At 70.6% G+C, this 57,671-nt stretch carries 45 protein-coding genes, 1 pseudogene and 1 riboswitch (2 of these 47 cut by a window edge); of the genes and pseudogenes, 30 read left to right on the forward strand and 16 right to left on the reverse strand.

Features of this window, described 5'->3' with window-relative positions; genetic code table 11:
- The 6 genes from PV396_RS29550 to PV396_RS29575 form a co-directional block, all read left to right on the forward strand.
- Nucleotides 1–650, forward strand: the 3' portion of a protein-coding gene (locus tag PV396_RS29550; protein ID WP_319209827.1) for a hypothetical protein. The gene continues 22 nt to the left of window position 1, outside the view; the window shows 650 of its 672 coding nt (coding positions 23–672); its start codon lies off the left edge, out of view; its stop codon occupies nucleotides 648–650.
- Nucleotides 651–749: 99 nt separating this feature from the next.
- On the forward strand, nucleotides 750–1,856 hold the full coding sequence (rlmN, locus tag PV396_RS29555; protein ID WP_319209829.1) for a 23S rRNA (adenine(2503)-C(2))-methyltransferase RlmN: 1,107 nt from the start codon (nucleotides 750–752) through the stop codon (nucleotides 1,854–1,856).
- A gap of 25 nt (nucleotides 1,857–1,881) precedes the next feature.
- Nucleotides 1,882–1,987, forward strand: a riboswitch (TPP riboswitch).
- A gap of 81 nt (nucleotides 1,988–2,068) precedes the next feature.
- A complete protein-coding gene (locus PV396_RS29560) occupies nucleotides 2,069–3,151 on the forward strand; it encodes a thiamine ABC transporter substrate-binding protein (RefSeq protein ID WP_319209831.1) in 1,083 nt (360 codons plus the stop codon).
- The gene (locus tag PV396_RS29565) at nucleotides 3,127–4,809 is read left to right on the forward strand and encodes an iron ABC transporter permease (RefSeq protein WP_319209833.1); all 1,683 of its coding nucleotides are present in this window, start codon (nucleotides 3,127–3,129) and stop codon (nucleotides 4,807–4,809) included. Before PV396_RS29560 ends, PV396_RS29565 begins: the two co-directional genes overlap by 25 nt.
- Before the next feature lie 2 nt (nucleotides 4,810–4,811).
- The gene (locus tag PV396_RS29570; protein WP_319209835.1) at nucleotides 4,812–5,828 is read left to right on the forward strand and encodes an ABC transporter ATP-binding protein; all 1,017 of its coding nucleotides are present in this window, start codon (nucleotides 4,812–4,814) and stop codon (nucleotides 5,826–5,828) included.
- Nucleotides 5,829–5,853: 25 nt separating this feature from the next.
- Nucleotides 5,854–6,690 carry a maleylpyruvate isomerase family mycothiol-dependent enzyme gene (locus PV396_RS29575; protein ID WP_319209837.1) on the forward strand — a complete coding sequence of 279 codons (837 nt, stop codon included), beginning with the start codon at nucleotides 5,854–5,856 and terminating at the stop codon, nucleotides 6,688–6,690.
- Between the two features lie 81 nt (nucleotides 6,691–6,771).
- Here the strand turns inward: PV396_RS29575 and PV396_RS29580 are convergent, their stop codons facing one another.
- The 7 genes from PV396_RS29580 to PV396_RS29610 form a co-directional block, all read right to left on the reverse strand.
- On the reverse strand, nucleotides 6,772–7,470 hold the full coding sequence (locus PV396_RS29580; protein ID WP_319209839.1) for an LAETG motif-containing sortase-dependent surface protein: 699 nt from the start codon (nucleotides 7,468–7,470) through the stop codon (nucleotides 6,772–6,774).
- A 152-nt stretch (nucleotides 7,471–7,622) separates the two neighbouring features.
- Nucleotides 7,623–8,744, reverse strand: a complete 1,122-nt coding sequence (locus PV396_RS29585; RefSeq protein WP_319209841.1) for a Rossmann fold nucleotide-binding protein — start codon at nucleotides 8,742–8,744, stop codon at nucleotides 7,623–7,625.
- A 23-nt stretch (nucleotides 8,745–8,767) separates the two neighbouring features.
- Entirely contained in the window at nucleotides 8,768–9,181 is a 414-nt protein-coding gene (locus tag PV396_RS29590; protein WP_319209843.1) for a VOC family protein, read from the reverse strand.
- Between the two features lie 104 nt (nucleotides 9,182–9,285).
- A complete protein-coding gene (locus PV396_RS29595; RefSeq protein WP_319209845.1) occupies nucleotides 9,286–10,689 on the reverse strand; it encodes a hypothetical protein in 1,404 nt (467 codons plus the stop codon).
- Complete coding sequence (locus PV396_RS29600) at nucleotides 10,671–11,435, reverse strand: ABC transporter ATP-binding protein (protein WP_319209847.1); 765 nt, start codon at nucleotides 11,433–11,435, stop codon at nucleotides 10,671–10,673. The genes PV396_RS29595 and PV396_RS29600 overlap by 19 nt, the downstream gene beginning before the upstream one ends.
- Before the next feature lie 183 nt (nucleotides 11,436–11,618).
- A complete protein-coding gene (locus tag PV396_RS29605; RefSeq protein WP_416071501.1) occupies nucleotides 11,619–13,043 on the reverse strand; it encodes an aspartate aminotransferase family protein in 1,425 nt (474 codons plus the stop codon).
- Nucleotides 13,028–13,543 (reverse strand): Lrp/AsnC family transcriptional regulator, encoded by a 516-nt coding sequence (locus PV396_RS29610; RefSeq protein WP_319209851.1) that lies wholly within the window; start codon nucleotides 13,541–13,543, stop codon nucleotides 13,028–13,030. The genes PV396_RS29605 and PV396_RS29610 overlap by 16 nt, the downstream gene beginning before the upstream one ends.
- A 166-nt stretch (nucleotides 13,544–13,709) precedes the next feature.
- Between PV396_RS29610 and PV396_RS29615 the strand changes: the two genes are divergently transcribed.
- Together PV396_RS29615 and PV396_RS29620 are read left to right on the forward strand one after the other, a co-directional pair.
- Nucleotides 13,710–15,149 (forward strand): gamma-aminobutyraldehyde dehydrogenase, encoded by a 1,440-nt coding sequence (locus PV396_RS29615; protein WP_319209853.1) that lies wholly within the window; start codon nucleotides 13,710–13,712, stop codon nucleotides 15,147–15,149.
- Nucleotides 15,150–15,277: 128 nt separating this feature from the next.
- Entirely contained in the window at nucleotides 15,278–15,805 is a 528-nt protein-coding gene (locus PV396_RS29620; protein ID WP_319209855.1) for a hypothetical protein, read from the forward strand.
- Here the strand turns inward: PV396_RS29620 and PV396_RS29625 are convergent.
- Nucleotides 15,747–16,970 carry a serine hydrolase domain-containing protein gene (locus PV396_RS29625; protein WP_319209857.1) on the reverse strand — a complete coding sequence of 408 codons (1,224 nt, stop codon included), beginning with the start codon at nucleotides 16,968–16,970 and terminating at the stop codon, nucleotides 15,747–15,749. The two genes, PV396_RS29620 and PV396_RS29625, sit on opposite strands and share 59 nt — an antisense overlap.
- Nucleotides 16,971–17,242: 272 nt before the next feature.
- Here PV396_RS29625 and PV396_RS29630 point away from each other — a divergent pair, with 272 nt between their 5' ends.
- A complete protein-coding gene (locus tag PV396_RS29630; RefSeq protein WP_319209859.1) occupies nucleotides 17,243–18,934 on the forward strand; it encodes a sigma-70 family RNA polymerase sigma factor in 1,692 nt (563 codons plus the stop codon).
- Between the two features lie 12 nt (nucleotides 18,935–18,946).
- Here PV396_RS29630 and PV396_RS29635 read toward each other — a convergent pair whose 3' ends face one another.
- Nucleotides 18,947–19,630: a glycerophosphodiester phosphodiesterase gene (locus tag PV396_RS29635; RefSeq protein WP_319209861.1), complete on the reverse strand. Its 684-nt coding sequence runs from the start codon at nucleotides 19,628–19,630 to the stop codon at nucleotides 18,947–18,949.
- Nucleotides 19,631–19,667: 37 nt separating this feature from the next.
- A complete protein-coding gene (locus tag PV396_RS29640) occupies nucleotides 19,668–20,729 on the reverse strand; it encodes an adenosine deaminase (protein ID WP_416071502.1) in 1,062 nt (353 codons plus the stop codon).
- Between the two features lie 193 nt (nucleotides 20,730–20,922).
- Between PV396_RS29640 and PV396_RS29645 the strand changes: the two genes are divergently transcribed.
- Nucleotides 20,923–21,390 carry a hypothetical protein gene (locus PV396_RS29645; protein ID WP_319209948.1) on the forward strand — a complete coding sequence of 156 codons (468 nt, stop codon included), beginning with the start codon at nucleotides 20,923–20,925 and terminating at the stop codon, nucleotides 21,388–21,390.
- Nucleotides 21,372–21,869: a DUF4190 domain-containing protein gene (locus tag PV396_RS29650; protein WP_319209863.1), complete on the forward strand. Its 498-nt coding sequence runs from the start codon at nucleotides 21,372–21,374 to the stop codon at nucleotides 21,867–21,869. The genes PV396_RS29645 and PV396_RS29650 overlap by 19 nt, the downstream gene beginning before the upstream one ends.
- A gap of 820 nt (nucleotides 21,870–22,689) precedes the next feature.
- Here PV396_RS29650 and PV396_RS29655 read toward each other — a convergent pair.
- Entirely contained in the window at nucleotides 22,690–23,316 is a 627-nt protein-coding gene (locus tag PV396_RS29655; protein WP_416071503.1) for an NADAR family protein, read from the reverse strand.
- Nucleotides 23,317–23,493: 177 nt separating this feature from the next.
- Between PV396_RS29655 and PV396_RS29660 the strand changes: the two genes are divergently transcribed.
- The 9 genes and pseudogenes from PV396_RS29660 to PV396_RS29700 all read left to right on the forward strand — a co-directional run bounded on the left by PV396_RS29660 (nucleotide 23,494) and on the right by PV396_RS29700 (nucleotide 32,911).
- The gene (locus tag PV396_RS29660; protein ID WP_319209867.1) at nucleotides 23,494–25,017 is read left to right on the forward strand and encodes a gamma-aminobutyraldehyde dehydrogenase; all 1,524 of its coding nucleotides are present in this window, start codon (nucleotides 23,494–23,496) and stop codon (nucleotides 25,015–25,017) included.
- A gap of 57 nt (nucleotides 25,018–25,074) precedes the next feature.
- On the forward strand, nucleotides 25,075–26,322 hold the full coding sequence (locus tag PV396_RS29665; protein ID WP_319209868.1) for a spermidine/putrescine ABC transporter substrate-binding protein: 1,248 nt from the start codon (nucleotides 25,075–25,077) through the stop codon (nucleotides 26,320–26,322).
- A 53-nt stretch (nucleotides 26,323–26,375) separates the two neighbouring features.
- Nucleotides 26,376–27,557: an ABC transporter ATP-binding protein gene (locus PV396_RS29670; RefSeq protein ID WP_319209869.1), complete on the forward strand. Its 1,182-nt coding sequence runs from the start codon at nucleotides 26,376–26,378 to the stop codon at nucleotides 27,555–27,557.
- Nucleotides 27,557–28,483, forward strand: coding sequence for an ABC transporter permease (locus PV396_RS29675; RefSeq protein ID WP_319209870.1), 927 nt, complete (start codon nucleotides 27,557–27,559; stop codon nucleotides 28,481–28,483). Before PV396_RS29670 ends, PV396_RS29675 begins: the two co-directional genes overlap by 1 nt.
- Complete coding sequence (locus PV396_RS29680) at nucleotides 28,484–29,296, forward strand: ABC transporter permease (protein WP_319209872.1); 813 nt, start codon at nucleotides 28,484–28,486, stop codon at nucleotides 29,294–29,296.
- A gap of 47 nt (nucleotides 29,297–29,343) precedes the next feature.
- The gene (locus PV396_RS29685) at nucleotides 29,344–30,762 is read left to right on the forward strand and encodes an FAD-dependent oxidoreductase (protein ID WP_319209874.1); all 1,419 of its coding nucleotides are present in this window, start codon (nucleotides 29,344–29,346) and stop codon (nucleotides 30,760–30,762) included.
- A 133-nt stretch (nucleotides 30,763–30,895) separates the two neighbouring features.
- Nucleotides 30,896–31,327 (forward strand): annotated as a pseudogene (locus tag PV396_RS29690) (hypothetical protein).
- Between the two features lie 139 nt (nucleotides 31,328–31,466).
- Nucleotides 31,467–32,186: a hypothetical protein gene (locus PV396_RS29695; RefSeq protein ID WP_319209876.1), complete on the forward strand. Its 720-nt coding sequence runs from the start codon at nucleotides 31,467–31,469 to the stop codon at nucleotides 32,184–32,186.
- Nucleotides 32,183–32,911, forward strand: coding sequence for a hypothetical protein (locus PV396_RS29700; protein ID WP_319209877.1), 729 nt, complete (start codon nucleotides 32,183–32,185; stop codon nucleotides 32,909–32,911). Before PV396_RS29695 ends, PV396_RS29700 begins: the two co-directional genes overlap by 4 nt.
- On the opposite strand, the gene PV396_RS29705 is transcribed toward PV396_RS29700, so the two are convergent.
- Together PV396_RS29705 and gabT are read right to left on the reverse strand one after the other, a co-directional pair.
- The gene (locus PV396_RS29705) at nucleotides 32,903–33,610 is read right to left on the reverse strand and encodes a phosphatase PAP2 family protein (RefSeq protein ID WP_319209879.1); all 708 of its coding nucleotides are present in this window, start codon (nucleotides 33,608–33,610) and stop codon (nucleotides 32,903–32,905) included. The two genes, PV396_RS29700 and PV396_RS29705, sit on opposite strands and share 9 nt — an antisense overlap.
- Nucleotides 33,611–33,948: 338 nt before the next feature.
- Nucleotides 33,949–35,283 (reverse strand): 4-aminobutyrate--2-oxoglutarate transaminase, encoded by a 1,335-nt coding sequence (gabT, locus tag PV396_RS29710; RefSeq protein ID WP_319209881.1) that lies wholly within the window; start codon nucleotides 35,281–35,283, stop codon nucleotides 33,949–33,951.
- 306 nt (nucleotides 35,284–35,589) lie between these two features.
- Here gabT and PV396_RS29715 point away from each other — a divergent pair, with 306 nt between their 5' ends.
- From PV396_RS29715 to PV396_RS29725, 3 genes are all read left to right on the forward strand, one after another.
- Nucleotides 35,590–37,983 (forward strand): ATP/GTP-binding protein, encoded by a 2,394-nt coding sequence (locus tag PV396_RS29715; RefSeq protein ID WP_319209882.1) that lies wholly within the window; start codon nucleotides 35,590–35,592, stop codon nucleotides 37,981–37,983.
- 97 nt (nucleotides 37,984–38,080) lie between these two features.
- Nucleotides 38,081–39,817, forward strand: a complete 1,737-nt coding sequence (locus PV396_RS29720; protein WP_319209883.1) for a PucR family transcriptional regulator — start codon at nucleotides 38,081–38,083, stop codon at nucleotides 39,815–39,817.
- Nucleotides 39,818–40,071: 254 nt separating this feature from the next.
- Complete coding sequence (locus tag PV396_RS29725) at nucleotides 40,072–41,529, forward strand: aldehyde dehydrogenase family protein (RefSeq protein ID WP_319209885.1); 1,458 nt, start codon at nucleotides 40,072–40,074, stop codon at nucleotides 41,527–41,529.
- A 118-nt stretch (nucleotides 41,530–41,647) separates the two neighbouring features.
- Here PV396_RS29725 and PV396_RS29730 read toward each other — a convergent pair whose 3' ends face one another.
- Nucleotides 41,648–44,542 carry a glycoside hydrolase family 3 C-terminal domain-containing protein gene (locus PV396_RS29730; protein ID WP_319209887.1) on the reverse strand — a complete coding sequence of 965 codons (2,895 nt, stop codon included), beginning with the start codon at nucleotides 44,540–44,542 and terminating at the stop codon, nucleotides 41,648–41,650.
- 363 nt (nucleotides 44,543–44,905) lie between these two features.
- On the opposite strand from PV396_RS29730, the gene PV396_RS29735 reads away from it, so the two are divergent.
- The 7 genes from PV396_RS29735 (at nucleotide 44,906) to PV396_RS29765 (ending at nucleotide 56,077) form a co-directional block, all read left to right on the forward strand.
- Nucleotides 44,906–46,585 carry an extracellular solute-binding protein gene (locus tag PV396_RS29735; RefSeq protein ID WP_319209889.1) on the forward strand — a complete coding sequence of 560 codons (1,680 nt, stop codon included), beginning with the start codon at nucleotides 44,906–44,908 and terminating at the stop codon, nucleotides 46,583–46,585.
- Nucleotides 46,585–47,682: an ABC transporter permease gene (locus PV396_RS29740; RefSeq protein ID WP_319209890.1), complete on the forward strand. Its 1,098-nt coding sequence runs from the start codon at nucleotides 46,585–46,587 to the stop codon at nucleotides 47,680–47,682. The genes PV396_RS29735 and PV396_RS29740 overlap by 1 nt, the downstream gene beginning before the upstream one ends.
- Nucleotides 47,679–48,605 (forward strand): carbohydrate ABC transporter permease, encoded by a 927-nt coding sequence (locus tag PV396_RS29745; protein ID WP_319209891.1) that lies wholly within the window; start codon nucleotides 47,679–47,681, stop codon nucleotides 48,603–48,605. The genes PV396_RS29740 and PV396_RS29745 overlap by 4 nt, the downstream gene beginning before the upstream one ends.
- Before the next feature lie 159 nt (nucleotides 48,606–48,764).
- On the forward strand, nucleotides 48,765–50,999 hold the full coding sequence (locus PV396_RS29750; protein WP_319209894.1) for a 1,4-beta-glucanase: 2,235 nt from the start codon (nucleotides 48,765–48,767) through the stop codon (nucleotides 50,997–50,999).
- On the forward strand, nucleotides 50,999–52,963 hold the full coding sequence (locus tag PV396_RS29755; RefSeq protein ID WP_319209896.1) for a beta-galactosidase: 1,965 nt from the start codon (nucleotides 50,999–51,001) through the stop codon (nucleotides 52,961–52,963). The genes PV396_RS29750 and PV396_RS29755 overlap by 1 nt, the downstream gene beginning before the upstream one ends.
- Nucleotides 52,960–55,263, forward strand: a complete 2,304-nt coding sequence (locus PV396_RS29760) for a glycosyl hydrolase family 95 catalytic domain-containing protein (protein ID WP_319209898.1) — start codon at nucleotides 52,960–52,962, stop codon at nucleotides 55,261–55,263. The genes PV396_RS29755 and PV396_RS29760 overlap by 4 nt, the downstream gene beginning before the upstream one ends.
- A gap of 94 nt (nucleotides 55,264–55,357) precedes the next feature.
- Entirely contained in the window at nucleotides 55,358–56,077 is a 720-nt protein-coding gene (locus PV396_RS29765) for a GH12 family glycosyl hydrolase domain-containing protein (RefSeq protein ID WP_319209900.1), read from the forward strand.
- Nucleotides 56,078–56,114: 37 nt separating this feature from the next.
- On the opposite strand, the gene PV396_RS29770 is transcribed toward PV396_RS29765, so the two are convergent.
- Nucleotides 56,115–57,302 (reverse strand): sulfotransferase, encoded by a 1,188-nt coding sequence (locus PV396_RS29770; protein ID WP_319209902.1) that lies wholly within the window; start codon nucleotides 57,300–57,302, stop codon nucleotides 56,115–56,117.
- A gap of 174 nt (nucleotides 57,303–57,476) precedes the next feature.
- A protein-coding gene (locus PV396_RS29775) for a glycoside hydrolase family 31 protein (protein ID WP_319209904.1) crosses the window boundary here: on the reverse strand, nucleotides 57,477–57,671 show its end. Its footprint extends 1,857 nt past the window's final position; 195 of the gene's 2,052 nt are visible here — the last part of the coding sequence; its start codon lies beyond the right edge, outside the window — the gene reads right to left on this strand; the stop codon is at nucleotides 57,477–57,479.

The raw sequence follows: 57,671 nt of genomic DNA on the forward strand, positions 1-57,671 counted from the left end.
GACGCCAGCGGCAGGCCGAGGGGCTGGCGGCTGTCGCCGGCCCGGTCGAGACCGCCGACGCGGCTCATCAGGCGCTGCTGGAGCTGCGCAGGGCGGTGCGGGGCGAGCTGGAGCGGATCGAGGCGCTGCTCGACCGGGGGGACGGACTCCCTTCGGACACCATCCGCGAGCAGACGCTCGGCGCGATGAGTGTCTTCGCCGACCTGGACGGAGTGTCCCAGAACTACCTCGAGGTCCGTACGGCGACCGTCGGGGCGGCCGAGCACGGCGTCGAGGTGGCCCTGCCCTGGCTGGAGGCGCTCGGGGACCAGGTCAGGTCGATGACCGAGCTGCGGGAGACGTTCGCCGGATACGGCGAGTCCCTCGTCTACCTCCGCGAACGCACCGAACGGCTGCGCGCCGACCTGGTCCCGCTGCGCGAGGGGGCCCACGAGGCCCTGCGCGCGGCCCGGGGCGAGCTGGCCGCAGCCCAGGGCGCCGACGGCTGGCACGACTGGCAGACAGGCCTCACCGCCCTGGGCGACCGGCTGACCGAACTGGACGGGGGCCGCGTCACACCGACGGCCCGGCAGAAGGTCAGCGACCACTACCGCGAGCTGGAGCGGGAGGTGGCGGAGCTTCGGGGGGTGATGGCGGCTGCGCCGCGGTGAGCAGGCGGACGGCTGCCGAGCTGGGGTTTTGTCTCCGCGCCTGAGGTTGTCCACAGGGCGGTGAGGGGGTGGCCGGATGTCTGCGACACTGGTACAGCCATGCCTAAGCCAGGAGAACTCACATTCGTCGCCCCGCGCGGAGCTCAGAAGCCGCCGCGGCATCTTGCCGATCTCACGCCCGCCGAGCGTAAAGAGGCCGTTGCCGCGATCGGTGAGAAGCCGTTTCGTGCCAAGCAGCTCTCGCAGCACTACTTCGGGCGGTTCGCGCACGACCCGGCCGAGTGGACGAACATCCCGGCCGCCTCGCGCGGCAAGCTCCAGGAGGCGCTGCTTCCCGAGCTGATGACGGTCGTGCGTCATCTGTCGACCGACCAGGACACCACCCGCAAGACCCTGTGGCGGATGGTCGACGGGACGCTCGTCGAGTCGGTGCTCATGCGCTACCCGGACCGGGTGACCATGTGCATCAGCTCGCAGGCGGGGTGCGGGATGAACTGCCCGTTCTGCGCGACCGGGCAGGCGGGGCTCGACCGGAACCTGTCCACCGCCGAGATCGTGCACCAGATCGTGGCCGGGATGCGTGCGCTTCGGGACGGGGAGATTCCCGGTGGGCCCGCGCGGCTCTCCAACATCGTGTTCATGGGCATGGGCGAGCCCCTGGCCAACTACAAGCGTGTCGTCGGTGCCATCCGTGCGCTGACCGACCCCGAGCCGGACGGTGTCGGGCTGTCGCAGCGGGGGATCACCGTCTCGACCGTCGGGCTGGTGCCGGCCATCCACCGGTTCTCCGACGAGGGCTTCAAGTGCCGGCTCGCGATCTCCCTGCACGCGCCGGACGACGAGCTGCGCGACACCCTCGTACCCGTGAACACACGGTGGAAGGTGCGCGAGGTCCTCGACGCCGGGTGGGAGTACGCGGCGAAGTCGGGGCGTCGGCTGTCCATCGAGTACGCGCTGATCAGGGACATCAACGACCAGGCCTGGCGTGGTGACCGGCTCGGGCGGCTGCTCAGGGGCAAGCCCGTGCACGTCAACCTGATTCCGCTGAACCCCACTCCGGGGTCCAAGTGGACGGCCTCGCGGCCCGAGGACGAGAAGGCGTTCGTCGAGGCCATCGCCGCGCACGGGGTGCCCGTGACCGTTCGGGACACCCGAGGGCAGGAGATCGACGGGGCGTGCGGTCAGCTGGCGGCCACCGAGCGGTAGTCTTACGTCGTACCTACATACCTTCATATTCCGACAGGGGAGCGCCACAGCGCTGAGAGTGCGGGACAGCCCGCAGACCCTCTGAACCTCGCCCAGGTCATTCTGGGTAGGAAGTTCGGTCATCACTCAAGCTGTTGCGCCCTGCCCGGAACCCGTCATGGGGTCCGGGCAGGGCCGCGTCTCTTCCTGGTCATCCCAGGAGGAAGAATCCAGTGAGCATCACCAAGCAGGTCACGGCCCTTGCCGTCGGGCTCGGGCTGGTCGCGCTGTCCGCGTGCGGGTCCGAGGACAGCGGCAGCGGTTCGGCTGCGGAAAGCAAGACCGTCACCCTGGTCAGCCACGACTCGTGGGCCGTTTCGAAGGGCGTCCTCGCCGCCTTCGAGAAGCAGTCCGGGTACAAGGTCAGGGTCCTCAAGGACGGCGACGCCGGGCAGGCCGTCAACAAGGCGATCCTCACCAAGGACAACCCGCAGGGCGACGTCTTCTTCGGCGTCGACAACACCCTGCTCTCCCGCGCGCTCGACAACGGCCTGTTCCAGTCGTACGAGGTGAAGGACGCCGACGCGATCCTGCCCGCGTACCGGACGGACGACGACAAGCACCGGGTCACCCCGATCGACACCGGCGACATCTGCGTCAACTACGACAAGGCCTGGTTCAGCGAGCACAAGCTGACCCCGCCCGAGTCCTTCGACGATCTGGTCAAGCCCGCCTACAAGGACCTCCTCGTCACCGAGAACGCCTCCACCTCCTCGCCCGGACTCGGGTTCCTGCTCGGCAGCGCCGCCAAGTACGGGGATGACGGCTGGAGCGGCTACTGGGCCAAGCTGCAGGCCAACGGTGTGAAGGTGGTCGACGGCTGGGAGCAGGCGTACAACGAGGAGTTCTCCGGGTCGGCCGGCGGCAAGAAGGCCAAGGGCGACCGGCCCCTCGTCGTCTCGTACGCATCCTCGCCGCCCGCCGAGGTGATCTTCGCCGACCCGAAGCCGACCGCCGCTCCGACCGGGGTCGCGATGGGCACCTGCTTCCGGCAGATCGAGTACGCGGGGCTGCTCAGCAACGCGAAGAACAGCGCTGGCGGCAAGGCGCTGCTCGACTTCCTGGTCGGCAAGACCTTCCAGGAGGACATGCCGCTCAACATGTTCGTGTACCCGGTACGCGAGGGCGCCGAGGTGCCCGCCGAGTTCACCGAGTACGGGCCGCAGGCCAAGGACCCCGAGACCATGGACCCCGCGAAGATCGCCGAACACCGTGACCAGTGGGTCAAGTCGTGGACATCGCTCGTACTGAAGTAGCCGGGGCGCTCGCGCGCAGGCGGGGCGCCGCTCTGCGCGGTGCCCTGCTCGCGCTGCCCGTCGTCTTCTTCGCGCTCTTCTTCGCCTATCCCGTCGCCGCGATCGTCGCGCGCGGTCTGCACGTCGACGGGGTCTGGCGGCTGGGACAGCTGGGGGACGTGCTCGGCGACTCCGGCATCCGGCGCGTGCTCTGGTTCACCGTCTGGCAGGCGTTCGCGTCCACCGCGCTCACGCTGCTGATCGCACTCCCCGGCGCGTATGTCTTCGCGCGCTTCGATTTCAGGGGCAAGCAGATTCTGCGGGCCGTGGTGACCGTGCCCTTCGTACTGCCGACCGTCGTGGTCGGTACGGCGTTCCTGGCACTGGTCGGGCGTGGCGGGCTGCTCGACGAGCTGTGGGGCGTACGGCTGGACACGACCGTGTGGGCGATCCTGCTCGCGCATGTCTTCTTCAACTACGCCGTCGTCGTACGGACGGTCGGCGGGCTCTGGGCGCAGCTCGACCCACGGCAGGAGGAGGCCGCGAGGATGCTCGGCGCCTCGCGGTTCACAGCCTGGCGGCAGGTCACGCTGCCCGCCCTCGCACCCGCCGTCGCCGCCGCCGCGCTCATGGTCTTCCTCTTCACCTTCACCTCTTTCGGAGTGGTGCAGATCCTCGGCGGGCCCACCTTCGCCACCCTCGAGGTGGAGATCTACCGGCAGACCTCGGAGATCTTCGACCTCGGTACGGCCGCCGTGCTGACGATCGTGCAGTTCGTGGCGGTGGGCGCGATCCTCGCCGTGCACGCCGGGACGGTACGGCGGCGGGAGAGCGCGCTGCGGCTCGTGGCACCGGAGACGACCGCCCGCAGGCCCCGCGGCCGGGGTCAGTGGGCGCTGCTCGGCGGGGTGCTGGCCAGCATCGCCCTCCTGCTGGTGCTGCCGCTCGCCGTGCTCGTGCAGCGGTCGTTCGCCACGCCGGGCGGCGCGGGCCTCGGCTACTACCGGGCGCTCACCCACGACGACTCGGGCATCTTCCTGGTGGCGCCGATCGCCGCCATCGGGAACTCACTCCAGTACGCCGTCGCCGCCACAGCCATCGCCGTCGTCGTCGGGTCGCTGGCCGCCGTGGCGCTCACCCGGCGCGATGCCGGGCGGCTCGTACGGGGGTTCGACGCACTGTTGATGCTGCCGCTCGGGGTGTCGGCGGTGACCGTCGGGTTCGGGTTCCTGATCGCGCTCGACGAGCCGCCGCTCGATCTGCGCAGCAGCTGGATCCTGGTACCGCTGGCGCAGGCACTGGTCGGGGTGCCGTTCGTGGTGCGGACCATGCTGCCGGTGCTGCGGGCCGTGGACGGGCGGCTGAGGGAGGCGGCGGCCGTGCTCGGGGCGTCGCCGTGGCGGGTCTGGCGGGAGGTCGATCTGCCGATCGTGCGGCGGGCGCTGCTGGTCGCCGCCGGGTTCGCGTTCGCCGTGTCGCTGGGCGAGTTCGGGGCGACCGTGTTCATCGCCCGGCCCGACAACCCGACCCTGCCGGTCGCCGTGGCCCGTCTGCTGGGCCGCCCCGGCGACCTCAACTACGGCCAGGCGATGGCCCTTTCGACGATCTTGATGCTGGTGTGCGCGGTGGCCCTGCTCGTGCTGGAGCGGCTGCGGACCGACCGGACGGGGGAGTTCTGACCATGCTCAGTCTCGACGGAGCGACCGTACGGTTCGGGTCGCGGCCCGTGCTCGACGGCGTCGGCCTCGATGTCGCCGAGCACGAGACCGTGTGCGTGCTCGGCCCCAGTGGCAGCGGAAAGTCGACGCTGCTGCGGGCGGTCGCCGGACTCCAACCCCTCGACGCGGGGCGGGTGTCGCTCGACGGCAGGGACCTCGCCGGAGTGCCCGCGCACAAGCGCGAGGTCGGCCTGATGTTCCAGGACCACCAGCTGTTCCCCCAGCGGGACGTCGGCGGCAACGTCGCCTTCGGGCTGCGCATGCACCACGTGTCCAAGGCGCAACAGAACGTACGCGTACGGGAGTTGCTGGAACTGGTCGGGCTGCCCGGCGCCGCCCGTCGGGCCGTCGCCGCGCTGTCCGGCGGGGAGCAGCAGCGCGTCGCCCTCGCCCGCGCCCTCGCGCCGCGCCCCCGGCTGCTGATGCTCGACGAACCGCTCGGCCAGCTGGACCGCTCGCTGCGCGAGCGGCTCGTCGTCGAACTCCGGGAACTCTTCGGCCGGTTGGGCACCACCGTGCTCGCCGTGACCCATGACCAGGGCGAGGCCTTCGCCCTCGCCGACCGGGTGATCGTGATGCGCGAGGGGCGGATCGCCCAGTCCGGTACGCCACTTGAGGTCTGGCAGCGACCCGCGGACGAGTTCGTGGCCCGCTTCCTCGGCTTCGACAACGTCGTCGGGGCGACGGTGAGCGGGCAGGCCGCGGACACCCCCTGGGGCAAGGTTCCGGTCCCCGAGGACGCCCCCCAGGGGACGCGCACGCTGCTCGTACGGCCCGCCGGGGTGCGCCTGGTGCCCGCCGCCGAGGGCCTGCGCTGCACCGTGGCCGCGCGCACCTTCCGGGGTACGCATGTCGCCGTACAGCTCCAGCCAGAGGACGCGCCCCGCCTGGAGGCCGCGTGTGCGTTGCGGGCGGCGCCGGAGCCGGGGGACGAGGTCGGGGTGGCCTTCGACGCGGCCGAAATTGTCGTGCTCGGCTGACGGGACCCCTCATAGGGTTCGGGGCATGACGACACTCGCACATGACCGCTATTGCGATGAAATCGCCCACCAGGTCGGACAGTTGAGAGCTGTCGTGACCTCCGGTGCCGAGCTGTCCGCGACCGTGCCGACCTGCCCGGACTGGTCGCTGGAGCAGTTGGTGCGGCACACGGGCGGCGCCCTGCGCTGGGTGGACACGCTGGTGCGCGCGCGGGCCGAGGCGGACATCGACGAGGATCTCGTGCCCCTGTGCGAGGGACCCGAGGCCCAGGGGGATACCGCCGCGCTGGACGCGTGGCTGGCCGAGACCGGTGAACTGGTCGTCGGCGCGCTGCGCGAGGCCGGGCCCGACACCAAGGTGTGGGCGTGGGCGGGGATCCACACCTCGGGCTTCTGGGCGCGTCGGATGGCCCACGAGATCACCGTCCACCGCGCGGACGCGACCCTCGCCGCCGGGCTGCCGTACGAGGTCGCGGCCGACATCGCCGCCGACGCGATCGACGAGTGGCTGCAGATCGTGGAGTTCGTACAGCGGACGCAGCCGCACGACGCGGCGAGCGAGCTGCGCGGCCCGGGCCGCAGCATCCATCTCCATGCCACGGACGCCGAGCCGGAGTTGAACGCCGAGCGAAGCGAGATGGGGGTCCCCCCGGCCGAAGGCTGGGGGAGGCTCGTCGAGCTCACCGAGGACGGTGTCGTCTGGCGGCGCGGCCACGAGAAGGCGACGGTCGCCCTGCGCGGTCCGCTCACCGACGTCATGCTCGCCTTCTACCGCCGACTGCCGCTGGACAGCCCGGGGTTGGAGATCCTCGGAGAGCGTGAGCTGCTGGAGTTCTGGCTACGGAGGGCGACTTTCGGCTGACGACAGCGCGGTGGCCCGCCCCCGGACTCGGGGACGGGCCACCACGTACAGCCAGGTGCTGCGGATACGGCGAGCGGAACGTCAGCTGTTGTTGGACGCACCACGACGACGCAGGCCGAAGAAGACGGCGCCGCCGCCGACGACGACCAGGGCGGCCGCGATACCGGCGATCATGCCGGTGTTCGAGCTGGCGCCGGTCTCGGCGAGGTTGGAGCTACCGCCCGCGGGCGTCGGAACGCTGTCCGCCGGAGCACCCGGGGTGCTCTCGGAGGCCGACGGAGTCGGCGTGGCGGACTCCTCGGGCTCCGACGCCGACGGGGTCGGAGTGGCGGCGGGCTCCGAGGGCTTCGGGGTCTCCGAGGCCGGCGGGGTCGGGGTCGGCGACGGGGTCGTCTCCGTCTTGCAGGCCTCGCCACCGGTGAGAACGTCAGGCTTGACGTAGTCGTCGACCAGCTTGCCGGCCTTGACGTGCACGCGGTACGTCGTGTTCGGCGCCCAGTCCTCCGGGAAGTCGACGGTGACACCCTCGCGGCTGCCCACGACGTCCTGGGTGCCGATGACCTTGTCACCCAGGTAGACGGTGACAGTGGCGGGGGTGCCCGACGGGTCCTTGTCGGTGACGCTGATGACACCCTTTTCACCGTCGCACTTGGCGACGGCGGAGAACTCAGTGATGTTGCAGGCGAACGCGTTGCCGGCGACGCCAAGCGCGAGCGCGGCCGAGGCGGAGGCAACACCGAGAATGCGCACGGAACGCGCGTTACGGAAAGATATGGACACGGTTGCCCTTCACGGGATGCACAACTGAGGGGGGTGGAGGGAGTGAAGAGACCTCATCACCTCGTCACCCCCACGAGTCTCACAGGTTTATAAGCGCGGCATAAGGGCTGTCAATCTGTATGCAGGTTCCAGGCATTTGTTTTGCCTACCCGTTAACCGGCAAGGCGTTTCAACGCCTCCGGAGCGTCCTCGATCCGGTCGACCAGGGCAATTCGGTCCTCCATCGCCCGCCCCCGCGCCAGGGATTGGAGGAGCGGCCAGGCGGGCAGCCGCTCGGTCCAGTGGACACGGTCCACCAGCACCATGGGTGTTGGCTCGCCGCGCGACTCGTAGTAGTTCGGGGTCGCGTTGTCGAAGATCTCCTGTACGGTCCCGGCGGCACCCGGCAGGAAGACGACCCCCGCGGTCGAGCGGGCCAACAGCCCGTCCTCGCGGGTGGCGTTGGCGAAGTACTTGGCGATGTGCGAGGCGAAGGCGTTCGGCGGCTCGTGCCCGTAGAACCAGGTCGGGATGCCCACCGAGCCTGCCCCCTTGGGCCAGCGGGCGCGGACTGCGAAGGCGGCGCGCGCCCAGTCGGTGATCGAGGGCGCGAACGAGGGTGCCCCGGCGAGGAGTTCGCACGCGTCGTCGAGCATGGAGTCGTCGAAGGGTGCCGCGTACGCGCCGAGGTTCGCCGCCTCCATCGCGCCCGGGCCGCCACCCGTGGCCACCGTGAACCCGGCGCGCGTCAGCTCGCGCCCCAGGCGCGCGGCACCGGCGTACGCCTGCGTGCCGCGTGCCATCGCGTGACCCCCCATCACCCCCACCACCTGTGTGGCGCGCAGGAGTTCGTCGAGGGCGTCGGAGATGGCGTCGTCGTGGACGGAACGCAGCATCGAGGCGTAGATGTCGCCGTCGGCCTTGGTGCGCTGGAACCAGGCGTACCCGAGGGCGTCGGGCGTCTGCTCGTAACCCTTGTCGAGCCCGGCGAACAACTCGTCCGGCGCGTAGAGGCGGCCGCGGTACGGGTCGAAGGGCAGGTCCGGGACCGGCGGGAAGACCAGGGCGCCGTCCGCGCGGACCTTCGCCGCCGCGTCCGGGCGCATCGGGCAGCCGAGGAAGACGGCACCCGTGGCGGAGCTGGTCAGCAGTTCCTTCGTACGGTCCGTCAGATCGACGGCCTGGACGCGGAATCCGGCGAGTGTGCCGCGTGCCGAGACGACCGCGTCGAACTCGTCGAGCGTCTCTATCTCACGGTCGTCGTGGTGGGCCGCATGGGCGGGGCTCGTCTGCACCCGCCCATGTAAGCACGGCCGACTCAGCCCTGGACGGCCGCCGGGTCCATCCACATGACCTCCCAGGTGTGGCCGTCGAGGTCGTCGAACGCGCGGCCGTACATCTGGCCGTAGTCCTGCGCCTCGCGCGGCTCGGTGCCGCCCGCCGCGAGCGCCCCGTCGACCAGTTCGTCCACCTTCGCCCGGCTCTCGGCGCTCAGACAGATCAGGACCTCGCTGGTCTTCGTCGAGTCCGCGATCTCCTTCTTCGTGAAGTCGGCGTAGCGCGACTTGCTCAGCAGCATCGCGATGATCGTGTCGCTGATCACGACACAGGCGCAGTCGTCGGTCGTGAACTGCGGGTTGATCGTGTAGCCGAGCTCGGTGAAGAACTTCTTCGACGCGGCGACGTCGTTGACGGCCAGGTTCACGAAGATCATCTGCTGGTACTCGCTCATGAGGGTCTCTCCCGTTGGTCGGTGCGGTGTGGTGCTGTTCGGCGGGGTAGACCGGGGGGCTGTGCGGAACTCATCGGTGCGAGCAGATTTTTTTCGTACGGGTTTCAGGCCGTCAGCGGTAGCGCCGCCAGCTCCGCGATCAGGAGGGTCAGGGGGGCGAACAGGGCGAGGAGGGCGGCCGCGCGCAGGCCGGCGGCGGTGCGCAGGGTCGTGGCCGGTGCGCCCAGGCGGAGCAGGGCCGCGGTGGTGTCCGCGCGGGCGAGCCTGGCCTCGGCGGCGGCCGTGAGGAGCGTGCCGACGGTGCAGCCCGCCACGACCAGGGCGCCCAGGGTGGTGAGGGGGCCACCGAGGGACGGGTCGTCGGCGGCGTCGTCGTACAGCGCGACCATGGCGTACGCGCCCGACGCCACCGCGCAGACGACGCCCAGGGGGCGGCCGATGCGGGTCGCCTCCTCCATGAGGACGCGGCCGGCGAGGAGGCGGAGGGCGCCGGGGCGGACTGCTTGCAGCAGGCGTCCGCACAGGTGTGCGAGGCCGGGGCCGGCCAGGGCGAGGCCCAGGGCGGTGAGGGTCCAGCCGATGAGTACGGCGGCGGGGCTGCCGGTGGCTCCGCCGGGCATGGCGAGGCGGGTGTGTGGGGTGCGGGTGGCGTAGGCCTCCACGGCGAGGCCGGCGGCGAGTACGGCGATGCCCCAGGGGAGGTCCCGGGGGGTGGGGTGGGGGGTGGGGAGGGCGTGGGGGTCGGTGGGGGCGGGGTCGGTGCTGGCGAGGTGGGTTTCCTGGGCCGGGGTTTCGGTGGAACCCGGGGTTGCTGCCGGGGGGTGGGAAGCGCTGCCCGGCACTTGCGGGGTGCCGCCTGCGCCCACCCGTGCCGCCCCAGCGGCACGACTGCCCGCAGACGGCGGGCCCTCTTGCGGGGTGCCGCCTGCGCCCACCGTGCCGTTCTGGGGGGTTTTCGTGCCGAAGCGGCTGTACCTGCGGTGGCGTGTGGGGCCGGGGTCCCTTGGGCGCAGGGTCAGGGCGACCGAGAGCGACGCCGCCACCGGGACGAGGGTGAGCAGGGTCAGGGCGGCCGGGAGGGGGAGGGGCTGGTCGGCGGCCAGGAAGTCCGCCGCGTCGCCGTCGAAGGGCATGCCGGTCAGGTCGCCGCGCAGGTGGAGGAAGAACAGGAGGGCCACCATCGAACCCAGGGTGCAGGACAGGGCCGTCGTTGTCGCCGAGACGGCCATCAGGCGGGCCGGGCCCAGGCCGATCGCCGACAGGCCGGGGCGCGGTTTCGTGCCGGGGTCCGTGCGGGCCACCGTCACCGCGAAGTGGACCGTGGCCGCCAGCGGGGCCAGACACCAGGCCAGCCGCAGGACCGATCCGCCAGGTGTGTCCTGGTGGGCGAGGGCGTGGCCCAGGGTGCCCAGGAGGAGGAAACCCGTGGCCGCCGACGCCGTCGCGACCAGCAGTCGGCGGAGCTGGACGCCCGGGTGCGCGCGGCGGGCTAGACGGAGAGCGAGCACGCGGCCCGGCCTTCCGTCTCGCTCCCGGTGCCGGCGGGAGTCTCGACGACCGGGGGCAGATGGACGGTGTTGACGCTCCGCCCGTCGAGCAACGAGACCGTGCGGTCCGCCAGCGCCGCCGTGTCCGCGTCGTGCGTCGCCAGGACCACGGTGATGCCGTGCGAGCGGGCCGCTGTCGTCAACGTCCGCAGGACGTGGGCGCGGTCCGCCTGGTGGAGGGGCGCCGTCGGCTCGTCCGCGAAGAGGACCGTGGGGGCCGGGGCCAGCGCCCGCGCGATCGAGACGCGCTGGCGTTCGGACTGCCGCAGCTCGTAAGGGCGTTGGCGGGCCCGGTCGCCGATGTCCAGGCGCTCCAGCCACTCCAGGGCCGCCGTCTTGGCGCGCCGGCGACTGGTTCCGCGCAGCATGAGGGGCAGGGCCGCGTTCTCCCAGACGTTCAGTTCCGGTACGAGGACCGGGGCCGGGTCGATCCAGCCGAACCGGTCGCGCCGCAGCCGTTCGCGGGTGAGCGGGCCCATCGTGTGCACGGGCACGCTGTTGAACCAGACCTCGCCCCGCAGCGGCCGGACCAGACCCGAGAGGCAGCGCAGCAGGGTCGTTTTGCCGCTGCCGCGCGGGCCGCTCACGGCGAGGATCTCGCCCTCCCGGACACCGAGCGAGACGCCGCTCAGCGCGGGCGAGCCGTCGTTGTGCTGGAAGTGCAGGGCGCGAGCCCAGAGCACGTCGTTGTCCGGCCGGGCCACCATGGGCGTACACCTCGTTCAGATCCGTAATTCCCTGAGTCCATCCCCCGTGCGGGGGAACGAAGACAGGGCCGATCGGTTACAGGGCACGCTAGGGATCCGGGCCGGGAACGCGGGACAGCACACGGCCCGGGTACACCCGTTCTCACTCGTACGGGTGTACCCGGGCCGCACAACCGCCGGAGGCTACAGCTTGGTCCACGCCTCCGTGAGCGTCGCGCGCAGTATCTGTTCGATCTCGTCGAACGTCTGCTGGTTCGCGATCAGCGGCGGGGCGAGCTGGATGACCGGGTCGCCGCGGTCGTCGGCCCGGCAGTACAGGCCGTTCTCGAAGAGGGCCTTGGAGACGAAGCCGTAGAGGATACGTTCCGTCTCCTCCGCGTCGAAGGACTCCTTGGTCGCCTTGTCCTTGACCAGTTCGATGCCGTAGAAGAAGCCGTTGCCGCGGACGTCACCGACGATCGGCAGGTCGTGCAGCTTCTCCAGGGTCGAGCGGAACGCGCCCTCGTTGTCCAGCACATGCTGGTTGAGGTTCTCGCGCTCGAACAGGTCGAGGTTGGCCAGGCCCACGGCCGCCGACACCGGGTGGCCGCCGAAGGTGTAGCCGTGCAGGAACACGTTGTCGCCCTGGTAGAACGGCTCGGCGAGCCGGTCCGAGATGATGCACGCGCCGATCGGGGAGTAGCCCGAGGTCATGCCCTTGGCGCAGGTGATCATGTCCGGGACGTAGTCGAACTTGTCGCACGCGAACATCGTGCCGAGGCGGCCGAAGGCGCAGATGACCTCGTCCGACACGAGCAGCACGTCGTACTTGTCGCAGATCTCGCGGACCCGCTGGAAGTAGCCCGGCGGGGGCGGGAAGCAGCCGCCCGCGTTCTGTACCGGCTCCAGGAAGACGGCGGCCACGGTGTCCGGGCCCTCGAAGAGGATCTCCTGCTCGATCTGGTCGGCGGCCCAGCGGCCGTACGCCTCCGGGTCGTCACCGTGGATCGGGGCGCGGTAGATGTTGGTGTTCGGGACCTTGTGGGCGCCGGGGACGAGCGGCTCGAAGGGCGCCTTCAGGCCGGGCAGGCCGGTGATGGACAGGGCGCCCTGCGGGGTGCCGTGGTAGGCGACGGCGCGCGAGATGACCTTGTACTTGGTGGGCTTGCCGACCAGCTTGAAGTACTGCTTGGCGAGCTTCCAGGCGGTTTCGACGGCCTCGCCGCCACCGGTGGTGAAGAAGACCTTGTTGAGGTCGCCCGGCGCGTAGTTGGCCAAACGTTCCGCCAGCTCCACGGCCTTCGGGTGGGCGTACGACCACACGGGGAAGAACGCCAGTTCCTGCGCCTGCTTGAAGGCGGTCTCGGCCAGCTCGGTGCGCCCATGACCGGCCTGGACCACGAACAGCCCCGCCAGGCCGTCGAGATAGCGCCGGCCCTTGTCGTCGAATATGTACGTGCCCTCGCCCCGGACGATCGTCGGGACGGGGGCCTTCTCGTACGACGACATGCGGGTGAAGTGCATCCACAGGTGGTCGTAGGCGGAGCGGCTGAGGTCGTCGGGGCCGGAACCGGCACTGGAACCGGTGCTGTGGCTGTCGGTGGTCGTCACGGTTATCGGGTTCCCCACATGTAGGTCTGCTTCTTGAGCTTGAGGTAGACGAAGCTTTCGGTGGAGCGCACGCCGGGCAGCGCCCGGATGCGTTTGTTGATGACGTCCAGCAGGTGGTCGTCGTCCTCGCACACGATCTCGGCGAGGATGTCGAAGGAACCCGCGGTCATCACCACGTACTCGACCTCCGGCATGCCGCTCAGCGCGTCGGCCACGGGGTCCAGGTCGCCGTCGACGTTGACGCCGACCATCGCCTGCCGGCGGAAACCCACGGTGAGCGGGTCCGTGACGGCGACGATCTGCATCACGCCCTGGTCGAGCAGCTTCTGTACGCGCTGGCGCACGGCCGCCTCCGAGAGGCCCACCGCCTTGCCGATCGCCGCGTACGGTCTGCGGCCGTCCTCCTGGAGCTGTTCGATGATGGCGAGGGAGACGGCGTCCAGCTGGGGAGTGCCGTTCCTGGACTCGCGGGAGTCCCTGTGCTCTGCGCTTCGACTGGCCACGCGCTCACTGTGCACGAGGTGTCGACGGTTTCGCAAGGCTCGATCGATGAAATTCGTTGTTCATGGACGCTTGTCTTGCGGATTTCGCAGCTTCCGGGGGAGTGGGGGTGTTGAAAACGTCGGAATGCGGAATAGGGTGGGTGTCTCAACCCATGGACACCCCGAACCTGGAGGGCCGGCAGTGAGCACCGAGCTGCGTCGTCTGCGCAACTACATCGATGGTGAGTTCCGGGACGCCGCCGACGGGCGGACCACCGAGGTGGTCAACCCCGTGACGGGCGAGGCGTACGCGACCGCGCCGCTGTCCGGGCAGCCGGACGTCGACGCCGCCATGGCGGCGGCCGCCGCCGCTTTCCCCGCCTGGCGGGACAAGACGCCCGCCGAGCGCCAGAAGCACCTCCTGAAGATCGCGGACGCGTTCGAGGAGCGCGCCGAGGAGCTCATCGCGGCCGAGGTGGAGAACACCGGCAAGCCGGTCGGGCTCACCCGGTCCGAGGAGATCCCGCCGATGGTCGACCAGATCCGCTTCTTCGCGGGCGCGGCCCGGATGCTGGAGGGGCGCAGCGCCGGCGAGTACATGGACGGGATGACGTCGATCGTCCGGCGCGAGCCCATCGGGGTCTGCGCGCAGGTCGCGCCCTGGAACTACCCGATGATGATGGCGGTGTGGAAGTTCGCCCCGGCGATCGCGGCCGGCAACACGGTGGTGCTGAAGCCGTCGGACACGACGCCCGCGTCCACGGTCCTCATGGCCGAGATCATGGGTTCGATCCTGCCCAAGGGTGTCTTCAACGTCGTCACCGGCGACCGTGACACCGGTCGGCTGATGGTCGAGCACCCGACGCCGGCGATGGCGTCGATCACCGGTTCGGTACGCGCCGGTATGCAGGTCGCCGAGTCCGCGTCGAAGGACCTCAAGCGCGTCCACCTGGAGCTGGGCGGCAAGGCGCCGGTCGTCGTGTTCGAGGACACCGACATCGCCAAGGCCGTCGAGGACATCTCGGTCGCGGGCTTCTTCAACGCCGGGCAGGACTGTACGGCGGCCACGCGCGTGCTCGTCCAGGAGGCCATCCACGACGAGTTCGTGGCGGCGCTCGCCAAGGCCGCCGCCGAGACCAAGACGGGTCAGCCGGACGACGAGGACGTCCTGTACGGGCCGCTCAACAACCCGAACCAGCTGAAGCAGGTCTCCGGCTTCATCGAGCGGCTGCCCGCCCACGCCAAGGTCGAGGCGGGTGGCCACCGGGTCGGCGAGAAGGGCTACTTCTACGCGGCCACCGTCGTGTCGGGCCTGAAGCAGGACGACGAGATCATCCAGAATGAGGTCTTCGGCCCGGTCATCACCGTGCAGTCCTTCTCGGACGAGGCGGAGGCCGTGGAGTGGGCCAACGGCGTCGACTACGCCCTCGCGTCGTCCGTGTGGACGAAGGACCACGCGCGCGCGATGCGGATGTCGAAGACCCTGGACTTCGGCTGCGTGTGGATCAACGCCCACATCCCGCTGGTCGCGGAGATGCCGCACGGCGGCTTCAAGAAGTCCGGCTACGGCAAGGACCTCTCGGGGTACGGCTTCGACGACTACACGCGGATCAAGCACGTGATGACGTCCCTCGGCGGCTGATGGTTCGTCGTGGCAAGGGCGCGGCCCCGGACGGGAGTTCCCCGTCCGGGGCCGCGTGGTTTCGGCGCGGGGCCGAAGGGGCCGACAGGGTTTTTGAACGTGTTCAACTCAAGCGTATGCTGGCCCCCATGAGCGACAGAGCCGCCCTGCTCAAGGGCATTCGCGCCTGGTTGGTTCTCTTCGTCGTGTGTCTGGTGCTCAGTGGCGCCACGGCCTTTCCGCTGGTGCACGAACTGCACTGGACCGAAAGCCTGTTGCGGGCCCTTGCCGTCCCCGAGCACCTGCCGGGGCTGATGGACTGGATCGAGCGGGTCCGTGACGGACTCGACGCCACGGACCGGCGCTACCCCTTCGTCCTCTACGGCACGGACTGGCTCGCCTTCGCCCACCTCGTCATCGCGGTCGCCTTCTACGGGCCCTACCGCGACCCCGTACGCAACATCTGGGTCGTCGAGTTCGGGATGATCGCCTGCGCCGGCATCATCCCGCTCGCGTCGATCTGCGGGCCGATCCGGGGGATCCCCTTGTGGTGGACGGTGATCGACATGTCGTTCGGGGTGTTCGGCGTGATCCCGCTGTACGTCGTACGCAAGCGGATCAAGAGGCTGGAGGCGTTGACCGGGGTGCCCCCGGTTGTGGGTCAGGTGACGGTGTGAAGGCGGCCCGCAGTATGCGCTCGGCGACGGGATTCATGCCCTTGGCCTTCGCGTCGGTCGAGTTGACGCTGTAGACGAGGGTCCGGGACAGGTCGCGGGTGGCGGCGATGACCGAGTTGTAGCCCCATCGGCCGCCCGACTTCAGCCACAGCTCGGTGCCGTCGTCGGTGACGTACTGCTGGAGACCCGCGCTCATCGTGGCACCGGGCACGCCGGCGGGGAGGCTGAACATCTCCTCCAGTTGCGGCCGCGGCACGACCCGCCCGCTGAACAGGGCCGTCAGGAAACGCTCCAGATCGGCCGTCGTGGAGATCATGGCGCCCGCCGCCCAGCTGTCAGTGGTGCCCCACACCGTGACATCGCGGTACTCCGTCGTGCCGTCCGCGCGCGGCACGGCCTGGTAGCCGTGGTTGTGCGGCCCCCGGATGTCCGGGTCGGAGCCGGGGAAGTACGTGTGCCGCATACCCAGCGGGGCGAAGATCCGGCGAGCCGTCTCCTGTTCGTACGAGTGGCCGGTGATCCGCTCGATCAGCAGCCCGAGCACGGTGTAGTTGATGTTGAGGTAGTGCTGCTGGGTGCCCGGCGTGAACTCGGGCTTCTCGCCGGTGGCCGAAATGACCATCGCGCGGGGCGAATTGAGGTCGAAGCGGTGCGCGTACCACTCCTCGAAGGTCGTACCGGGGCCCTCGGCGGCCGGGATGCCGCTCGTGTGGTTCAGCAGTTGGCGTACGGTCACGCGTTCGTACGCGGCGGGGATCAGGTCCGGGAGGTAGCGCCGGGCCGGGCTGCCGAGGTCCACCTCGTCCTCCGCCGCGAGTTGCAGGACGACCGCCGCCGTGACCGCCTTCGTCGTCGATCCGGCCCGGAAGCGCGCGTTCGGGTCCGCCGCCCGCCCGCTCTCCAGGTCGTGCACGCCCGCGCTGCCCCGCCAGCTCCCGCCGGTGCCGCCGACCCGTACCAGAGCGGCGGTCGCGGTCGCGTCCGGTAAGCCGGCGAGCGCGGCCCGCAGGGCCTTCGCGTTCGGTGCCGTGTCCGGCACGGTCGCCGGGTCGGCGGAGGTGGCCGACAAGGGAGCGGCAAGGGCACCGGTCGGCAGGGCGAGGGTGAGCGTGAGGACGGTCGCGAGGGCTGTGGCTCTGGCGGCGGTACGTGTGCGTATGCGCATCGGCTGCTCCTGTTGGTGGCGGCTGGTGTCGATGTTCATATTCTTGATCGGTACGGAGTGGCGGTGATCGTCGGTGAGAAGGACGCCGACCCCGGGGTCCGACTCGGGGCAACTGGCGTGCCGCGTCCGGATCTTGTCGGGGATCGCACCTAGGGATCGCCCAAAAAGTGTTATCGGCGGTGCCCCTGATCCGTCTCCTCGGGCGACCTCGTGGGGAACTGGTGTGCATAGCGCGACGTAAGGTGCACACACGTACGAGAAAGGGTGCTTTTGTGGACGGGCGCCAGTGGAGTTCCACCATCGCTGCGGCGCAGGCCGGTGACCGGCGGGCGCTGGACGAGCTGGTCGCGGGCTGGCTGCCGTTGGTCTACAACATCGTCGGCCGGGCCCTGAACGGGCACGCGGACGTGGACGATGTCGTGCAGGAGACCATGCTCCGGGCCGTCGAGAACCTCGGCTCCCTGCGCGACCCGGACAGCTTCCGGTCGTGGCTCGTCGCGATCGCGATGCGGCAGATCCGGGATCGCGCCCGCCGCCGTACCACCGACACCCTGCGTGACGGGACGGCCGACGACGCCGCCGACTTCGCCGAACTCACCGTACTGCGGCTCCAGTTGGAGGGGCAGCGGCGCGAGGTCGCGGAGGCGGTGCGCTGGCTCGACGGCGAGGACCGGGAACTGTTGTCCCTGTGGTGGCTGGAGGTCGCGGGCGAACTCACCCGCCGTGAGCTGGCCGCCGCCGTCGGTATCAGCAGGCAGCACGCCGCCGTACGCGTCCAGCGGATGAAGGAGCGACTGGAGGTCTCGCGCGGGATCGTACGGGCGCTCGACGGCGCCTGCCCCGACCTGCGCGAACTGACCGCCCGCTGGGACGGCCCCCCGGACTCCGTGTGGCGCAAGCGGCTGGCCCGGCACATCCGGGGGTGCGCCTACTGCGCGAGCCCCGGTGAGGAGGCCGTCGTACCGGCGGAACGGCTGCTGGTCGGCATCGCGCTCGTCCCGCTGCCCGTCGGGTTCACCCTGTCGCTGGCCTTCGGCGGCAAAACCGCCGTCGCCGCCAGCACCGGGGCTTCCGTCGGCTGGTCGGGCAAGGTGCTGGGCGCCCTGACCAAGCCGGCCGTCGCCCTGAGCGCGGGAGCGACGATCGTCGCGGGCGGCGCGTACGTCGTGACGCAGCCCGCCCAGGACCCGCCGCCGGTCGTCGCCGCCCCCACGGCCCGCCCGCAGTCCCAGGCGCCCGCCGCGGCTCCGCCCCGGTCTCCGGCGCCGTCCCCCTCGCCGTCGGCCTCGCCCTCTCCCAGCCCCTCGCCGACGCGGCCGGCGCCCGACCTGTACGGGACGGTCGTCGACGCCGTCGACCCGGCGCCCGACCCGAACGCGCGGCCCGCGGTCCTCCCACGGCGGCCCGAGTCGGGGATCATCAGCACCGGCGGCGCGCACGCCACCATGAACCACCGCGGGGACGGCGTGACGCTCACCGGCCGGGGCTATGTCCTCGTCCGCTGGCAGATCTCGCCGCAGTACCGGGCCGGCAGTTTGGTGATGCCGGCCTGGACCGGGCTGAAGGGCAGGCTCTTCCACGTGGCCTCGGGCGGCGGCCGCCGGATGGACGACCGAGTGAGCAGCACCGACGCCTCCGCCACCGGCATGGGCAACTCGACCACCGGCTACGCCGTCCCGCCGCCCGGCACCCAGCAGATGTGGCAGAACGAGTACTTCTACGTGGACGGCGCCGTCACCCTCACCGTGAACGAACGCGGCGCCGACTACGGCTTGAACGTCTTCCCGACGACCTGGGAGAAGGTCGAGGACGATGTGACCGTCGGCCCTCCCGATGGCGCCATCCGCTACGGCCTGGTCCGCGACACCGGCAAGGACGATGCCCCCGTCCCGCAGTACGTCACCCGGGACACCCCGGCCGACCCGGCGACCGTGGCTCAGGAGTCCCGCGTGGGAAACCCCTGAGCTCTCGCGATGTCATCCCTTCCGCAGCGCGCACAGCGCGTCGATCCGGTTGGTGGTGATCGAGTCGACGCCGGCGTCCAGCAGCCGGCGCATGGCACGACGGGTGTCCGGGGTCCACACCGACAGCAGGCGGCCGTCCCGGTGCACCCGCGCCACGAGCGCCCGGTCGACGAGAGTGAAGCGGTAGTTGAGCCAGCGCGGGCGTACCGCGGCGAGCAGGGCGGGGCGCGGCGACGCAAGGCTTTTCCAGGTCAGGGCGATCTCCGCGGACGGGTCGGCCGCCCGCACCGCGAGCATCGCCGGGGCGTCCGCGCAGTAGTACACGCGTTCCTGCGCGGCGCACTCCCGGACCACGTCCAGCACCCGCCGTGCCGCGCGCGCATCGGGCGATCCCGGCAGATCGATCATCACCCGGCTGCCCTCGGTCACCGCCAGCGCCTCCGCGAGCGTCGGCACCCCGCCCTCCGTCAGCCCGTGGACCTCGGCCGACGACAGCGCGGCCAGCGGCCGTTCCCGCTCCCACAGCCGCTTCAGCGTCGCGTCGTGCAGCAGCACGGGCACGCCGTCACGGGTGAGGCGTACGTCGATCTCGACCGCGTCCGCGCCCTGTTCGAGCGCGGAACGCAGCGAGTCCGTCGTGTTCTCTCGGAAGCGGTAGGGGTCGCCGCGATGGGCCACGGCGGTCACGTTCTGCATGACCCCATTGTGCTGGGGCGGAAGGTGACGACGTGCCTCAGGGGGCGAGCCACTCCGAGGTGTACGTGTCGATCTCGGCGGCCAGCGCCGCCTTGCCCGCCGGGTCGAGGAAGGAGGCCTCCACGGCGTTCTTCGCGAGGTCGGCGATACCCCACTCGTCGAGGTCGAGCAGCCGGGCGGCGACCGCGTACTCGCTGTTGAGGTCGGTGCCGAACATCGGCGGGTCGTCGGAGTTGATCGTGACCAGGACGCCGGCCCGCACGAACTCCTTGATGGGGTGCTCGTCGAGGGTACGCACCGCGCGCGTGGCGATGTTGGAGGTCGGGCAGACCTCCAGGGCGATGCGCTGCTCGGCGAGGTGCGCGAGCAGTTCGGGGTCCTGTGCGGAACTCGTGCCGTGCCCGATGCGCTCGGCGCGCAGGTGGTTCAGCGCGTCCCAGACCGTCTCCGGCCCCGTGGTCTCGCCGGCGTGCGGCACCGACCGCAGTCCGGCGGCGATCGCCCGGTCGAAGTACGGCTTGAACTGCGGCCTGGGGACGCCGATCTCCGGTCCGCCGAGCCCGAACGACACCAGGCCCTCCGGGCGCAGCCGGTCGTCGGTGGCGAGCCGCACCGTCTCCTCGGCCGATTCGAGACCGGCCTCCCCAGGGATGTCGAAACACCAGCGCAGTACGGTCCCGAACTCGGCCTCCGCCGACTTGCGGGCGTCCTCGATCGCGTCCATGAAGGCACGCTCGTCGATGCCGCGGCGGGTGGAGGAGAACGGGGTGATGGTCAGCTCGGCGTAGCGGACCTGCTGCCGGGCCATGTCCCGGGCGATCTCGTACGTCAGCAGCCGTACGTCCTCGGGTGTGCGGACGAGGTCCACGACGGACAGGTACACCTTGATGAAGTGGGCGAAGTCCGTGAACGTGAAGAAGTCGGCCAGGGCCTCGGGATCGGTGGGCACCTGGGAGTCGGGGTGGCGGGCGGCCAACTGGGAGACGATCCGGGGGGAGGCGGAGCCGACGTGGTGGACGTGCAGTTCGGCCTTGGGCAGCCCGGCGATGAAGGCGTGCGGGTCACGGGCGCCGGCTGCGTCACGCTGGTGGTCTGTCAAGGGTTCCTCCCCGGGAACGGCGCCCCGGACCGTGCGGAGGCCGGCGGGACGCGGGTGATCGGCTGATCGATGACTCGGGGATCATCGTAGGACGGGCCTGCGGGGAGACGCCTGTGGGTTACGAGGTGCCCCCCGTCGCCCTCTGATCCCGGGCCGTAGCATGACAGAACGTACGAACGAGGGGACCCCGAGCATGTCCGATGCCGCGCAGCCGCCGCACTCGCCGGAGAACATGCCTGCGGAGGGGGCGGGTTCGGGGGGTGCGCCGAGCGGTGGAACCGCCGGTGAGAGTCCCGCGAGTGGTACACCTGCGCGAGTCCCGCTGGACAAGCCTCCGGCCGGGTCGGCGCCCGGGGGCGCGGCGGATTCCGGCGCCGAGCGCGACCCGTGGGCGGCGCCGGCGGCGGACGCTCCGGGCTCCGGCGCCGACAGCCCCGCCACCACCCTGTACTGGAACAACGGCGACACCAACCAGCCGCCGCCCTCCACCCCCACGGTTGTCTCACCCCCGTCGGGCGCACAGGACTCCCGGCCCTGGTCCAACCCCTTCGCCCCGCCCGGCGGCCCCGTGGCCGGCGCCCCGCGGGACAACCCCTTCGCGCCCCCGCCCCGCAGGCCGCCTACGCCCAGCCCGGCGCACCGGTGCCCCCGCCGCCGATAGCACCCGACGGCCCTGGGCAGGCCCCGTACGCCTACCCGTCCCATCCCGCTTACCCGACCTATCCGTCAGGGGCGGGCTACGGCTATCCGCAGCAGCCCGGTTACGCCGGTTCCGGACCCACGTATCCGACGTACGGCGGTGGCCCCGGTTACGGCTGGGCCCCCATGGCGCCGCAGCCGATGAACGGCATGGGTACGGCCTCGCTCGTGGTCGGCATCGTCTCGGCCGCCGTCTTCTGCATCTGGCCGCTGGCGATCGTCCTCGGCATCCTCGCCGTGGTCTTCGGCCTGGTCGCCCGCCAGCGGGCCCGCCGGGGCCAGGCGACCAACGCGGGCCAGGCGCTGGCCGGGATCATCTGCGGTGCCGTCGGCATCGTCCTGGCCGTGACGCTCGGCGTCCTCTTGATCGTGTTGGGCGAGGAGGGATCCCTGAACACCGACGAGGGCAGCTACTCGAGCGTCCTGTCCCAGCCCCGGTAGGGCTGGGGTACAGGTCCGGTCCGACCGAGCGGCCCGGGAGGCTGCTCTGCCGGGTCCGGCGCAGTGCGCTTGCCGCGACAACGTGGAGCTGTAGCTGCCGGGTGCGCGTCTGTACGGCAACCGCCGGGTTGTGCGCCCGGTGGCGGCCGTCCCTGCCCGGTCCCAATGGAACGCCCGCCCACGCGGGCGGGGTCCAGCGCTCTGTGCCGCCATCGGGTGTGCGACTTGTCGCGGAGGGCTCTGTCCAGTTACGGCGGAAAGCGCACGCCGGCGTGGCGGTGGCCCCATCCGTGGGTCCCGGCGGAATGCGTACGTCGGCGGGGGTGGCCCCTTGTGTCGGGTGCGGCTGTGTCGGTGTCGGGTGTGTGGCCGGTGACTGGCGGCTTTGCCGGTTTCGGCGGAATGCGCACGTCGGCGGGGGCGGCCCCCTGCGTCGGGTGCGGCTGTGTCGGCGTCGGGTGTGTGTGGCTGGTGACTGGCGGCTTTGCCGGTTTCGGCGGAATGCGTACGTCGGCCGGGTGGCCCCTTGCGTCGGGTGCGGCTGTGTCGGTGTCGTGTGTGTGGCTGGTGACTGGCGGCTTTGCCGGTTTCGGCGGAATGCGCACGTCGGCGCGGGCGGCCCCCTGCGTCGGGTGCGGCTGTGTCGGCGTCGGGTGTGTGCGGCCGGTGACCGGCGGCTTTGCCGGGCCCGGCGGGAGGCGAATCCCGTGCCGGGTGTGGGACGGGCCCGTCTGGGTCATCGGCGCGGGGGCGCGGCCCGGGCTCCCGGTGACGTCAGCCCTTCGCCGCAACCCGGACCAGCCGGGTTGCGTGCGGCACGTCAGCCCCCTCGCAACCGGTTCCGCGCCTCCATCAGCGCGAAGCCCAGGAGGTTCGGGCCGCGCCAGCGTTCGGGGTCTGTTGCCGCCTCGTCGTTCGCGGCGAGGCCGATGCCCCATACGCGGTCCACGGGGCTCGCCTCCACCAGGACGCGCCCGCCCGTGCCCAGCAGGAACTCCCGCAGCGCGGGATGCGCGGCGAACTTGTGGACGCTGCCCTCGACCACGATCGCGAACCGCTCGCGCTCCCACACGGCCTCGTCGAAGCCGCGCACGAGCCGGCCGGCCTTCTTCGCCAGTGCCGGGTTCGGTGCCGAGATCGCCCGGCGCTCCGCCTCCGCGTCCTCGAACAGGCGGGCCTTGGCGGCCATCATCCAGTGCTCGGCCGTCGCGTACTCCACCCCGGCCACGGAAAACGCGGCCGGCCACCACTGGCTGAGACAGCTCACACCCACACCGCCGTCCGGGCGGGGCCGGTGCCCCCAGAAGTGCAGGTACTTGACCGGGGTCCCCGCACGGACTTCCCTGGTCAGCGCCTCCCATGAATCGATCTGCCCCGGCTTCCCCGGCTTTTCCGGCTTCTGAGCGAGTTTCCCCATGCCCGCGAGTCTGGCAGTCGCCACTGACATCGCGTCCCTTCATTTCCCGTCCGACTGGACACCTCGCCGACAGATTCCGTCGCGTAACCAAAAGGCAACAACGGAATCACTTGTTGGAGTCCACTTACTCTGTCAGGATCGGCACTCAAATCGACTCGGAGCTACGTTGACCCCTGCGGTACGGGGAGGGCGGCGGAGGAGAGCGACATGCACAATTCGGGCCATCGCTTCCCGGCACAGGAACGGCTCGCGGCCGGCGCGCAGTACATCGCGGGCCGCCTGACCCACGGCACCTCCGGCCGCACCCACGCGGTCGTCGACCCGGCCACCGGCGACACGGTCTACACGTACGAGCTGGCCGGTCACAGCGACGTGGACGCAGCCGTCGCCGCAGCGCGCGCGGCCTTCCCGGGCTGGGCCGGGGCCACTCCGGGCGAGCGTTCCGACGCGCTGCACCGTTTCGCCGCAGTCCTCGCCGAGCGAGCCGAGGAATTCGCGCGTGCCGAGTCCCTCCAGTGCGGCAAGCCGCTCAAGCTGACCCGCGAGTTCGACGTGCCGGGCACGATCGACAACACCGCGTTCTTCGCGGGCGCCGCCCGGCATCTCCAGGGGCAGTCGGCCGGGGAGTACTCCGGTGACCACACCTCGTACGTCCGCCGGGAACCCATCGGTGTCGTCGGCTCCATCGCGCCCTGGAACTACCCCCTCCAGATGGCTGCCTGGAAGATCCTCCCGGCGATCGCGGCCGGCAACACGATCGTGCTCAAGCCCGCCGAGCTGACCCCGCTGACCTCCCTCCTCTTCGCCGAGGCGGCCACCGCGGCCGGGATCCCGGACGGTGTCGTCAACATCGTCACCGGGACCGGCAAGGAAGCCGGTGAGCATCTCGTCGGGCATCCCGATGTCGCCATGACGTCCTTCACCGGGTCCACCGCCGTGGGCAAGCGGGTCGCCGAGGTCGCCACCGCCACCGTCAAGCGGCTCCACCTGGAACTGGGCGGCAAGGCCCCCTTCCTCGTCTTCGACGACGCCGATCTCGACGCCGCCGTCAACGGCGCTGTCGCCGGCGCCCTCATCAACACCGGCCAGGACTGCACGGCCGCCACGCGCGCGTACGTGCAACGCCCGCTGTACGAGGAGTTCGTCGCCAGGACCGCCGCGCTGATGGAGGGCGTACGGGTCGGTGATCCGTTCGGTCCGGCAACCGACATCGGGCCGCTTATCTCCCACGCGCAGCGCGACCGCGTCGCCGGTTTCGTCGAGCGGGCGCGTCCCTACGCGCGCGTGGTGACCGGCGGCGAGGCTCCTCAGGGGGAGCTGAAGAGCGGCGCCTACTACCGGCCCACCCTTGTCGCCGACGCCGCCCAGGACAGCGAGATCGTCCAGTCGGAGATCTTCGGGCCCGTACTGGTCGTCCTGCCCTTCGACAGCGACGACGAGGGCATCCGGCTCGCCAATGACACGCCCTACGGTCTGGCGGCGTCCGCCTGGAGCCGGGACGTCTACCGGGCGAACCGCGCCACCCGTGAGATCAAGGCGGGCTGCGTGTGGGTCAACGACCACATTCCGATCATCAGCGAGATGCCCCACGGGGGATACAAGGCGTCCGGCTTCGGCAAGGACATGTCCGCGTACTCGTTCGAGGAGTACACACAGATCAAGCACGTCATGTTCGACAACACCGCGGCTGCCCGCAAGGACTGGCACCGCACGATTTTCGGGGACCGCTGACCGGACACAGGCCGACCGACCAGCGGCCGCCCACCCTTCCGAAAGGGCACCACGCGCATGGAGCAGTACGAGCCCGACCGCCTTTCACCGGCCCAGCTGGCCGCCATGCGGCGCAGCTTCCGAAACGGCAGGGCCGCCCTGACCCGCCGGTCCCTGCTGCGCGCCTCCGCAGGCGGTGTCCTGGTGGCCGGCGGCCTCGGTGCGCTGACCGGCTGCGGCATCCCCGCGGCCGGCAAGACCGCGGGAGGCGTCTCCGCGGACGACCACTCGGCCAAGGAGAAGACCGTCAACTTCTCCAACTGGACCGAGTACATGGACGTCGACGAGAGCGAGAAGCACCACCCCACGCTCGACGCGTTCACCGAGCGCACCGGCATCAAGGTCAAGTACACCGAGGACATCAACGACAACGTCGAGTTCTTCGGCAAGATCAAGCCGCAGCTCGCGGCGGGCCAGGATACCGGCCGGGACATCATCGTCCTCACCGACTGGCTGGCCGGCCGGCTGATCCGGCTCGGCTGGGTCCAGAAACTCGACGCGTCGAACCTCCCGCACGCGTTCGCCAACCTGTCGGAGCAGTTCCGCAGCCCCGACTGGGACCCGGGCCGCGCCTACTCGTACCCCTGGCAGGGCATCTCGACCGTCATCGCCTACAACAAGAAGGCGCTGGACGGCATCGAGGTGAAGTCGGTCTCCGACATGCTCGACAACCCCAAGCTGAAGGGGCGCGTCGGGTTCCTCTCCGAGATGCGCGACAGCATCGGGATGACCCTGCTCGACATGGGCAAGGACCCGGCGAAGTTCACCGACGACGACTTCGACGCGGCGATCGCCCGCCTCCAGAAGGCCGTCGACAAGGGCCAGATCCGCCGCTTCTCCGGCAACGACTACACGGCCGACCTGACCTCGGGCGACTTCGCGGCCTGTATCGCCTGGGCGGGCGACGTGGTCCAGCTCAAGGCGGACAGCCCGGACATCGACTTCATCATCCCGGACAGCGGCTACATCACCTCGAGCGACAACATGCTGATCCCCAACAAGGCACGCCACAAGACGAACGCCGAGCGGCTCATGGACTACTACTACGAGCCCGAACCGGCCGCCGAACTGGCCGCCTACATCAACTACGTGTGTCCGGTCGACGGGGTGAAGCCCTACCTCGCGAAGCTCGACAAGGACGCGGCGGACAACCCGCTGATCATTCCCGACGCGGCGATGGCCGCGAAGTCCCACGCGTTCCGGTCCCTGAGCCAGACAGAAGAGACGGCGTACGAGGAGAAGTTCGCGAAGTTGACGGGGGCGTAGCCCCGCCAGTCCCCAGCGGTGCGCCACCCCTCCGACTCCCCAAGGACCACACCATGACCAGCAGCAGCACAGACCACGGCGGCGACGTCCGCCTCTCCGGGATCAGCAAGAGATACGGCACCTTCACCGCCGTGCACCCCCTCGACCTCACCGTCCCGCAGGGCTCCTTCTTCGCCCTGCTCGGCGCCTCCGGCTGCGGAAAGACCACGACCCTGCGGATGATCGCGGGCCTGGAGGAACCTTCGTCCGGGACGGTCTTCCTCGGCGAGCAGGAGGTCACCCACCTGCCGCCGTACAAGCGGCCGGTGAACACCGTCTTCCAGTCGTACGCCCTGTTCCCGCATCTCGACATCTTCGAGAACATCGCCTTCGGTCTGCGCCGGCGCGGCATCAAGTCGGTGAAGAAGCAGGTCGAGGACATGCTGGAGCTCGTCCAGCTCGGCGAACAGGCGCGCAAGAAGCCCCATCAGCTCTCCGGCGGCCAGCAGCAGCGCGTCGCCGTCGCCCGCGCCCTGATCAACCACCCCAAGGTGCTGCTCCTCGACGAACCGCTCGGCGCCCTCGATCTCAAGCTGCGCCGCCAGATGCAGCTGGAGCTCAAGCGCATCCAGACCGAGGTCGGCATCACGTTCGTCCATGTCACGCACGACCAGGAGGAGGCCATGACGATGGCCGACACGGTCGCCGTGATGAACGGGGGCAGAGTCGAGCAGCTCGGCTCGCCCGCCGATCTCTACGAGAACCCGCACACCACCTTCGTCGCAAACTTCCTCGGCACCTCCAACCTCATCGAGGCCGAGGTGGACACCAAGAGCGGCGACGAGATCGTCCTCAAGGCGGGCGGCGGCAAGCTGCTGCTCCCCGAGACCCGCTGTTCCGCTCCGACCAGGACCGGCGGCAAGGTGCTCGTCGGGGTCCGCCCCGAGAAGATCTCCCTCACGCACGCGGACGACGCCGGTGACATCCCGGCCGGCCGCAACCGCATCACCGGCCGGATCGCCGCCACCAGTTTCATCGGCGTGTCCACCCAGTACGTCGTCGACAGCCCCGTCTGCCCCGAGTTCGAGGTGTACGTCCAGAACATCGACCGCGACACCAGGCTGGCCCCCGGCGCGGAGGTCGTCCTGCACTGGAACCCCGCGCACACGTTCGGGCTCGATGCCGACCAGTCCCTTCTTTCAGGGACGACGGGCGACGCGGGCGTCAAGACGGTCGACGAGGAAGAGGCCGCCTGATGGCCACCGCGACCCCCGACGCGCCGCCCCTGGCGCCCACACCGACCAGGAAGCCGCCGCGCAGAAGGGGCCGCTGGACGCCGTACTGGCTGCTCCTGCCCGGCCTCCTGTGGCTGTTCGTGTTCTTCGCGCTGCCGATGGTCTACCAGGCCTCCACATCCGTGCAGACGGGCTCTCTGGAGGAGGGCTACAAGGTCACCTGGCACTTCGCGACCTACTGGGACGCCCTGTCCGACTACTGGCCGCAGTTCCTGCGTTCGGTGCTGTACGCCGGTGCCGCGACGCTCCTGTGCCTGGTGCTGGGGTATCCGCTCGCGTATCTGATCGCGTTCCGCGCGGGACGCTGGCGCAACCTGATCATGATCCTGGTCATCGCGCCGTTCTTCACCAGCTTCCTGATCCGGACGCTCGCCTGGAAGACGATCCTCGCGGACGGCGGCCCGGTCGTCGGCGCCCTCAACTCGCTGCACGTCCTGGACGTCACCAGCTGGCTCGGCGTCACCGCGGGGGACCGGGTGCTGGCCACGCCGCTCGCGGTGGTGTGCGGTCTGACGTACAACTTCCTGCCGTTCATGATCCTGCCGCTCTACACCTCGCTCGAACGCATCGACGGACGGCTGCACGAGGCGGCCGGCGACCTCTACGCCAGGCCGTTCACGACCTTCCGCAAGGTCACCTTCCCGCTGTCGATGCCCGGAGTCGTCTCCGGGACGCTCCTCACCTTCATCCCGGCGAGCGGCGACTACGTCAACGCCGACCTCCTCGGCTCCACCGACACCCGCATGATCGGCAACGTCATCCAGACGCAGTTCCTGCGCATCCTCGACTATCCGACAGCAGCCGCACTCTCCTTCCTTCTCATGGCCGCGATTCTCGCCATGGTCACCCTCTACATCCGTAAGTCCGGGACGGAGGACCTGGTTTAAATGGCCTTCCTGAACTCGACCGGGCGCTGGCTCAAGAGCCATTTCGTCGTCATCGCGGGACTCGTCACACTCGGCTATCTGCTGCTGCCGAACATCGTCGTCACGGTGTTCTCCTTCAACAAGCCGAAGGGCCGCTTCAACTACGAGTGGCAGCATTTCTCGACGGACGCCTGGCGTGATCCCTGCGGGGTCGCCGGAATGTGCGGCTCGCTCTCGCTCAGCCTGCGGATCGCCTTCTGGGCGACCGTCGGCGCGACCGTCCTCGGCACGATGATCGCCTTCGCGCTGGTGCGGTACCGCTTCCGCGCGCGGGGGGCCGTCAACTCGCTGATCTTCCTGCCGATGGCGATGCCCGAGGTCGTCATGGCGGCCTCGCTGCTCACCCTGTTCCTCAATCTGGGCGCCCAGTTGGGCTTCTGGACGATCCTGATCGCCCACATCATGTTCTGCCTCAGCTTCGTCGTCGTCGCCGTGAAGGCACGCGTGATGTCGATGGACCCGCGGCTCGAGGAGGCCGCCCGGGACCTGTACGCGGGCCCGGTGCAGACCTTCGTACGCGTCACCCTGCCCATCGTGGCGCCCGGAATCGCGGCGGGTGCGCTGCTCGCCTTCGCGCTCTCCTTCGACGATTTCATCATCACCAACTTCAACGCGGGCTCGACCGTCACCTTCCCCATGTTCGTCTGGGGTTCGGCACAGCGCCGAACGCCCGTCCAGATCAATGTCATCGGTACGGCCATGTTCCTGATCGCCGTACTGCTCGTACTGACCGGAATGGTCATCGGTAATCGCCGCAACAGGCAGAAGGCGTAACCAGAAAAACGCGATAAACCCGAAAAACCCTGTGGGGAGTTGAAATCATGGCCCCGAGCGCCATGAGCATGTGGACCAAGTCCCTTTCCGACGCCCAGCCCGTCGCCTACTGGCTGGACGACCCCGGCAGGCCGCACCCCGAGCCCGCCCTCACCGGCGCCGAGAGCTGCGACCTGCTGGTGGTGGGCGGCGGGTACAGCGGGCTGTGGACCGCGCTGATCGCCAAGGAGCGCGACCCCCGCCGGGACGTCGTGCTCGTCGAGGGCCGCGAGGTGGGCTGGGCCGCCTCGGGCCGCAACGGCGGCTTCTGCGCCGCCTCCCTCACCCACGGTCTGGCCAACGGTCTGGCCCGTTGGCCGGACGAGATCCACCGGCTCGAGGAACTCGGCGCGCGCAACCTCGACGAGATCGAGAAGGCGGTGGCCCGTCACTCCCTCGACTGCGACTTCGAACGCACCGGTGAGATCGACGTCGCCACCGAACCCCACCAGGCCGCCGAACTCCGTTCCTGGTACGAGGAGTTGGCAGGCAAGGACCTGGCGACCGGCACCGAGTTCCTGGACACGGAAGCGGTACGGGAGCAGGTCGCGTCCCCCACCTTCCTGGCCGGACTGCACGACCCCACCGGCGTCGCGATGCTCAACCCGGCGAAACTGGCCTGGGGCCTCAAACGGGCCTGCCTCCGCCTCGGCGTCCGCGTCTACGAACACACCCCGGCGCTGACCCTGCGTCCGTACGGCGCCGGAATGGCCGTACGCACGCCCTACGGGTCGATCCGCGCCCGCCGGGTCGCGCTCGGTACGAACATTTTTCCGAATCTGGTCAAGCGGGTGCGCGCCTACACGGTCCCCGTCTACGACTACGCGCTGATGACCGAGCCGCTGAGCGCATCGCAGCTCGCCGACATCGGCTGGCGGGGCCGCCAGGGGCTCGGGGACAGCGCCAACCAGTTCCACTACTTCCGGCTGAGCGCCGACAACCGCATCCTGTGGGGCGGTTACGACGCGATCTATCCGTACGGCGGCCGGGTGCGTGCCGAGTACGACGACCGGCCGGAGACCTACGCCAAGCTGGCCGAGCACTTCTTCACCTGCTTCCCGCAGCTGGAGGGCGTCCGCTTCACGCACGCCTGGGGCGGCGCGATCGACACCTGCTCGCGCTTCTCGGCGTTCTTCGGCACCGCGCACGCGGGCAAGGTGGCGTACGCGGCGGGGTTCACCGGACTCGGCGTCGGAGCGACCCGTTTCGGCGCGGACGTGATGCTCGACCTGCTGGCGGGGGAGCGCACGGAGCGGACGTCGCTGGAGATGGTCCGCCGGAAGCCGCTGCCGTTTCCTCCGGAGCCGTTCGCGTGGACGGGGATCGCGTTGACGAAGTGGTCGTTGGCGCGGGCCGATGCGCGTGGGGGGCGGCGGAATCTGTGGTTGAGGGCGATGGATCGGGTCGGGTTGGGATTCGACAGTTAATGGGTTGTTGGTCGGCTGTCCGGCCGGTGGGGGCTTGTCGCGCAGTTCCCCGCGCCCCTTGAGGGGCGCGTACGCCTGGCTCGGTGGCTATGAGCAGGTTCACTACCGAAACCTGACGGAACCCGCGTAATGCCTGCGGGAAACGGCGTCCGTTGCTCCGGATCCCGAGGCCTGCCGGTGGGAATGGGAGCGCAATCCCCTGGGGATCGTGCTGCTGCCCGCCGGCAAGGCCTAAGACGTACTGATCCTGCCGGGTGAACTCGGCTATCCCACCCTCGACGTCCTCACCCGTGTCATCGACCAACCCGGCCCGGTACTCGTCGACTTCGGCGACTCCCGGATGGGGTTCTTCGTACCGCAGGGAACCGCGGCACGGTGGCTGGGCACGGGCGTGCGTACGGCGGGACGTGGCACCTGGATCGTCGTGCCGTACCCGGGCCGGGTGACCGGAGGCGTCCGCTGGCTGGTCCCTCCGGACGGCACCGGCACCCTCACCGATCCGGCGCTCCTCGAACTGGCCATGCACGAGGCGGCGGCGAGTCTCGCGACGGACCCGGACAGGTGATGCCCGTGCGGTCGACGCGAACCGTGGCATGTGGGGCGCGGCGTAGATGCGTCGAACAGGTGTGTCGTGCGGGCGGCAGCGGGGTACAGCCGGATAACCGCTGTGCGCAACCGGGTAACTGCCGGGTACAGCAGGGCAATTGACGACGACAGGAGCCGCCGTGGCGCTCGGGGACAGAGCGAGGCGTCTGGGCGCCCGAAGGCGCGCGATTGTCGCGGCCCTCGCCTTCATGGCCGTGACGACGGCCTTCCTGTGGGTGTCCAACCTTGCCCCGGACTGGCTCGCCTCGGTCCTGAGCGCGGTGATCACCGCCGCCCTGGTCGAGCCGACGGCTCGCCTCCTGGGTCGCCGAACACCCCAAGGCGACCCGGTGGACTTCAATGTCGACCTCTCGGACGTCAGCTACGTACATGTGCCCGCGAACGCCGGTGAACCCCCGCGCGTCGTACCGGCGAGCGGGCACACCGTACGGCTGTTCGTCGCGGCACCGGACCGCACCGTCGTGCTGGCGGGACTTCGGGTCGTCGTGCTCGAACGGCGTTCACCGCGCGGGGTGTTGTGGCCGCACGCCGGGATCCTGCCGGTGCGCGCCTACACCGTGCTGCTCGACGAGGACCCGCCCCGCCTCGAACCGCGCGGCGAGGACACCCCGGCCACCTTCTCGTACACGGTCGGTCCGGACGACCCGGAGACCTTCGAACTGCGCGTGGAGACCGAACGCTGGCAGGTGGCCTGGGAGTTGGAGCTCGACTGGGTGTGCGGCCGACGCGCCGGAACCGTCAGGGTGGACCTCGCGGGCCACCCGTTCCGCACGGCGGCCCGACCGCCACGCGGCCTGAGCTGGGAGGACGAGGCGTGAAGTGGTGGCGAGGACGCGAACGGAAACAGGCACCGCAGGTCCCGGAGCAGCCCGCACACCCCGCGCACCCCGAGAACTTCGACATACGGCTCGGCGGACTGAGCCATGCCTTCGCCGTGCTCGACCCCAGCACCACCGTCGGGCCGGAACCCCTGCAGATACCCCTGACCGGCCACAACGTGTACGTCGACCTGGCGGCGACCGGCGACGAGGAACTCGTCCTGCGGGACCTGCGCGCCCAGGTGCTCGGCCGCCACCCCCTGAAACCGAGCGGACTGAGCCTCGTACCCCAGCCCGGTCCCGGGATCTCGTTCTCCGAGGAGTTGTCGGAGTCGCGCCGGCGCGCGCTGGCCAACTACACCCCCATGCAGGTGCCGGACGCGGAGGTGTTCCTCGACGAGACTCCGCCGCTGGTGCGGCCCGCGCTCGACGGACAGGGCATACCCGTGGTGCCGGATTACCGGCTGCCGCTGCGGATCCCCGGCCGTACGGCCTGGCGCCTCGTCCTCGCCCCGCACACGGCGGACCGGGGACTGGTCGACTGGCGGTTGTTCGCCGACTTCACCTGCGGCGACTTCCGGGCCTCGATCGACTGGGACCTCAAGGTGACCGCGGAGACCACCATGCGGACCTTCCACCCGGGCGGCACCGAGCCCGACTTCACCCCGGTACATGTGATCGCTCCGCACTGGAGAGTGGCCTGGCCGCCGACGGGATCAGGGTGAGGGACTGCGCACGAACAGCCGCAGCAGGATCAGCAGCGCCCCGCACAGACACCAGCTCGCCACCACGTCCAGCGGCCAGTGGAAACCACGGACGACCAGTCCGACGCCGACGGCGGCGTTGAGGGCGAGACAGCCGGCCAGGACGAGCCGACGGGCGGACGTACGACGCAGCCACGGCAGCAGGAGCAGCGTGGCGGAGCCGTAGGCCACGACGGCCGTCGCGGTGTGCCCGGAGGGGTAGAACCCGGTTCCGGGCCCCATGACCGGCGGCCCGGCCCGGGCGACCAGCTCCTTCATCGGTACGACGAGCGCCGGTACGGCCCCCATCAGCGCGCCGGCCGCGACGGGTTCCCGCCACCAGCGCGCCGTACCCGCCCGGCGGGAGCGCAGACCGACGTACACCAGGACGGCGAGCAGGACGGGAACGGCGACCACGATGCTGCCGAGGTCGGCGAGGAGGGCCCAGCCACGGGACGGGTGGACGAGAAAGGCGCTGAGACGTTCGTCCGCGCGGGCGAGGGGGCCGTGGACGGCGACCTGCCAGGTGATCAGCGCGAAGAGGAGGACCGCGAGGGCCAGGAGGGAGAGGAGACCTCGGGGAGTCGCCGGTCTCAGCGGATTCCGGGGGATCCGAGAAATCGGCCACCCTGGAACAGGGGGGGTAGCTCCAGGGTGGCCGATCAGGCCGGGTCGTCGCACGCCCCGGGGGGTTTGGGGCGGGCGACCGTCCGACCGGTGAGGAGATCCGGAGCCGGAAGCTCCGGTTGTGTCCGCGAGGGCACGACCAGATCGAAGCTGGGGAGGCCCCGACCAGGTGCCGCCCGCAGTTCCCTGCGGGCGGGGTGTATCTCTCATCTGGATAGAACCTACGGCAGTAGAGGGGGCTGAAACAGGTGCAACCGTAACCCGCCATCCACCTCGCACACCTTCTTCACACGCTCTGTCGACGCCCGCCCAGGCCCGGAAACAAGCGGAATCCGGGCCGGTCGGCCGGTACGGACGAGTGGTGCGGACGGGGGGTGGGAGCCGAGGAGACGTCAGACGCTGGTGAAGGCCTGCTCGATGATGTCGAGGCCCTCGCCCAGGAGGTCCTCGCCGATCACCAGCGGGGGCAGGAAGCGGAGGACGTTGCCGTAAGTGCCGCAGGTGAGGACCAGCAGACCCTCCTGATGGCAGGCCTTGGCCAGAGCCGCGGTCGCCTCCGGGTGGGGCTCCTTGGTGGTGCGGTCCTTGACCAGCTCGATGGCGATCATCGCGCCCCGGCCCCGGATGTCACCGATGACCTCGTACTTCTCGGCCATGGCGGTCAGCCGTGCCTTCATGACGGCCTCGATGCGCCTGGCCCTGGCGTTGAGGTCGAGTTCCTTCATCGTCTCGATCGAGCCGAGCGCGCCCGCGCAGGCGACCGGATTGCCGCCGTACGTCCCGCCGAGCCCGCCCGCGTGCGCCGCGTCCATGATCTCGGCGCGCCCGGTGACTGCGGCGAGCGGCAGCCCGCCCGCGATGCCCTTGGCGGTGGTGATCAGGTCGGGCACGATGCCCTCGTCCTCGCAGGCGAACCACTGGCCGGTCCGGCAGAAACCGGACTGGATCTCGTCGGCGACGAAGACGATGCCGTTGTCGGCGGCGAACTTGCGGATCGCCGGCAGGAATCCCTTCGCGGGCTCGATGAAGCCGCCCTCGCCGAGCACCGGCTCGATGATGATCGCGGCGACGTTGTCCGCCCCGACCTGCTTGCCGATCTGGTCGATCGCCTGCGCGGCGGCCTCCGGCCCGGCGTTCTCCGGCCCGGTCGGCCACCGGTAGCCGTACGCCACGGGCACGCGGTACACCTCGGGCGCGAACGGCCCGAAGCCGTGCTTGTACGGCATGTTCTTGGCGGTGAGGGCCATGGTGAGGTTCGTACGCCCGTGGTACCCGTGGTCGAACACGACGACGGCCTGCCGCTTGGTGTACGCCCGCGCGATCTTCACGGCGTTCTCGACGGCCTCGGCGCCGCTGTTGAAGAGGGCGCTCTTCTTGGCGTGATCGCCCGGGGTCAGCTCGGCGAGCGCCTCGGCGACCTCGACGTACCCCTCGTACGGCGTGACCATGAAACAGGTGTGCGTGAAGTCGTCGAGCTGGGCGGAGGCCCGCCGCACGACCGCCTCGGCACTGGCGCCGACCGACGTCACGGCGATACCGGACCCGAAGTCGATCAGCCGGTTCCCGTCGACGTCCTCGACGATCCCACCACCGGCCCGCGCGGTGAACACGGGCAACACCGACCCGACCCCGGCCGCGACGGCGGCAAGACGACGGGCCTGGAGCTCCTGCGACTTCGGGCCGGGAATGGCGGTGAGGAGGCGTCGCTCCTGGGGGAGGGAGGTCATGAGGGCTCCTGGGGCGTGACGGGCGGGGGTTCTCGACCGGGACAGACGCGGAACTTTCACCGCGCCTCTCTTCGCAGGCTAGGGCTGGGGGGTGGGGGCGGGCATGCACCGTTTGGGAGTGGTGGGGGTGTGTCGTTGGACTTGGTGGACAGTCGAGTGCCCCCTCGGAAGACCTCCAGGAGCGGGTGCGCGACAGGGTCCGCTCCGCGAGGTCGGCCGCGTAAGCGATGAACTCCCCTTGTGGGGGCGTTAGATTGGCCGCTGTTGACTGATGGTGGGCCTTACGGCTGGTCAGGGGGCAAGGCGATGGACAGCGACGGGACGCAGGACGCGCGGGGTACTCATGCGAATCCTGTGCCTCGTCCGGCGGGGGCGCCGGGTGGGGCTGCTGTGCCGCCTCGGCCTGCGCGGGCTCCGCGGCCCGTCGAGCAGGGGGCGCCCACGCGTGCTTCCGTCGCCGAGTGGCTCAACGAGCCACGGCCCGACGCCAAGCCCGGGATCTGGCGGTACGGGTATCGGCTGCCCAAGGGGGCGCAGGCGGCGGAGCGGCTTTCGCCGGTCACCGTCGTCGGGTTGCTGGTGCCGCTCGTCGTCGGGCTGTTCCTGTGGTCGCTCTGGCGGCGGGGTGCGATGCCGTACCAGTCGGTGCTGCTGAAGCTGTTCACGCCCGAGGACTGGTGGTGGGGCGGCACCGTCTCGCCCAAGGGGTGGGAGGGCAGCGCTGCTGTCCTCGTCTACAACGGTGTTTTCTTTCTCGTGCTGCTTTATGGGATGGGGCGGCTCGGTAGCTGGCCCGACATCGCCCGGCATTTTGTCGGGCGCAGGGCACAGCCCTCGCGGGCGTTGCTCGCCGCTGCCGCGGCCCTCCTCACGCTCAGCTTCGTGTTCCCGGACGCCTTTCCGGGCGTCGGCTGGGACGCCCTGCCGATCGTCGATGCCGTCGTCGCCCTCGTCGCCCTGATCTCCGGCGGGTTCGACGTGTTCGGGTCGACCGTCTTCAAGGTCGGTCTGTACACCGTCATCACCTTGCTCGTCGTGTGGCCGTTCGCGCGCATCGGCGGCTGGTTGCCGTACGCCAAGGAGCGCCTCGCCGCCCGTAAGGCCGCCGCCGGACCCACCGGGCCCGCACCCGCCGACCGGCCCCGCGAACAGTGGCCCGACCTCCGGGAGGCCGGTCAGTACGAGGCCGCCGAACTCCTCACCGCCGAGGTGGCCGGCGGCCGGATGAACGACGTGGACTGCGCCCGCGTCGAGCACGCGTGGACGCTCGCCCGGCGGGACGGGCTGCTCGGCGCCTTCCGGGACACCGTGCTGCGGCAGGGAGCGGCGGCCTGGGCCCACCCCTCCGGCGCCCGGGACCTGTCCCGGCGTACCGCGCGGCACGACCTGGCCGCGGGGCAGGTCCGTATCGGGCGGTGGGTCGCCGCCGAGCGGGCGCCGCTCGCCTATCACGGCGCCGGTGCCGCGCTCGGGCCCGATGTGCTGGGCACCTCGCTGCTCGCGGTCGGACCGTCGGGGGCGGGCAAGACACGGCATCTCGTCGAACCGGTGACGGAGGCGCTGGCCCTGCGGGCACTCACCGGGCAGTGCGCGTTCGTCACGGTGTCCGCGCCGGGGACACCCCTCGCCGCCGACTCCGCGTTCGACGTGGTCGTACGGATCGGGGACCGGGACTCCGTCCACGACCTCGACCCCTACGCCGACTCCGACGACCCCGACGAGGCGGCCTCCTTCCTCGCCGAGGCGCTGGTCGGCGACCTCGACACCGTCGGCACCGACAGCGCCGCCACCGCACTCGCCCAGGTGCTCGGCCCCTACCGGGCGGCGTACGGCCGCTTCCCCGCCCTGCCGGGGCTGCGGGAACTGCTGGAGAGCGAACCGGCGGCCCTGTCGGCCCTGCGGGAGGCCCTCGCGGGGGACGAGCACGCCGTCATGCGGCGCGAACTCGACGTACGCATCCGGCAGGCGGCGAGCCCCACGGACGTCGGCCGGGTCCTCGCGGACCGGCTCGCGCTGCTGAACCGGCCGGTCTTCGACGGCTTCTTCGGCGGGGGCGGCTCGGCTCGGCCGTTCTCCCTGCGCTCCCTCACCCAGCATCCGCTGCGCGTCCGCGTCGACCTGCCCGAGCACGGCCACGAGGAGGCCACCCGGCTGATCACGCGGCTCGTCCTCGCCCAGTTCTGCGCGGTCGTACGAGACGGACAGCGCACCCACTTCGCCTGCCTGGTCCTCGACGACGCCACCGGGACGGTCACCGCCGGTTCGGTACGCCGTATCCAGCGGCTGCGCACCCAGAACGCGGGCGTCGTCCTCGCCCTCCGGACGATCGGCGACGTTCCGGAGGCGCTGCACGGGCCGCTGTACGGCGCCGTCGGCTGCCGGATGGCGTTCTCCGGTGTCACGACCTGGGACGGCGGCCGGTTCGCCCAGGCCTGGGGCACGGCCTGGGTGGAGACGCGGGACGTGGCCAAGCACACCGTCTTCGCGGACCAGCCGATGACCCGCGCCATCCACGCCCTGCGCAAGCTGGTCACCGGCAAGGCCGTCACCACCGACGCCGTGACGGTACGTACGGTCGAACGCGAGCGCTGGTCGGCGTCCGAACTGGCGCACGATGTGCCGCCGGGCCACGCGGTGCTGTCCCTGACGACCGTCGAGGGCGAGCACGCCCCTCCCCTCCTGGTCGACCTGCGGGGCTGACCGAAGCCCGGCGTACATACGGTGAGGCAGAATCGGCACAGGCCGTTCATACGTGGCGGCCAAAAGTTCACGGAGATCACACAGACCTGAAGGCCCCATGCCCCCGACGCTCGCCTCGCTCGTCCACCACTCCGCGCTCAAGCTGACCGTGCGGGCGGGCGGGGACCGCCTGGACGTGCCCGTGCGCTGGGCGCACGCCAGCGAACTGGCCGACCCCGTCCCGTACATGGAGGGCGGAGAGCTTCTCCTGATCACCGCGCTCAAGCTGGACGCCGAGGACCCCGAGACCATGCGGCGCTATGTGAAGCGGCTGGTCGGGGCGGGGGTCGTCGGCCTCGGTTTCGGTGTCGGCGTCAACTACGCGGACATCCCCAAGGCGCTCGTCGAGGCGGCCGTCCAGGAGGGCCTCCCGCTCCTCGAAGTCCCGCGCCGCACGCCCTTCCTCGCCATCAGCAAGGCGGTGTCGGCCGCCATCGCCGCCGACCAGTACCGCGCGGTGACCGCAGGCTTCGCGGCGCAGCGGGAACTGACCCGGCAGGCGCTGAGCGACGGACCGGAGGGCCTGCTCGCCGCGCTCGCCTCGCAGGTCGACGGCTGGGCCGCGCTGTACGACGCGTCCGGTGCCGTCGTCGCCACCGCGCCCGAGTGGGCCGGGCGGCGGGCGGCGCGGCTCACGGCCGACGTGGAACGGCTGCGGGAGCGGCCGGCGCCGGCCAGTGCGGTCGTCGGCGCGGGCGGCGGAGGCGACGAAGGGGAAGACGAGGGGGAGGGGCCGGGAGAAGGCGCGGGGGACCGGGTCGAGCTGCACTCGCTCGGCACCGGGCGCCGGCCGCGCGCCGCGCTGGCGGTGGGGACCGCGGCGGCCCTGGGTACGGCGGAGCGGTACGCCCTGCACTCGGCCATCGCCCTGCTGACCCTCACCACCGAACGCTCCCGTTCCCTGCAGGACGCCGAGCAGCGCATCGGGGCTGCGGTGCTGCGCATGCTGCTGGCCGGCGAACCCGACCACGCGCGTGCGGTGGCCGGGGATCTGTACGGCGGGCTGCTCGACGCGCCGTTCCGGATCGTCGTCGCGGAGTCTGCGGCGGCTCCGGTGGGGGTGGTCCGGGATGCCGGGGGTGCGGGTGGGGCCGCAAGCAGGACCACGGCCGGGGCTCTGGTCGCCGCCGACACGAACGGTGATCCGCTGGGTGGGCTCGCCGAGTGCCTGGAGTCTGCCGCCGCGCGGGCCGGGGAGGCGGTGCTGGTGGTGCCGGAGGGGGAACGGCTGGTCGTGCTCGCGGTGGACGGGGGTGCGGCGGTGGAGGCCTGTGGGGAGTTCGCGGCGGCGTTGGAGGGGGCTCGGGCGGAGGTGCGGGGGCGCGCGGGTGCCTCGGGTGTGGCGCAGGGTTCCGCTGACGAGGACGAGCTCGTGGTGGGGATGTCCGGGCCCGCCGGGCCCATCGCCGCTGCTGCCGCCTACAAGCAGGCCGAGCAGGCGTTGTCGGTGGCCCGGCGGCGGGGGCGGGTGCTGGTCGGGCACGAGCAGTTGGCCGCGGGGTCCGTGGTGCCGTTGCTCGCGGATGACGCGGTGCGGGCGTTCGCGGACGGGTTGTTGCGTCCGCTGTACGAGCATGACGCGACGGGGCGGGGGGACCTGGTGGCGTCGTTGCGGGCGTGGCTGTCGCGGCATGGGCAGTGGGATGCGGCTGCGGCGGATCTGGGTGTGCACCGGCATACGTTGCGGTATCGGATGCGGCGGGTGGAGGAGATTCTGGGGCGGTCGTTGGATGATCCGGATGTGCGGATGGAGTTGTGGCTGGCGTTGAAGACGACAGCGGCGGTGGGGGAGTAGCGGGTTTGTCTCGCCCCCGCCGCCCCTACCCGTTCCATCCCTGGGGGCTGCGCCCCCAGACCCCCGCTTCGGCCCTGAAGGGGCCTTGTCCTCAAACGCCGGACGGGCTGGTATGTCAGCCCCTCCGGCGTTTTGAGGAGCGGGGGTTCGGGGCAGCGCCCCCGAGGAGACCACGCCAAACCGTCCCACCCCCAACCCCCACCACTCCACCCCGGACAAACAACCCCCCGCCCTCCCCGCCCTACCGTGTACCCATGACCTCCACGCCGCCCGTCACCCACGCCTTCTGGCTCGCCGGTCGCCAGGCCGTCGGCGACACCACCTTCGACGTCACCTCCCCCTGGGACGGCCGCCTCGTCGGCAAGGTCGGTGTGCCGACCGAGGCCCAGGTCGAGGAAGCAGTCGCCGCAGCCCACGCCGTCCGCGACGAGTTCGCCGCCACCCCGGCCCACATCCGCGCCGCCGCCCTCGACCACGTCAGCCGGCGTCTCGTCGAGCGCACGGAGGAGATCGCCCAGCTCATCTCCGCCGAGAACGGCAAGCCGATCAAGTGGGCCCGAGGCGAGGTCGGCCGAGCCGTCTCCGTGTTCCGGTTCGCCGCCGAGGAGGCCCGGCGCTTCAACGGCGGCGAGGCACAACGCCTCGACACCGACCCCGGCGGTCAGGGCCGGCTCGCCCTCACCCGGCGCTTCCCCAAGGGCGCCATCCTCGGCATCGCGCCCTTCAACTTCCCCCTGAACCTCTGCGCCCACAAGATCGCCCCCGCGATCGCCGCGGGCGCCCCGATCATCCTGAAGCCGGCCCCGGCCACGCCCCTCTCCGGCCTCGTCATCGGCGAACTCCTCGCCGAGACCGAGCTGCCCGCCGGTTCCTGGAGCATCCTCCCGGTCGCCAACGACCGCATGCCCGCCCTCGTACAGGACCCGCGGCTGCCCGTGATCTCGTTCACCGGGTCGGAGAAGGTCGGCTACGCGATCATGGACTCCGTGCCGCGCAAGCACTGCACCCTGGAGCTGGGCGGCAACGGCGCGGCCGTCGTCCTCGGTGACTACGCCTCCGACGCCGACCTCGACTGGGCGGCGACGCGTATCGCCACGTTCTCCAACTACCAGGGCGGCCAGTCCTGCATCTCCGTGCAGCGGGTCATCGCGGACGCCTCCGTGTACGACCGGCTGCTGCCCCGGATCGTCGCCGCCGTCGAGGCCCAGGTGACCGGCGACCCGGCCGACGGTGCGACCGACGTCGGGCCGCTGGTCAGCGAGGACGCCGCCAAGCGGGTCGAGGCGTGGGTCGAGGAGGCCGTGGCGGCCGGTGCGAAGCTGCTCGCCGGGGGCAAGCGGGACGGTGCCTCGTACGCGCCGACCGTCCTCACTGAAGTACCCGCCGATGTCGCGGTCTCCTGCGAGGAGGTCTTCGGGCCGGTCCTCACCGTGCGGAAGGTGGACGGTGAGGCCGAGGCCTTCGCCGCCGCCAACGACTCCAAGTACGGCCTCCAGACAGGCGTGTTCACGCACGACCTCCAGACCGCCTTCCGGGCCCACCGCGCCCTGGAGGTCGGCGGTGTCGTCATCGGCGACGTGCCGTCCTACCGCGCCGACCAGATGCCGTACGGCGGCGCCAAGCAGTCCGGGGTCGGCCGCGAGGGCGTCAAGTTCGCGATGGACGACTACACGTACGAGCGCGTCCTCGTACTGACGGGCCTTGCCCTCTAGCTAATGGGAACCGTTTTCACATACACTCGCCGATGACGCGAACGCGCCGTCACGAAAGGGTCCGGCACCGATGCCTTCCGGTGCCGGACCCCTTCCATGTGCCGACCGCTCCGGACCCTCAGCCGGAGAAGCCGACGCGCGCGAGCCGCAGTGGGCCGCGCAGCCTGAGGCGCACGTCGTGCACGCCGCCGTCGACGGTGAGCGAGGCCCGGACCGTCGTGTAGTCGTAGGGGCCCGCGGTCGGTGTCGGGGTGAGTACAGCCGCCGCTTCCTCCGCGCCGTCCAGGAGGACCTCGATCAGTCCCTTGCCCGCCACCTGGGCCGTGATCTCGGTGACGCCCGTCCCGAAGTCGCAGTCCCGGTAGAGCAGTTCGGCCTCGTTGCCGCCCGCCGGTGTCACCGCTTCGCCGGACACCTTCGTGAGGTCGACGATCTCGGCATCGCGCTGCTCGTCGAAGTCGGCTGCCGCCAGGCCCAGTCGGCGGACCGGGCGGGGGGAGGACGGAGTGCCGGTCAGCTGGACCGTCGTGCGCACGCGGGTGTCCTCGCTCGACGCGCCCACCAGTAGTTCGTACGCGCCCGGTGCGAGGCGGCGTCCGCCGATCGCCACGTCCCAGAACTCCAGGCGGCTGAGCGGGAGTTCGAAGGAAACCGTCGTCGACGCCCCCGGGGCGAGGGTGACGCGGCGGTGGGCCAGGAGTTCCCTGCGCGGGCGGGCGACCGGCGCCTTTGGCGCCTTCACGTACAGCTGCGCCACCTCGTCCGCCGTGACGTCCCCGGTGTTGGCGACCGTGAACGACACCCGCAGCGACTCGTCGTCCCGGGTCTCCGCCGTCAGATCGGCGTACGCGAACGACGCGTACGACAGGCCGTGGCCGAAGGGGAACAGGGGGGTGCCCTCGAAGTAGAGGTACGTCTGCCGGGAGCCGATGATGTCGTAGTCCAGCAGGTCGGGCAGGTCGGCGTCGTCGGCGTACCAGGTCTGCGGGAGGCGGCCCGCCGGGGAGACGTCGCCCGCCAGGACGCGGGCCAGCGCGGTGCCGGCCGCCTGGCCGCCGTGCGCGGTCCACAGGGCAGCCGGGGTGTCCGTGAGGTCCACGGCGTACGGGTACGCCGAGACCAGGGCCAGGACCGTCCGGGCATTCGCGGCGCGGGCCGCCTCCAGCAGGCGCCGCTGGTGGGCGGGCAGGCGCAGGGTCGTGCGGTCCTCGGTCTCGCGGCCGTTGATGTGCGGGTCGTTGCCCCCGACCACCACGACCACGTCCGCCCGGGCAGCCACTCTCTTCACCGATTCCTCACCACGTTCGGCGACGATCAGTTCGAAGATCTCCGGAGGGGCTTCGTTCCCGTCGGCAACCTTCACGCCGTCGGCGGCGACGCAGACGTGGCGCCCCGTACCCACGTGCCTGAGGAGGTGACGGTTGTCGTGCGATCCGTGCGATCCGCGGGACTCGCCGGCGGCCTCGTGGGGCTCCAGGCGGAACGTCTCCTGGACGACCCAGCCGCCCGGCTGGTCCGCCGATGCCCGTACGTGGCCGTCCTCGGCCACCGACAGATACCGGCCGTCGGGCGCCCGCAGCGTCAGCAGCCCCTCGCCCCAGTCGACCAGCGCGAACTCGGTTCCCTCGGAGTCGGCGGTGAGCGCCGGCAGGTCGGTGCGGCCGGCGAGCAGGGCCGGGTCGAGGGCGCCCTCGGCGCCCCGGGCGACGTCGGGCGCGTCCTCGGCGGGCGGTACGTGCAGGAACGTACCGGCCGACGTGCGCAGCCGTACCCGGTCCACACCCTCGGCGAACTCGACGTGCTCGGCGCCGAAGCGCTCGTACAGGCCCTCGAGCGGTGTCGAGCGGTGGATGAGGGTGCCGCTGTACCAGTCGGTCTTGCACTCGTCGGCGAGCAGACCGACCACCGCCACCCGGGTGCCGGGGGCCAGGGGGAGTGTGCCGCCGTCGTTCTTCAGCAGGACGACCGCCTGTTCCGCCGCCTCCTGGGCCAGGGCGCGGTGGGCCGGGGTGTCGAAGTCCGAGGTGCCGGCGTACGGGTCGTACTGCGGGTCGAACTCGCCCAGACGGAAGCGGACCGAGAGCTGGCGGCGGACCGCCCTGTCGATGTCCTCCTCCGTCAACAGGCCCTGGGCCAGGGCGCCTTGGAGACGGGCGACGATCTTCGAGCTGTCCGTGCCGTGGTCGGTGAAGCTGTCCACGCCGGCGATCAGCGCGGCGGCCGTCGCCTCCTCGTGGGTGTCGAAGTAGTGCTCCGAGTCGACCAGGTTGGAGGGCGCGGCGGCGTCCGAGCAGACCAGCAGGTCCTCGTCCGTCCAGGCGCGCAGGTGCTCCTCGAGGTGCGGCGAGACATGGTTGGGGCGGCCGTTGACCAGGTTGTACGCGGGCATCACCCCCGCCACCGCGCCCGCCTCGACCGTCTCGCGGAAGGCGCGCAGGTCGTACTCGTGCAGGACGCGCGGGCGGACCGAGGACGACGTGATGTCCCGGCCGGTCTCGTTGTTGTGGGCCAGCCAGTGCTTGAGGACCGGGGCCGTGCGCCAGTACGTGGGGTGGTCGCCGCGCAGGCCGCGGGTGTACGCGGTGGCGATCGCCGAGGTCAGCTTCGGATCCTCCGAGTAGCCCTCCTCGTTGCGGCCCCACAGGGGGTGGCGCAGCAGATTGACCGTGGGCGCCCAGACGTTGAGGCCGACGCGGTCGTCCCGAGCGCGCATCGCCCTGACCTCCTTGGACACCGCCTCGCCGACGCGCTGCACGAGCTCCTCGTTCCAGGTCGCGCCGAGGCCGACCGACTGCGGGAAGACGGTCGCCGGGCCCATCCAGGCAACTCCGTGCAGCGCCTCCTGGCCGGTGCGGAACGCGGCGACGCCGAGGCGCTCGACGGCGGGCGCGAACTGGTGCAGGAACGCGATGCGTTCGTCGAGGGTGAGGCGCGAGACAAGGTCGTCGATGCGCTTCGCGGTCGGCAGCTGCGGATCCCGGAATGGCGGCGAAGGCGGCGTTTGTGCGGTCACTTGGGGTTCCCTTTGCGATGGAGCGGCTCGGCACATTCGAAGCGCTTCGATGCTCATTCGACGTGGGGGTGGGTGTCAAGAGACCCACGCGCAACAACTCCGTTTCCTGCCCGTGATGTCGGGCCGCTTGCGGGGGTGGTTGGGACCGTTGTGCGAGGTCCGGCACTGCTGAGGAATCTTGGATCCGACCCTTGTGCGCCCTCAGGTGTTCACTTAACCTCGCAGCAACATCGAAGCGCTTCGACTACGGGTGAACCGTCGCAGTGGTCGGAGAAACGCTTCAGCTCAGCCAGATCCACTCAAGACACCACAGCCGACGGCCCCACCGCCGGGTGTCCTGGTGCGCCATGAAGGGTTGACGCAATGACGCCGAACGCCGCTTCCGCCTCCTCCGCTCCCAGCCGGAGAAGCTTCCTCGCCTCCACCGCGGTGGTCACCGCAGCGGTGGCGGGCGGGATGCCACTGCTCTCCGCCTGCGGCGGGTCGGACGGCGGATCGCAGGACGGGACCACCTCGGGCAAGGCCGCGGACAAGCTGCTGCCGGCGTTCGCCGCCAGCAAGGTCGCCCAGCCGGACCTTCCGTCGAAGAACGGCTCGGCAGCCGGTTACACCGGCAAGGTCGACCTCGCGGCCCTCGCCGACTCGGTCCCGGACAAGCTCGGCACCGGCGCCCCCATCAAGATCATGTCCCCCTTCTGGGGCTCGCCGCCGAAGGCCGGATGCGCCTACTACACGGCCCTCGACGCCGCGGCGGGCACGAAGATCACCTGGCAGAACCAGGACGGCAACACCTACGGTCAGAAGCTCGGCGCCGTCCTCGCCTCCAGTTCCATACCCGACATGGTGGTCGTGCCCGGCTGGGAACTGGTCGGCAAGATCGCGAACGCCGTCACCGCGAAGTTCATGGACCTCGGCCCCTACCTCGCGGGCGACAAGGTCAAGAAGTACCCGAACCTGGCCGCGATCCCGTCCGACGCCTGGCGCATGGGCATCTTCGGCGGTGCGCTGCGCGGCATCCCGATGCCGGCCGCGACCGCGAACTGGATCACGCCCCTGTACCGCAAGGACCTCTTCGACAAGAAGGGCTACTCGGTACCCAAGTCGCCCGACGAGTTCCTGAGCTGGGCCAAGGAGGCCACGAGCGCCAAGGCGAAGGTGTGGGCCTGCGGCGACATGACCTGGTCCGCGTGGAGCAACTTCGGTGTCCGCCCTTCCGGGACGCTCGGCTGGAACATCGGGGATGACGGCAAGTTGACCTACCGCCATGAGGTGCCCGAGTACCTCGAGGCCCTGGAGTGGGTCCGCAAGCTGTTCGACGCGGGTGTGGTCCACCCCGATGACAAGGCGCGCACGGGTGACGCCGGCCAGCGGTTCACCGCCGGACAGATCCTGGTCTGGAACACCAACATCGCCGACTGGTACGGGAAGGCCTCCGAGCAGGCCCAGTCCAACCCGGACCTCGAGATCGACGCCATCGACCTCTACGGCGCCGACGGCGGCGACCCGACGCTGTGGGCCTCCCAGCCCGCCACCATCTGGTCGCTGATCCGCAAGGGCGCCTCGAAGGCCACGATCGAGAACGCGCTGGCCGCCGCCAACTTCTCGGCCGCGCCGTACGGCACCAAGGAGCGGATGCTCGTCGACTACGGCGTCGAGGGCACCCACTACACCGTCAAGGACGGCATCCCGGTCAAGAACGACCTCGGCAACTCCGAGGTGCTCAACGCCTGGGTGATGCTGGCCGCGCCGGCCGCCTACTTCGCCCACCCCGACTTCCCCGATGTCGCCCGCAAGCAGGTCGAGTGGCAGCAGCGGAACGGCGCCTTCATGAAGAAGACGTCCACCTTCGGCATGAACATCGTCGAGCCGACCCGCTGGGCGAACCTCTCCAGCCAGTTCGAGCAGCTGGAGATCGACTTCGTACGCGGCAACCGCAAGCTGTCGGACGTACAGGCCGCCATCTCCACCTGGAAGTCCTCCGGTGGTGACCAGCTGCGCGACTGGTACAAGAAGCTCATCGACCAGAACGGCAGCGGCAACTGATGTCTCTCACGGCGGGGAGCAGGCCCGACGGGACTCGTTCCTCCGCGGCCGTCGAGGAACCGACGGCCGCGGTCGCCGCGGAGTCGGCGACGGGACGGGGCTCGCGCAGGACGCTCGCGGCAGGCAGGGCTGGTACGACAGGCAAAGCCGGTAAGGCAGGGAAGGCGGGCAAGATCCCCTGGCGGGTCCGGCTGCGCCGCGACCGCGCGCTCATCCTGATGACGCTGCCCGTCATCTGCCTGCTCGTGGTCTTCAACTACGTTCCGCTGCTCGGCAACATCGTCGCCTTCCAGGACTACGACCCGTACATCTCCACCAACGGCGTCACCGCGATCTTCCACAGTCCCTGGGTGGGTGTGGAGCAGTTCTCGCGGATGGTGGACGACCCGTTGTTCTGGGACGCGGTCAAGAACACGATCCTGCTCTTCGCGCTCCAGCTTGTGCTGTTCTTCCCGGTCCCCATCGCCCTCGCGCTGCTCATCAACAGCGTGGTCCGGCCCCGGGTCCGGGCCGTGGCACAGGCGATCATGTACCTGCCGCACTTCTTCTCGTGGGTCCTCGTGGTCACCGTCTTCCAGCAGATCTTCGGAGGCGCGGGCATCATCGCCCAGACCCTGGAGGACCACGGGTGGACCGGGTTCGACCTGATGACCAACGCGGACCTCTTCAAGTACCTGGTCACCGCGCAGGCCGTCTGGAAGGACGCCGGCTGGGGGATCATCGTCTTCCTCGCCGCGCTGGCCGCCGTCAGCACCGACCTGTACGAGGCCGCCGCCATGGACGGCGCGGGACGCTGGCGCCGCATGTGGCACGTGACGCTGCCCGCGTTGCGCCCGGTGATCGCGCTGCTGCTGGTCCTGCGGGTGGGCGACGCGCTGAGCGTCGGCTTCGAGCAGTTCCTGCTCCAGCGGGACGCGGTCGGCGTGGGGGCCAGCGAGGTCCTCGACACCTACGTGTGGAACATGGGTATCCAGAACGGCGACTTCAGCTACGCGGCCGCGGTCGGCCTCGTCAAGGGAGCCATCGGAGTGTGTCTCGTCCTGGCCGCGAACAAGTTCGCGCACCTGCTGGGCGAGCAGGGGGTGTACAAGAAGTGAGCCTCAACACGCAGCTCGTCCGCAGTCTCCGGGCTCCCGCCCGCCCCGTGTGGGAGGAGGCGCCGAGCAAGGTCGGCCTCACCGCCAAGGGCGGCTTCCTCGCGCTCTGCTGTCTGGGCGTGCTCGGCCCGCTGTGGATCGTGATCGTCACCAGCCTCTCCCCGAAACCGGTGATCGACCGGGTCGGCGGGCTCGTCGTGATCCCCCAGGGCATCACCTTCGTCAACTACACGGAACTGCTCAGCGGCGGCCAGGTCAGCCGGGCGATCATGGTCTCGGTCGGAGTCACGCTTCTCGGCACGCTGTTCTCGATGGCGGTGTCGGTGCTCGCGGCCTACGGGCTGTCCCGGCCGGGCAGCTTTGGCCACCGGTTCTTCCTGCTGACCATGATGGCGACCATGTTCTTCGGGGCCGGCCTCATCCCGACGTACCTTCTGGTGCAGACGCTGGGCCTCACCGACACCTATCTGTCGCTGATCCTGCCCAGCGCGGTCAGCGTCTTCAACATCCTTGTCCTGCGGGCCTTCTTCATGGGGATCTCGCCCGAGCTCACCGAGTCCGCGCGGATCGACGGGGCGGGGGATCTGCGGATCCTGCTGACCATCATCATGCCGCTGTCCCGGGCGGTGCTGGCCGTGATCTCCCTGTTCTACGCGGTCGGGTACTGGAGCGCCTGGTTCAACGCGTCCATCTACCTGAGTGATCAGGACATGATGCCGTTGCAGAACGTGCTCATCCAGCTCGTCCAGAAGAACACGGCGAACCCCACGGGACTCCAACAGGCGGTGCGCACCGGGCAGTTGTCGGCGCTGGGGCTGCAGATGGCCGTGATGGTCCTCGCGCTGATCCCTGTCGCGGTGGCGTCGCCGTTCGTCCAGCGCCACTTCAAGAAGGGGATGCTGACCGGCGCGATCAAGGGCTGACGTCCAGGGTTCGCCGTGCGGGGTGCCTCTTGCGGGCTGATGGCGGCCGCGGGGCCGTTGTGGTCGAGCGCGCCCACGCGGCGGAGCCGCAAATGTCACCGCCCCGCGCCCCTTCAGGGCGCTTCTTCCTCCCCCCTTTTTTCAAGATCGAGGTAAGTCATGTCTTCGTCCCGTCCGAGTAGACGTGCCGTTCTTGCCGGTTCGGCCGCTGTCGCCGCGGTGTCCGTCGTGTCTCTCTCCGGTACGGCGGCCCGGGCGGCCACCTCCGCCGAGGCCACGGCCCCCGCCTACCGCTGGCGCACCGCCGTCATCGGCGGCACCGGATTCGTCACCGGAGTGCTCTTCCACCCCTCCGTACGGGGCCTCGCCTACGCCCGTACCGACATCGGCGGCGCCTACCGCTGGGACGAGCGAGCCGCGCGCTGGACGCCGCTCACCGATCACCTCGGGTGGGACGACTGGAACCTCCTCGGGGTGGAGGCGATCGCCGTCGACCCCGCCCACCCGAACCGCGTCTACCTGTCCCTCGGCACCTACGCCCAGTCGTGGGCCGGAAACGGCGCCGTCCTGCGCTCCGAGGACCGGGGCGCGACCTGGGCCCGTACCGACCTGACCGTGAAGCTCGGCGCCAACGAGGAAGGGCGAGGCACCGGCGAACGGCTCCTCGTCGACCCGCGCGACAGTGACACCCTGTGGCTGGGCACCCGGCACGACGGACTGCTCAGGTCCACCGACCGGGGCGCCACCTGGGCACCCGCGAGCACCTTCCCGGCCACCCCGAGCGCGAGCGGCCAGGGCGTCACCTTCCTGGTCGCGGCCGGCCGCACCGTCTACGCCGGGTGGGGCGACGGCGACGGCAACGGCACCGCCGGTACGGCCAACCTGTACCGCACCTCCGACGGCACGACCTGGGAAGCCGTACCCGGACAGCCCGTCGGCGCCACCACCGCCAAGGTCCCGATCCGCGCCGCCTACGACCACCACACCCGCGACCTGTACGTGACGTACGGCAACGCGCCCGGGCCCAACGGCCAGTCGGACGGCAGCGTGCACAGGCTGCGCACCACGACCGGCCGCTGGACGGACGTGACCCCGGTCAGGCCGGGCGGGACGACCGCCGACGGCTCCGCCGACACCTTCGCCTACGGCGGAGTCGCCGTCGACGCCTGCCGGGCCGGCACCCTCGTCGTCTCGACCAACAACCGCTGGGCCGACATCGACACGGTCTTCCGCTCCACCAACGGCGGCCGTACCTGGACGTCCCTCAAGGACACCGCTGTGTTCGACGTGTCAGAGACCCCCTATCTCAAGTGGGGCGCCGCGGCGCCCAAGTTCGGCTGGTGGATCCAGGCCCTCGCCCTCGACCCCTACGACTCCCGCCACGTCGTGTACGGGACCGGCGCGACCCTCTACGGCACCCGCGACCTCAAGCACTGGGCCCCGCAGATCCGCGGCCTGGAGGAGACGTCCGTGCGCCAGCTGATCTCGCCCCCGGTCGGGGAGGCGCACCTGCTCAGCGGACTCGGGGACATCGGCGTGATGTACCACGAGCGGCTCACGGCGTCTCCGTCGCGCGGCATGGCGTCGAACCCCGTGTTCGGGTCGGCGACGGGACTCGCACAGGCCGCGGCCAAGCCGTCGTACGTCGTCCGTACAGGGTGGGGCGACAACGGCAACGGCGCCTTCTCGAACGACGGCGGGCGGAGCTGGGCGCCCTTCGCCGCACAGCCCGACATCGCCAAGAACGCACCGGGGCCGATCGCCACCAACGCCGACGGCAGCGTGCTGCTGTGGACCTTCGTGCACTGGGACGGCACGAAGTACCCAGCCCACCGCTCCACGGACAACGGCACGACCTGGTCCGAGATCTCCTCCGTTCCGAAGGGCGCCACGCCGGTCGCCGACCCGGCCGACCCGACGCTCTTCTACGCATACGACACCGACACAGGAACGCTATACGCCAGCACTGACAGTGGCCTTTCGTTCACGGCGCGTGCGGGCGGGCTGCCCGCTGGGGACAGCCAGTTCGAGCTGGTCGCGGCGCCGGGGAGGTCCGGTGACCTGTGGCTGAGCGTCAAGTGGAACGGGCTTTACCGGTCCACCGACGGCGGGGCCACCTTCACAAAGGTGGCCAGCTGCTGGGCGTCGTACACGCTCGGCTTCGGCCGCGCGGCCGAGGGCGCCGCCTACCCCGCCGTCTACATGGTGGGCTCCACCGACACCATCACCGCCGTCCACCGCTCCGACGACGAGGCGAAGACCTGGACACGGATCAACGACGACGCCCATCAGTGGGGCTGGACCGGCGAAGTGATCACCGGCGACCCCCGTATCCACGGCCGCGTCTACCTCGCCACCAACGGGCGGGGTATCCAGTACGGGGATCCCGTCTGATGCCGGGGCTCGGCGACGCCACCCGGGGGCGGATCCTCTTCGGCGGCGACTACAACCCCGAACAATGGCCCGAGGAGACCTGGCACGAGGACGTCCGGCTGATGAAGGACGCCGGGGTCAACTCCGTCACGCTCGGCGTCTTCTCCTGGGCGAAGCTCGAACCCCGGCCCGGCGCACGGGAGTTCGGCTGGCTTGACCGGCTGATGGACCTCATGCACGACAACGGCATCGGCGTCGTCCTCGCCACGCCCACCTCCTCGCCGCCGCCCTGGATGGGCCGGCTGCACCCGGAGACCCTGCCCGTCGCCGAGGACGGGCGGATCGAATGGTGGGGCGGGCGCCAGCACTTCTCGCACTCCAGCGCCGTCTACCGCCGCTACGCCGCCGCCATCACCGAGGACCTGGCCGCCCGCTACGGCGGCCATCCCGCCCTCACCATGTGGCACATCAACAACGAGTACTGCACCTACGACTGGGGTGACGAGTCGGCCGCCGCGTTCCGCCGCTGGCTCCAGGACCGGTACGGCACACTCGAGGCCGTCAACGAGGCCTGGGGGACGGCGTTCTGGAGCCAGGGGTACGGCGACTGGTACGAGATCCTGCCGCCACGCCTCCCGCACTACATGCGCAATCCCGCCCAGGTGCTCGACTTCAAGCGGTTCACCTCCGACGCGCTCCTGGAGTGCTACCTCGCGGAACGCGACATCGTCCGCCGCCACACCCCGCACCTGCCGGTCACCACCAACTTCATGCCGATGTGGGTGGGTCAGGACGCCTGGCGCTGGGCCGAGGAGGAGGACGTCGTCTCCGTCGACCTCTACCCCGACCCGCGCGACCCGTTCGGCGCCCAACAGGGCGCGCTCGTACAGGACATGACCCGCTCCCAGGCACGCGGGCCGTGGATGCTGATGGAACAGGCGGCAGGTCCGGTCAACTGGCGTGGCGTCAACCACCCCAAACCGCGCGGCCTCAACCGTCTCTGGTCGCTCCAGGCGGTGGCGCGCGGTGCCGACGCGGTCTGCTACTTCCAGTGGCGGCAGTCCCGCCAGGGCGCCGAGAAGTTCCACTCCGGCATGGTCAGCCACGCCGGCGAGCACGGCCGCACCTACCAGGAGATCAAGCAGCTCGGCGCCGAACTGGCCGCCATCAGCACTGCGGTGACAAACAGTCACACCGCCAACCACATCGCCGTTCTCCATGACTGGCACGCCTGGTGGGGCGGCGCCCAGGAGGGGAGGCTCTCCTCCGAGGCGGACTACCCGCAGGTCGTACGGGCCTGGCACCGGGCCATGTGGGAAGCGCAGCTCGCGACGGACTTCGCCCATCCCGAGCACGACCTGTCGGCCTACCGGCTCGTCGTCGTACCGCAGCTGTATCTGCTCACGGACGCGGCGATCGACAATCTCCTCGCCTACGTACGCGGCGGCGGCACCCTCGTCTGCGGTTTCCTCACCGGCGTCGCCGACGAGGACGACCGGGTACGGCCCGGCGGCATGGACGCCCGGCTGCGCGGCCTCTTCGGACTGCGCACCCTGCACGAGTGGTGGCCGCTGGACGCGGGTGAGACGGTCGAAGTCGACGGCTTCCAGGGGCACTTGTGGTCCGAGGAACTCGAGGCCGACGACGCCGACGAAGTCACCCCCTACAAGGGCGGCGAACTCGACGGGCTGCCCGCGGTACTGCGCAAGGGGCGTGCCTGGTACCTCTCCACGCTCCCCGAACCCGACGCCCTGCGGGACCTCCTCGCCCGGATCGGCGCCGACGCGGGCGTCCGGCCGGTGCTGGACGCGCTGCCGGCCGGGGTCGAGGCGGTCCGGCGAGGCGAGCTGCTCTTCGTACTCAATCACGGCACCGATCCGGTGACCGTCCAAGTCCCCGGCGTGCACAGGGACTTGCTGACCGGTGACATCGTCATGGACGAGGTGTCGCTGGGCCGCTACGGGGTGGCGGTGCTGCAGCCATGACCGACGGACCCGTCCACGGAACCTGGGAACCATGTCCCGCGGCGCGCTGGGAGGACGGCTACCTGAGCGGCAACGGCCGCCATGGCGCCCTGGTTTTCGGCGCCCCGGACGGTGACCGTACCGTCGTCACACACCACACCCTGGTCCGCCCGAACGGCAGCGAACAAGCCCGCCCGCCCCAACTGGCGGACCAACTGGCCACCGTCCAGGACCGCTTGCTGGCCGGGGACACGACGGCCGCCGAAGGCTTCACCGACGGGCGGGAACTGCAGTGGGTGCAGCCCTTCCACCCGGCGTTCCAGGTGCGCCTGCGCGGCGGACCACCGACGGCGGAGGCCGGTGAATACCGCCGGTCCGTCGACTTCACCACCGGGGTCGTCGAGACGGAGTGCGAAGGGTGGCGCAGCCGGGTCTTCGTGTCCCGCGCGGACGACGTCATCGTCCAGTACGTCACGCTCGCCCCCCACCTCGCGCTCGACATCGACCTCGATCATCGACTTCCCAACGCCCCAGTCGAGTTGGGCGTCGGCCAGAGTGTGGTGCGCACCCCCGAGGGCGCCCTGATCACCCTCCGTGTCCGTTACCCGGGCAGTGACCGCGCGTACACCGGCGTGACCCTCGTCGTCCCGACGGGCGGTACCACCACCCTCGTCCCGCCCGGCGTCAGGGCGGAGGGCGCGGAGTCCGTGCTGCTGCTGACCCGGGTCGTCCGCCACATCGGCGAACGGGACACGGCAGAGGACGCCCGAACCCTGCGGGGACTGCTGTCGGACGCGGAGGGCGACGAGCGCCCGCGGTCGGACGACGGCGAACCCGGGTCGGGCGACGGTGAAGCCCGGTCGGGCGAGCGGACGTACGACCGGCTCCTCGCCCGCCACATCCCCCTCCACCGCACCGCCTACCACCGCGTCACCCTCGACCTCGACGCCGAACAAGGCGAACGTGCCCTCCCCGGCACCGAGTTGCTCGCCCGGACGAAGAGCCCCGCGCTCCTGGAGCGCCTCTTCGCCGCCGGTCGCTACCACTTGCTCTCCGCCAGCGGAATGCTCCCGCCCCGGCTGCCCGGCCTGTGGACCGGCGACTGGAACACCGCCTGGTCCGGAGCGTTCACCACCAACGCCAACCTCAACCTCCAGACCGCGTCGGCGGTGGCCGGCGCCCTTCCTGAAGTCATCGAAGCGCAGGCATCTCTGATCGTCCGTCAGATCGACGACTGGCGGGAGAACGCCCGCGCGGTCTTCGGCGCCCGGGGCCTGGTCGCGCCCTCGCACACCGACGGCGAGTCGGGAGGCGCGTACCACTTCTCCCGCGAGTACCCGCTCCACCTCTGGACGGCCGGCGCCGACTGGCTGCTGAAACCGCTCGTCGACCACGACGAGACCGAAGGCGTCCGCGATCCGCGCACAGCCGCCCTGCTCGCCGAAGTCGCCCTGTTCTACGAGGACTTCCTCACCCGCACCGATGCCGACGGCAACCTCGTCGTCGTCCCCTCCTACTCACCGGAGAACCGTCCCGCAGGCGCGAGCTGGGGCGCGATCAACGCGGCCATGGACCTCTCGGCGGCAAGGCACGCCCTGCTCACAGCCGCCGAACACCACTCCGGAGACCCCGGAGACCCCGGAAACTCCGATCGGGTCGACCGCTGGCGGGCGTTGGCCGACCGCCTACCACCACACCGCGTCAACGCGGACGGCGCGCTCGCCGAATGGGCGTGGCCCGGCCTGGACGACACCTATGACCACCGACACCTCAGCCATCTCTACGGTGTCTGGCCGCTCGACGAGATCAACCCCTACGACACCCCCGACCTCGCCGTCGCCGCTCACCGTGCGCTCCAACTCCGGGGCGCCGAGAACGACTCGGCGCACGGCCACCTGCACCACGCGCTGATCGCGGCCCGCCTCCGCGACGGCGAACGGGTCACCCACGCCCTCGGCCAGGTGCTCGACGGCGACTTCTTCCACGCCTCCCTGATGAGCGCCCACTACCCCGGGCGGGACGTCTACAACGCGGACGCCGCCCACGCCCTGCCCGCGGTGCTCATCGAGGCGCTCATCCAGTCGACCCCCGACCGACTGGTCCTCCTTCCGGCGCTCCCGGCGACCTGGCCCTCGGGCCGACTCCGGGGCGTACGGACGAGGTTCGGCGCGGAGGTCGACCTCGACTGGGGGCCGGGGCGGGGCCGGGCCGTCGTACGACCCACCCGAACCCACCGGATCGACCTCAGGACTTCCTCCGGCGCACGCCCGTTCGATCTCGTCGCCGGAGAAGACCGCGTTCTCGACCTGGGACCGCGGTAATCCCACCGAGGAACAGCGCGACAGACAACAGCACACGACCCCCCACTCGCAATCCCCACAAAGGCATTTCCCCCCACCCTTGGAAGGAACCCCCATGGCAACACGCACCCGCATGCTGAGCCGGATCACCAAGGCCATGCTGGCCCCCGCTCTGGCGCTCGGCGTCACCGTCGGTGTCGCCTCCGCCCCCGCCTCGGCCGCCGTCTGGAACACCTGCGACCAGTACGGCAACACGAGTCTGAACGGCTACACCCTCTACAACAACATCTGGGGCTCCGGCGCCGGCAGCCAGTGCTTCTGGGCCAACTCCGGTACCAACTGGGGTGTTTGGGCGAACCACCCGAACACCGGCGGCATCAAGTCGTACCCCAACTCCAAGAAGGTGATCAACAAGTCGATCACCTCGCTCGGTTCGCTCACCAGCAACTACAACGTCACGGTCCCGTCGTCCGGCGCGTACAACACGTCGTACGACATCTGGGACACCGACTACGACTACGAGATCATGCTCTGGGTCAACAAGACCGGAGCCGTCGGCCCGCTCGGCACCTCGCAGGGCAATGTGACGCTGGGCGGGCACACCTGGACCGTCTACAAGGGCAACAACGGTGCGAACGAGGTCTTCTCGTTCGTCCGCACCTCCAACTCGACGTCCGGCTCCGTCAACATCCTCCCGATCCTCAAGTGGATCAAGGACACCAAGGGCTGGTTCGGCAACGAGACCATCGGGGACGTCCAGTTCGGGTTCGAGATCACCTCGTCCTCCGGCGGTCTGGACTTCGCCACCAACAGCCTGACGGTCAGCAGCAGCTGACGCGGGAGTACCGACGGGCCGGGGCCTGCCGCGCCGTTCAGGCGCGGTCGACCTCGGCCCGCAGGGCGTTGTAGTCGGCGAAGGCCGCCTCGACGTCGTCCCTGGTCAGGCCGTAGCGGGCCAGGTCGTAGCGGTGGGGGCGGCTGCCCCTGAGGTGGGTGGAGACCGTCGGCAGCCGGGCGGCGTCGGCCTCGGTCCAGTGGGCGCCGACGGCGTCGTAGAGCTTCGGCGCACCCGCGGCCGGGTCGGAGCCGAGCCAGGAGTAGGGCACGTCCACCAGCGCCTCGCGGGGGAAGCCGGCCCGGGCCGCGAGTCCGCGCCGTACCGAGCGGCTGAGCAGGTCGAGCCAGGTGGCGCCGAGGGCGGGCAGGTCGACCGTGCGCCGGGAGAGGACCATTCCGCACTCGACCAGGCTGCAGAACGAGGCGACGGCGGTCGCCGGGTCGCGGTGGGTCCACACGAGCGTGGCATCGGGGAACACGGTGAGCAGGGCGTCGAGATTCCCCGTGTGCATGGGCGACTTGAGGATCCAGCGGCGCCGGGACCGACCGTACTGGAGTACCTGGAAGCACTCCTTGAGATGGCGGTAGTCGGGGACGAAGTCCCGCTCGAACTGCCGGGCGTGGTACTCGGGCAGACGGGCCTGCGACAGGGGCACCAGGGCGTGCGGTAGAAGGAACGTGCACTCCTCCGGGCCCTCGGCGGTCATGGGGTGGATCTCGCGGAAGCGCGGGCTGAGCCGGTACGTGCCGTCGAGCATCCGGCGCGCGGACGTGATCGCCTTCTGCCGCTGCTGGGGCGACGGTTCGAGGCCCGGGGCCAGCAACTCCCAAAGCCGGGGGCAGCGGTGCTCGTCGGAGAGGGACAGCACGCCGTGGGTGAGCGTGGTGGCGGTGCGCGGCAGGCCCACCACGAACACCGGCTTCTCGATGGGCTCCTGGACGATGGCGGGTTGCTCGGCGATCAGCCGCCGGATCCGGGCCCGGTTGGTGAGATGCCGGCGCACATGCGCCTGCGCCGACTGCCAGCCGATCGGCGACAGCTCCTCGTCGCCCGCCCACTCGACGAGCAACGGCCGAAAACTCTCGACGAACGCCTCGTCCCCCTCGGCCCCACCCGCCTTCCCGACGATCCGCTCAAACACCCGCTCAGGCTCACGCCGGGACCCCAAGGCGGGCCGCAGTAAAAGATTGGCGAACGTCAGGGCGAGGGGAACAGCAGACACGAAACAACTTCCTTTCCGGTGCGGAACAAGGCAGTTGAAGTATCCACGGCCCCCTCACCTCGGGACGGGGCCGGGCAGAAGCGCCCCGATAGGGGCGCGGGGAACTGCGCGACAAGCCACGAAGCACCCGCACCCACCCCCAAACCGAACCCCCCCGGAAGCCAACGGCAACCCCTACTCCGCGATAGGCAACCTCACCCCGTCCCGCAAAAACAACGGAATACGGTCGAGCGGCGCATCGACAGCGACCTCACCCCCGCCGTGATACACCTCACCGGTCCACGCATCCGTCCACCCCGCCCCGGCCGGCAACCGCACCGTCCGGCTCGTCGCCCCCGCCGACAGAACCGGCGCGACCAGCAGATCGGG

Source organism: Streptomyces sp. ME02-8801-2C (genome assembly GCF_033793965.1).
Classification (GTDB): domain Bacteria; phylum Actinomycetota; class Actinomycetes; order Streptomycetales; family Streptomycetaceae; genus Streptomyces.

Bases quoted from the DNA above. Each gene is read 5' to 3' on its own strand.
- rlmN (WP_319209829.1), top strand. From the start codon at position 750: ATGCCTAAGCCAGGAGAACTCACATTCGTCGCCCCGCGCGGAGCTCAG.
- PV396_RS29570 (WP_319209835.1), top strand. From the start codon at position 4,812: ATGCTCAGTCTCGACGGAGCGACCGTACGGTTCGGGTCGCGGCCCGTG.
- PV396_RS29575 (WP_319209837.1), top strand. From the start codon at position 5,854: ATGACGACACTCGCACATGACCGCTATTGCGATGAAATCGCCCACCAG.
- PV396_RS29590 (WP_319209843.1), bottom strand. From the start codon at position 9,181: ATGAGCGAGTACCAGCAGATGATCTTCGTGAACCTGGCCGTCAACGAC.
- PV396_RS29600 (WP_319209847.1), bottom strand. From the start codon at position 11,435: ATGGTGGCCCGGCCGGACAACGACGTGCTCTGGGCTCGCGCCCTGCAC.
- PV396_RS29620 (WP_319209855.1), top strand. From the start codon at position 15,278: ATGAGCGACAGAGCCGCCCTGCTCAAGGGCATTCGCGCCTGGTTGGTT.
- PV396_RS29625 (WP_319209857.1), bottom strand. From the start codon at position 16,970: ATGCGCATACGCACACGTACCGCCGCCAGAGCCACAGCCCTCGCGACC.
- PV396_RS29635 (WP_319209861.1), bottom strand. From the start codon at position 19,630: ATGCAGAACGTGACCGCCGTGGCCCATCGCGGCGACCCCTACCGCTTC.
- PV396_RS29645 (WP_319209948.1), top strand. From the start codon at position 20,923: ATGTCCGATGCCGCGCAGCCGCCGCACTCGCCGGAGAACATGCCTGCG.
- PV396_RS29655 (WP_416071503.1), bottom strand. From the start codon at position 23,316: ATGTCAGTGGCGACTGCCAGACTCGCGGGCATGGGGAAACTCGCTCAG.
- PV396_RS29660 (WP_319209867.1), top strand. From the start codon at position 23,494: ATGCACAATTCGGGCCATCGCTTCCCGGCACAGGAACGGCTCGCGGCC.
- PV396_RS29665 (WP_319209868.1), top strand. From the start codon at position 25,075: ATGGAGCAGTACGAGCCCGACCGCCTTTCACCGGCCCAGCTGGCCGCC.
- PV396_RS29670 (WP_319209869.1), top strand. From the start codon at position 26,376: ATGACCAGCAGCAGCACAGACCACGGCGGCGACGTCCGCCTCTCCGGG.
- PV396_RS29675 (WP_319209870.1), top strand. From the start codon at position 27,557: ATGGCCACCGCGACCCCCGACGCGCCGCCCCTGGCGCCCACACCGACC.
- PV396_RS29680 (WP_319209872.1), top strand. From the start codon at position 28,484: ATGGCCTTCCTGAACTCGACCGGGCGCTGGCTCAAGAGCCATTTCGTC.
- PV396_RS29685 (WP_319209874.1), top strand. From the start codon at position 29,344: ATGGCCCCGAGCGCCATGAGCATGTGGACCAAGTCCCTTTCCGACGCC.
- gabT (WP_319209881.1), bottom strand. From the start codon at position 35,283: ATGACCTCCCTCCCCCAGGAGCGACGCCTCCTCACCGCCATTCCCGGC.
- PV396_RS29715 (WP_319209882.1), top strand. From the start codon at position 35,590: ATGGACAGCGACGGGACGCAGGACGCGCGGGGTACTCATGCGAATCCT.
- PV396_RS29720 (WP_319209883.1), top strand. From the start codon at position 38,081: ATGCCCCCGACGCTCGCCTCGCTCGTCCACCACTCCGCGCTCAAGCTG.
- PV396_RS29725 (WP_319209885.1), top strand. From the start codon at position 40,072: ATGACCTCCACGCCGCCCGTCACCCACGCCTTCTGGCTCGCCGGTCGC.
- PV396_RS29735 (WP_319209889.1), top strand. From the start codon at position 44,906: ATGACGCCGAACGCCGCTTCCGCCTCCTCCGCTCCCAGCCGGAGAAGC.
- PV396_RS29740 (WP_319209890.1), top strand. From the start codon at position 46,585: ATGTCTCTCACGGCGGGGAGCAGGCCCGACGGGACTCGTTCCTCCGCG.
- PV396_RS29750 (WP_319209894.1), top strand. From the start codon at position 48,765: ATGTCTTCGTCCCGTCCGAGTAGACGTGCCGTTCTTGCCGGTTCGGCC.
- PV396_RS29755 (WP_319209896.1), top strand. From the start codon at position 50,999: ATGCCGGGGCTCGGCGACGCCACCCGGGGGCGGATCCTCTTCGGCGGC.
- PV396_RS29760 (WP_319209898.1), top strand. From the start codon at position 52,960: ATGACCGACGGACCCGTCCACGGAACCTGGGAACCATGTCCCGCGGCG.
- PV396_RS29765 (WP_319209900.1), top strand. From the start codon at position 55,358: ATGGCAACACGCACCCGCATGCTGAGCCGGATCACCAAGGCCATGCTG.